The 57,671-nt window shown below is 32.4% G+C and carries 44 protein-coding genes and 3 tRNA genes (1 of these 47 running past the window's edge); 21 read left to right on the top strand and 26 right to left on the bottom strand.

Going from position 1 to position 57,671, the window contains the following annotated elements:
- The 4 genes in view from AC9UFV_RS03070 to AC9UFV_RS03055 are tightly spaced (at most 22 nt apart) and all read right to left on the bottom strand, a layout consistent with a single transcriptional unit that may run on beyond the window.
- Positions 1-193: the 5' end (the start) of a putative porin gene (locus tag AC9UFV_RS03070; RefSeq protein WP_509572643.1), read on the bottom strand. The gene continues 1,076 nt to the left of window position 1, outside the view; the window shows 193 of its 1,269 coding nt (coding positions 1-193); its start codon is at positions 191-193; its stop codon lies beyond the left edge, outside the window.
- A complete protein-coding gene (locus AC9UFV_RS03065; RefSeq protein ID WP_509572641.1) occupies positions 180-1,724 on the bottom strand; it encodes a M14 family zinc carboxypeptidase in 1,545 nt (514 codons plus the stop codon). Before AC9UFV_RS03065 ends, AC9UFV_RS03070 begins: the two co-directional genes overlap by 14 nt.
- A 4-nt stretch (positions 1,725-1,728) precedes the next feature.
- Positions 1,729-3,042, bottom strand: a complete 1,314-nt coding sequence (locus tag AC9UFV_RS03060) for a porin (protein ID WP_509572639.1) — start codon at positions 3,040-3,042, stop codon at positions 1,729-1,731.
- A gap of 22 nt (positions 3,043-3,064) precedes the next feature.
- The gene (locus tag AC9UFV_RS03055) at positions 3,065-4,366 is read right to left on the bottom strand and encodes an Ig-like domain-containing protein (RefSeq protein WP_509572637.1); all 1,302 of its coding nucleotides are present in this window, start codon (positions 4,364-4,366) and stop codon (positions 3,065-3,067) included.
- A 165-nt stretch (positions 4,367-4,531) separates the two neighbouring features.
- On the opposite strand from AC9UFV_RS03055, the gene AC9UFV_RS03050 reads away from it, so the two are divergent.
- Entirely contained in the window at positions 4,532-5,437 is a 906-nt protein-coding gene (locus AC9UFV_RS03050; RefSeq protein ID WP_509572634.1) for a hypothetical protein, read from the top strand.
- A 119-nt stretch (positions 5,438-5,556) separates the two neighbouring features.
- Positions 5,557-6,594 carry a T9SS type A sorting domain-containing protein gene (locus tag AC9UFV_RS03045; RefSeq protein WP_509572632.1) on the top strand — a complete coding sequence of 346 codons (1,038 nt, stop codon included), beginning with the start codon at positions 5,557-5,559 and terminating at the stop codon, positions 6,592-6,594.
- A gap of 140 nt (positions 6,595-6,734) precedes the next feature.
- Here the strand turns inward: AC9UFV_RS03045 and AC9UFV_RS03040 are convergent.
- From AC9UFV_RS03040 to AC9UFV_RS03030, 3 genes are all read right to left on the bottom strand, one after another.
- Positions 6,735-6,808 (bottom strand) — tRNA-Arg (locus AC9UFV_RS03040).
- 5 nt (positions 6,809-6,813) lie between these two features.
- Positions 6,814-6,888, bottom strand: a tRNA-Pro gene (locus tag AC9UFV_RS03035).
- 14 nt (positions 6,889-6,902) lie between these two features.
- Positions 6,903-6,989, bottom strand: a tRNA-Ser gene (locus tag AC9UFV_RS03030).
- Between the two features lie 278 nt (positions 6,990-7,267).
- Here AC9UFV_RS03030 and AC9UFV_RS03025 point away from each other — a divergent pair.
- Both AC9UFV_RS03025 and AC9UFV_RS03020 read left to right on the top strand, forming a co-directional pair.
- Positions 7,268-8,449, top strand: coding sequence for an acetyl-CoA C-acyltransferase (locus tag AC9UFV_RS03025; RefSeq protein WP_509572630.1), 1,182 nt, complete (start codon positions 7,268-7,270; stop codon positions 8,447-8,449).
- Between the two features lie 6 nt (positions 8,450-8,455).
- Complete coding sequence (locus AC9UFV_RS03020; protein WP_509572628.1) at positions 8,456-9,217, top strand: C40 family peptidase; 762 nt, start codon at positions 8,456-8,458, stop codon at positions 9,215-9,217.
- 50 nt (positions 9,218-9,267) lie between these two features.
- Here the strand turns inward: AC9UFV_RS03020 and AC9UFV_RS03015 are convergent, their stop codons facing one another.
- A complete protein-coding gene (locus AC9UFV_RS03015) occupies positions 9,268-10,614 on the bottom strand; it encodes a tetratricopeptide repeat protein (protein WP_509572625.1) in 1,347 nt (448 codons plus the stop codon).
- Between the two features lie 20 nt (positions 10,615-10,634).
- A complete protein-coding gene (gyrA, locus tag AC9UFV_RS03010; RefSeq protein ID WP_509572623.1) occupies positions 10,635-13,262 on the bottom strand; it encodes a DNA gyrase subunit A in 2,628 nt (875 codons plus the stop codon).
- Positions 13,263-13,524: 262 nt separating this feature from the next.
- Between gyrA and AC9UFV_RS03005 the strand changes: the two genes are divergently transcribed.
- Together AC9UFV_RS03005 and rimK are read left to right on the top strand one after the other, a co-directional pair.
- Positions 13,525-16,074: an ATP-dependent Clp protease ATP-binding subunit gene (locus AC9UFV_RS03005; RefSeq protein WP_509572621.1), complete on the top strand. Its 2,550-nt coding sequence runs from the start codon at positions 13,525-13,527 to the stop codon at positions 16,072-16,074.
- 143 nt (positions 16,075-16,217) lie between these two features.
- Positions 16,218-17,591 carry a 30S ribosomal protein S6--L-glutamate ligase gene (rimK, locus tag AC9UFV_RS03000; RefSeq protein WP_509572619.1) on the top strand — a complete coding sequence of 458 codons (1,374 nt, stop codon included), beginning with the start codon at positions 16,218-16,220 and terminating at the stop codon, positions 17,589-17,591.
- Between the two features lie 36 nt (positions 17,592-17,627).
- Here rimK and hutH read toward each other — a convergent pair whose 3' ends face one another.
- Positions 17,628-19,130 (bottom strand): histidine ammonia-lyase, encoded by a 1,503-nt coding sequence (hutH, locus tag AC9UFV_RS02995; RefSeq protein ID WP_509572617.1) that lies wholly within the window; start codon positions 19,128-19,130, stop codon positions 17,628-17,630.
- 200 nt (positions 19,131-19,330) lie between these two features.
- Between hutH and gcvT the strand changes: the two genes are divergently transcribed.
- Positions 19,331-20,413 (top strand): glycine cleavage system aminomethyltransferase GcvT, encoded by a 1,083-nt coding sequence (gcvT, locus tag AC9UFV_RS02990; protein WP_509572615.1) that lies wholly within the window; start codon positions 19,331-19,333, stop codon positions 20,411-20,413.
- 30 nt (positions 20,414-20,443) lie between these two features.
- A complete protein-coding gene (locus AC9UFV_RS02985) occupies positions 20,444-21,154 on the top strand; it encodes a YebC/PmpR family DNA-binding transcriptional regulator (protein WP_027311286.1) in 711 nt (236 codons plus the stop codon).
- A gap of 103 nt (positions 21,155-21,257) precedes the next feature.
- Here AC9UFV_RS02985 and capA read toward each other — a convergent pair whose 3' ends face one another.
- Both capA and AC9UFV_RS02975 read right to left on the bottom strand, forming a co-directional pair.
- On the bottom strand, positions 21,258-22,298 hold the full coding sequence (capA, locus tag AC9UFV_RS02980; protein ID WP_509572613.1) for a cysteate synthase: 1,041 nt from the start codon (positions 22,296-22,298) through the stop codon (positions 21,258-21,260).
- 77 nt (positions 22,299-22,375) lie between these two features.
- The gene (locus AC9UFV_RS02975) at positions 22,376-24,433 is read right to left on the bottom strand and encodes a S9 family peptidase (RefSeq protein WP_509572612.1); all 2,058 of its coding nucleotides are present in this window, start codon (positions 24,431-24,433) and stop codon (positions 22,376-22,378) included.
- Between the two features lie 140 nt (positions 24,434-24,573).
- On the opposite strand from AC9UFV_RS02975, the gene AC9UFV_RS02970 reads away from it, so the two are divergent.
- Entirely contained in the window at positions 24,574-24,894 is a 321-nt protein-coding gene (locus tag AC9UFV_RS02970; RefSeq protein ID WP_509572610.1) for a YbaB/EbfC family nucleoid-associated protein, read from the top strand.
- 59 nt (positions 24,895-24,953) lie between these two features.
- Here the strand turns inward: AC9UFV_RS02970 and AC9UFV_RS02965 are convergent, their stop codons facing one another.
- On the bottom strand, positions 24,954-26,975 hold the full coding sequence (locus AC9UFV_RS02965) for a M3 family metallopeptidase (RefSeq protein WP_509572659.1): 2,022 nt from the start codon (positions 26,973-26,975) through the stop codon (positions 24,954-24,956).
- A gap of 251 nt (positions 26,976-27,226) precedes the next feature.
- On the opposite strand from AC9UFV_RS02965, the gene trmD reads away from it, so the two are divergent.
- The 8 genes from trmD (at position 27,227) to AC9UFV_RS02925 (ending at position 37,652) form a co-directional block, all read left to right on the top strand.
- Positions 27,227-27,913: a tRNA (guanosine(37)-N1)-methyltransferase TrmD gene (gene trmD / locus AC9UFV_RS02960; RefSeq protein ID WP_509572607.1), complete on the top strand. Its 687-nt coding sequence runs from the start codon at positions 27,227-27,229 to the stop codon at positions 27,911-27,913.
- Between the two features lie 112 nt (positions 27,914-28,025).
- Positions 28,026-28,376: a 50S ribosomal protein L19 gene (gene rplS / locus AC9UFV_RS02955; RefSeq protein ID WP_509572605.1), complete on the top strand. Its 351-nt coding sequence runs from the start codon at positions 28,026-28,028 to the stop codon at positions 28,374-28,376.
- Between the two features lie 152 nt (positions 28,377-28,528).
- Entirely contained in the window at positions 28,529-30,748 is a 2,220-nt protein-coding gene (locus AC9UFV_RS02950) for an NADP-dependent isocitrate dehydrogenase (RefSeq protein WP_509572603.1), read from the top strand.
- A gap of 146 nt (positions 30,749-30,894) precedes the next feature.
- Positions 30,895-33,270, top strand: a complete 2,376-nt coding sequence (locus tag AC9UFV_RS02945; RefSeq protein WP_509572601.1) for a TonB-dependent receptor — start codon at positions 30,895-30,897, stop codon at positions 33,268-33,270.
- A 4-nt stretch (positions 33,271-33,274) separates the two neighbouring features.
- On the top strand, positions 33,275-34,099 hold the full coding sequence (locus AC9UFV_RS02940; protein ID WP_509572599.1) for a DUF4249 domain-containing protein: 825 nt from the start codon (positions 33,275-33,277) through the stop codon (positions 34,097-34,099).
- A 37-nt stretch (positions 34,100-34,136) separates the two neighbouring features.
- Positions 34,137-34,799, top strand: a complete 663-nt coding sequence (locus tag AC9UFV_RS02935) for a thiamine diphosphokinase (protein ID WP_509572597.1) — start codon at positions 34,137-34,139, stop codon at positions 34,797-34,799.
- A 41-nt stretch (positions 34,800-34,840) separates the two neighbouring features.
- The gene (gene uvrB / locus AC9UFV_RS02930) at positions 34,841-36,832 is read left to right on the top strand and encodes an excinuclease ABC subunit UvrB (RefSeq protein ID WP_509572595.1); all 1,992 of its coding nucleotides are present in this window, start codon (positions 34,841-34,843) and stop codon (positions 36,830-36,832) included.
- A gap of 16 nt (positions 36,833-36,848) precedes the next feature.
- Positions 36,849-37,652, top strand: coding sequence for an alpha/beta hydrolase (locus tag AC9UFV_RS02925; protein WP_509572593.1), 804 nt, complete (start codon positions 36,849-36,851; stop codon positions 37,650-37,652).
- On the opposite strand, the gene AC9UFV_RS02920 is transcribed toward AC9UFV_RS02925, so the two are convergent.
- Entirely contained in the window at positions 37,649-38,362 is a 714-nt protein-coding gene (locus AC9UFV_RS02920) for a class I SAM-dependent methyltransferase (RefSeq protein ID WP_509572591.1), read from the bottom strand. The genes AC9UFV_RS02925 and AC9UFV_RS02920 overlap by 4 nt on opposite strands.
- Before the next feature lie 149 nt (positions 38,363-38,511).
- Between AC9UFV_RS02920 and AC9UFV_RS02915 the strand changes: the two genes are divergently transcribed.
- Complete coding sequence (locus tag AC9UFV_RS02915; RefSeq protein WP_509572657.1) at positions 38,512-38,943, top strand: DUF1456 family protein; 432 nt, start codon at positions 38,512-38,514, stop codon at positions 38,941-38,943.
- 42 nt (positions 38,944-38,985) lie between these two features.
- Here the strand turns inward: AC9UFV_RS02915 and sucC are convergent, their stop codons facing one another.
- Positions 38,986-40,179, bottom strand: coding sequence for an ADP-forming succinate--CoA ligase subunit beta (gene sucC, locus AC9UFV_RS02910; RefSeq protein ID WP_509572589.1), 1,194 nt, complete (start codon positions 40,177-40,179; stop codon positions 38,986-38,988).
- 294 nt (positions 40,180-40,473) lie between these two features.
- Here sucC and lysA point away from each other — a divergent pair, with 294 nt between their 5' ends.
- Positions 40,474-41,673: a diaminopimelate decarboxylase gene (lysA, locus tag AC9UFV_RS02905; RefSeq protein ID WP_509572587.1), complete on the top strand. Its 1,200-nt coding sequence runs from the start codon at positions 40,474-40,476 to the stop codon at positions 41,671-41,673.
- Between the two features lie 2 nt (positions 41,674-41,675).
- On the opposite strand, the gene pafA is transcribed toward lysA, so the two are convergent.
- Positions 41,676-43,286: an alkaline phosphatase PafA gene (gene pafA / locus AC9UFV_RS02900; RefSeq protein ID WP_509572585.1), complete on the bottom strand. Its 1,611-nt coding sequence runs from the start codon at positions 43,284-43,286 to the stop codon at positions 41,676-41,678.
- Positions 43,287-43,539: 253 nt separating this feature from the next.
- Between pafA and AC9UFV_RS02895 the strand changes: the two genes are divergently transcribed.
- Complete coding sequence (locus AC9UFV_RS02895) at positions 43,540-44,994, top strand: alkaline phosphatase PhoX (protein WP_509572583.1); 1,455 nt, start codon at positions 43,540-43,542, stop codon at positions 44,992-44,994.
- A gap of 70 nt (positions 44,995-45,064) precedes the next feature.
- On the top strand, positions 45,065-46,840 hold the full coding sequence (locus AC9UFV_RS02890; protein ID WP_509572581.1) for a cytochrome c peroxidase: 1,776 nt from the start codon (positions 45,065-45,067) through the stop codon (positions 46,838-46,840).
- Positions 46,841-46,880: 40 nt separating this feature from the next.
- On the opposite strand, the gene AC9UFV_RS02885 is transcribed toward AC9UFV_RS02890, so the two are convergent.
- The 10 genes from AC9UFV_RS02885 to AC9UFV_RS02840 form a co-directional block, all read right to left on the bottom strand.
- A complete protein-coding gene (locus tag AC9UFV_RS02885) occupies positions 46,881-47,240 on the bottom strand; it encodes a hypothetical protein (protein WP_509572578.1) in 360 nt (119 codons plus the stop codon).
- An 82-nt stretch (positions 47,241-47,322) separates the two neighbouring features.
- Positions 47,323-48,261: an NAD(P)H-dependent flavin oxidoreductase gene (locus AC9UFV_RS02880; protein ID WP_509572576.1), complete on the bottom strand. Its 939-nt coding sequence runs from the start codon at positions 48,259-48,261 to the stop codon at positions 47,323-47,325.
- 9 nt (positions 48,262-48,270) lie between these two features.
- The gene (locus AC9UFV_RS02875; RefSeq protein WP_509572573.1) at positions 48,271-49,884 is read right to left on the bottom strand and encodes a S8 family serine peptidase; all 1,614 of its coding nucleotides are present in this window, start codon (positions 49,882-49,884) and stop codon (positions 48,271-48,273) included.
- 23 nt (positions 49,885-49,907) lie between these two features.
- Entirely contained in the window at positions 49,908-51,095 is a 1,188-nt protein-coding gene (mnmA, locus tag AC9UFV_RS02870) for a tRNA 2-thiouridine(34) synthase MnmA (RefSeq protein WP_509572572.1), read from the bottom strand.
- A 27-nt stretch (positions 51,096-51,122) separates the two neighbouring features.
- Positions 51,123-51,821 carry a toxin-antitoxin system YwqK family antitoxin gene (locus AC9UFV_RS02865; RefSeq protein WP_509572570.1) on the bottom strand — a complete coding sequence of 233 codons (699 nt, stop codon included), beginning with the start codon at positions 51,819-51,821 and terminating at the stop codon, positions 51,123-51,125.
- Between the two features lie 94 nt (positions 51,822-51,915).
- Positions 51,916-53,817 carry a membrane protein insertase YidC gene (gene yidC / locus AC9UFV_RS02860; protein WP_509572568.1) on the bottom strand — a complete coding sequence of 634 codons (1,902 nt, stop codon included), beginning with the start codon at positions 53,815-53,817 and terminating at the stop codon, positions 51,916-51,918.
- Between the two features lie 41 nt (positions 53,818-53,858).
- Positions 53,859-55,466: a CTP synthase gene (pyrG, locus tag AC9UFV_RS02855; RefSeq protein WP_509572566.1), complete on the bottom strand. Its 1,608-nt coding sequence runs from the start codon at positions 55,464-55,466 to the stop codon at positions 53,859-53,861.
- 129 nt (positions 55,467-55,595) lie between these two features.
- On the bottom strand, positions 55,596-55,817 hold the full coding sequence (locus tag AC9UFV_RS02850; protein ID WP_509572564.1) for a DUF3820 family protein: 222 nt from the start codon (positions 55,815-55,817) through the stop codon (positions 55,596-55,598).
- Between the two features lie 3 nt (positions 55,818-55,820).
- Entirely contained in the window at positions 55,821-56,222 is a 402-nt protein-coding gene (locus AC9UFV_RS02845) for an OsmC family protein (RefSeq protein WP_509572562.1), read from the bottom strand.
- Positions 56,219-57,671, bottom strand: a 1,453-nt coding sequence (locus tag AC9UFV_RS02840) for a LysM peptidoglycan-binding domain-containing protein (RefSeq protein ID WP_509572559.1), incomplete at its 5' end; no start/stop codon positions are given. The genes AC9UFV_RS02840 and AC9UFV_RS02845, both read right to left, overlap by 4 nt.

The following is a 57,671-nucleotide window of genomic DNA, read 5'->3' as shown; positions in this document are numbered from 1 at the left end:
TAGCACTTTGAATAAATCCACTTATATTGAATTTATAATCACCATCATTAACATTAAAACCTAAGCCGTCACCCAACTGGAATTCTTTTGAATCCGTTTTGATTTCAATTTGAGCTGAACAGGCAAATCCTATAAACATTACTAATGCCGAAGCAATTGCATTTAATTTCATTTTTGTATTATATTTTTTCATTGGTTAAGTATCTATAAATTGGTAATTCTTGATTTTTTTTAACTTTTAGAGTTTCAAATTTGACAAATCCATTTTCACTTTCTGGTTCCAAAACCTCTGTTGCCATCTTTGAATTTTTTTGATCCAAATAGACAATAAAAGTCCCTTTTGGAAATGATTTTTCTATATTGGTAATACTTGTCTCCGCTTTCTGGGAATTATATCCTTCCTCTTCATCTGGATTAATGTATATTGATGAAATGGTATAAGATTCTACTTTTATTTTTTTATCTTCAGTAAGTTCTTCAACCTTTAATCCTAAAATAATTAATTTATCAACAAGGATTTTTTGCTCCGGAAGTATCAAATAGGCAAACGGTCTTTTTCTTTCTAAAACTGGTGTGCATTTTAAAGCATTATTGACCTTGACCTCCAAAGAAATTTCTGAATTATCTTTTAAACTAATTGCCCTAATGGTTTGTTTTTCTTGTGGCTTATTCGCAACAACAACTAGATTATCCGGTTTTGAATTGTTAGAAATTTTTAGTACTTCTTTTATATTCAAAGTATCGTCATAAACTGTTTTTAGAAAGGAAGTAGCAATTAAAAAAGTAGTTTTAATTCTTCTTTTGAAAGATGTTTTTTGAAGGTTCACACCCCGAATTTCTATTAATGAAGAAATACAATTGGTTAATGCATAAGATGTAGTACTAGATCTTGCTTCTGTGGTACATTGATTAAAATGAACTTCATTATTTTGCTTTACACTAGCGATGTAATCTCTATAAATAAAATGATTAGACTCTAATACTTTTTTTGCATTTTCAACAAAAACATCCTTAGTGTAATCTCTTAAATTTTGAGGAAGATTTAAATTCCCAGAATACATAAACATCGCATCATATATGGAGCTAATCCCATCAGTTCCAAGCAATCCAAATTCTTTTCTAAAGGGACGGTATTCATGAAAATCAACTGCTACTTCAGCCCCAAAATTACTAAATGCTTTTTTCAAGAAATTACTTTCTTTACAAATCAATTTTACTTGGTCTCTATTTAAATCCAATCCATTCGCAGCATAACGATCGAGTTTTTCATAACCATCTATATTCGCCATTGGAACAATTGAAAGGGTTATTTTATCTAATAAATAAGTATATTTAGGATCGTTTAATATTTTATCTATTAGGAAAAGCATGGTTTCAGTTCCGGCAGGTTCATCACCATGAAGACCTCCTTGAAACCAAACTTTAATTTTTTCGTTCCCATTGTTTTTATTCAAAATAACCATTGGTATTTTCTTATTCTTTTGGCTTTCACCAATAAAGGATAGAGAAATTTCTTTTGGATGTTCTGCAACCAACTTATTTAGATACAACATCATATCGTCATAATTGGTGAATCCCTTTTTTGAGAATGATGGAGTATGAATATCCAATTCGGAATCAGGAAAAAACTTTTTTGTTATTTCATCATTTTGCGGATTGAATTGTCCAAACATTGGAAAAACAATCAGATTTAATAAAACCAATAATTTAATTTTATCTATCATACTGTTAAAATGAAAAAGTTGTAATTAATCTGGTTAAGAATTCATTTCCATTTATCAAATTTCCATTGATATCATTAGATCCTGGTTTGGCATTAATATAGGTGCAATCCAATTGAATTTTAGCTCCATAATTTCGTGCCAAATATTTCGTAATTCCGAGGGTATAAAAATCAGAACGATTGTAAAAAGTTCCATTATTTAAAAAAGAATTAGTTTCAGGTTTCAAAAAGGCAACTCGACCATCAATGGAAAAAAGATTTTTAAAAACGTATCCGCTTTGTAAATTATATCCTTCACCAACCATCATTCTACCTTTAACATAACTATCCACATCTTGTATTCCATTAACAGTAAATACTGTAGAAGTGGTGCCATCTACACGAACCCTTTGAGTAATTCCGCTAGGTACTCTAGCAGAAGCATTTATATATTCTCCTAAAAGTGAAAAACCTCTATATTTAAATAAAAAATCAATACCATATTTCATATAATCGGGCAACAATTCATTATTCTGATTGTCTAAATACAATATGGTTCCACTTTCACTTCCTCTTCTATCGCTAATTCCAATATTATAACTGTAGTTGGCTCCAATTACAAATTTTGGGGTCAATTCTCTTTCTATATCCGCTTGACGGTATTGTCCGAAATTATTGAACAACCCAAAAGGTAAATAATCAATTCGGCCTCCATATTTAAATCCTCCATGGTCTTTACCAAAAACATTAATTCCATCTCCATTGGTAATTGCAAACTCTGGTTTTATATACGATTGTTTTGATATTTTATAAGAGGATTCTGCAAAAAATCCAAATTCACGAATTGAAGCAAAGGCACCTGATATTGGACTTCTCTCTACAAGTTGTAAAGTATTTGAACGCATTCCAAGTTCGCGATTATCAGTAAATGTTCCTTTTTGTCCAAAAGTAAGTTTTATTCGTTTAGTAAGATCATAAGCGATCCAAGCATCAAAAACCAGGCTTCCTATTGATGCGTCTCCCTCGCCACCACCAGTTAAATCAAGTTGTAAGCGATATGATATTTTTTCTTTTTTTGAACTCCCTGAAAAATTCAATCGAGCTCTTCTCATTCGCATTCTATTGTATGATGAAGAATCGTTGTTGTCTAGATATTTTTTACTATCAATGTAAGGCTGAAGATATCCAGAAATTTCCATTTTATAATTATTGTCAATTCCTGAAAATTCCAATCCCTCTCCAAATTTATATTTGTTGATTACTATTTCTTGTGCATTTGAAAGTTGTGTTACCAAAAGCAGTAAAATACTTAAAGCTAATATCTTTATAAGTTTCTTCATTTTTATAGCTGACTTTATCAAATTAATTTCTAAGATTCCAAGAGCTGTCAACTCTCAATCCATCAATAATAACATTTGGAGAATTGACATTGTCTTGTCTAAGTACTACTCTGCCTGGAAGAATATCAACTGAAGAAGTGTCTTCAATTCCAATAGTTGGAACTGATGGCTCGGTCAAATAGCTTGATGTCGTATCAAAGATATACAAACTTGTTTCATCACGACCAACGTTTCCGTTAGCATTAGTAACCGTTGAATTAACAATTTTATATTTAATAACCACCAGATAAGTTGTTCCATAATCATAAGAATTTGTGGTATATCTATTGGTTAAATTAGCAGCAAATCCAAATTTGAATTTTGCTGGATTGGTTGGGTCTTGATTAATCATTAGTTTACCTCTATAAGCGGTGTCTGCAATATCATTATTACCAAAACCAAAAAAGTATTGGTCAATACACAATGGAGAGGCAGCTGCTTTTACAAGAAAAGAAGCATATACAGTTCCTGAAGAAACTGAAGTAAACTGTAAAGAAACATCTTGCCCTATACTGGTTACACTAGCTGCATTACCTATTCCAGAACCATAATAGTTTGGAAAGGCAAGTCCAGGTGAGGTAGTTAATATTGGGTTAGTTGTACTGCTACTATGTGCAACCCATCCATTTGCTGTTAAAGCAGTTCCTGCTGCAACATCAAAATTATCTGAAGCAATATTGGAAGATGGAATATTTGCGGTAACTGTAAAAGTAGCAGTAACTGTTCCTGAAGCAAAAGTTCCAAAAGCAGCTTGAGTAGCAGTAATCGTTGAAACACCAGCTCCAACTACAGTAACTGTTGTCCCGTTGATTGTTGCTACGGCTGCATTACTACTTGAATAAGAAAAGGCGCCGCCACTATTTGAGGTAGGTGGAGTCAATTGAAATGGTAGACTTCCAGTCATTTTTGATGGAATTGTGAAAGAGCCAATAGTTGGTGGTTCTAATTGAGAAACAGTGAATGTTGCAGTAACCGATCCTATACCGTACCCAGCATCTGCAGCCTGAGTAGCAGTTATTGTAGTAGTTCCAATTCCAACAACCGTTACAGTTGTTCCGCTTATTGTTGCAATTGAAGGATCTGCACTAGTATAGGTGAATGCACCTGCACTATTAGATGTTGGTGGTGTAAGCAAAAAAGGTAAACTACCCATTTGCTTTGAAGGCACAGTAAATGTTCCTATTGTGGGTGGAAATGGACTTACATCTTCGGTCGTACACGATAGTATACATGATAGTAAAAATAAAAAAGAAAAAGATACTAATGTTTTATTAAAAATTTTCATTGTTATTGAAGATTAAGGGGTAATTAATAATTTACTTTTTTAATAATTAATTAATTTATATGTAACTATTAAAAAAACAAATATATATAAATAATTAACATATAATAATTTTTTGTAATCTTGTAATTAGATATTACCACCAACCACAAAAAAAATAGTAGTTTCATGAAAAATCACCTACTCAAAATAATACTGTTTTCGTTCTTTATTTTAATTTCTTGTTCGAAAGATAATGTCGTTAGTAATCAGGAAAACTTATTAAATTCGGGCTCAAACCAATTTGTATTCACTTATTCAGGTTTGCCTCAAAAACCAATAAATGTTTTTTATAATATTCCGGCTGGTAATCGAAACAATATGCCAATAGTTATCGTTTTTCATGGTGATGAAAGAAATGCTAGCGAATATCGCGATATTTGGGTAAATGCCTCCAATCAATATGGGTTTATGGTATTTGCACCTGAATTTAATAGTATAAATTTTCCTGGGGGTAGTTCCTATATAATTGGAAATGTCTATCAAGACGGTAATTTCCCAACTGCGCAAACACTAAACAATGAGAGTGTATGGACCTTTTCAATGATTGAACCACTTTTTGATTTTATTAAAGTCAATTCTGGAAGCGAGTCAAATACCTATGATATGTTTGGTCATTCTGGCGGAGGTCAATTTGTCCATCGATTCGTTTTACTTAAACCAAATGCTAGGTACAATAGAGCAATCGCAGCAAATAGTGGTTGGTATACTGTTCCAGATGGGGTTGCTAATTTTCCTTACGGAATTATGAATTGCCCAATTACTGCTATAAATCCAAATAATTATTTTAAAAGAAAATTATTTATATCAGTAGGTAGTTTAGATAATAATGGTTCCGATTCATCACTTCGTCACAATACTGAGAGCGATTTACAGGGATTGAACAGACTTGCTCGTGCCAACTATTTCTTTTCTAAAAGTAGAACTTATGCCATTTCAGTCGGAGCAACATTCAATTGGCAATTTCATACCGTTGCCAATTCAGGTCATGATGCAGTGCAAATGTCTAATGATGCTGTTAATTTGCTTTATTAAAAATAAAAAGAGAACTATAATTTACATTTAATAAATGTATTTTTTTGTTAAATTAATAATTATTAGATAATTAGTTAATTTTTATTATTTTTACAATTAATTATAAAAATTTTTAAATTATGAAAAAACTTTACACACTATTGGCTTTAATTTACTTCGGATTTACTTTCGGTCAAGTTAATTATTTAGTTGAACATTTTAATTATGCTGCAGCTGCACCATTAACAAGTAATGGCTGGACTGTTCATAGTGGAAATACAAACCCTATTTTAGTAAGTGCGACAGGATTAAATTTTTCTGGTTATATTGGAAGTGGAGTTGGAAACGCTGCTTTAGTTAATAATACAGGTGAAGACTTAAATAAACCTTTTGGCGCAGATTTAAATTCAGGAAGTGTTTATGCCTCTTTTTTGGTATCTGTAACTGCAACCACACCATTAGTTTACTTTTTTCACCTTGGATATTATGCTAATACAACCACACCTGTTTATACTGCTTTAAACTCTGCTTTTAGAGCAAGAACCTACATAGCCCCAGGAACCGATCCAGCTACGCAATTTAAATTAGGTTTAGCATTTAATGCAACAACTACTCAAGGTGAAACTTCAAATTTAACTATTGGTCAAACTTATCTAGTAGTTGTAAAATATAAATTTGTAACTGGTGATTTTAATGATGAAGTTAGTTTATTTGTATACTCTACTGGTGATGCTATACCAACAACTGAGCCTGCAACACCAACATTAGGGCCATTTACAAATACAACCTCAGGAACTCCTGCTGCTCCAACTGCGGATGCTCCAGTATTACAAGCAGTAGCATTAAGACAAGCCGACGCTACGCAAAGAATTACGGTTGATGGCATAGTTGTAAGAACAGTTTGGGATCTTGTAAATGCTGGAACAGCATTAAATACCGATGATTTTGAATTGTCTCCGATCAGTTTGTTCCCAAATCCCGCTCTAAATGTCTTAAACGTAAATATAAACTCTAATCTAATAAATCAGGCTTATACAATAATTGACAGTTTAGGTAGAGTGGTTTTAAATGGCAAATTAAATGATGTTGAAAACACCATAAATGTAGAACAATTATCAAAAGGCATTTATTACCTTAAGATATCAGAAAATAAATCATATAAATTTATTAAGAAATAATTAGTTAATACTAATTAACTTTTTTAAGCCATTCAGACATGAATGGCTTTTTTTTTAAAAATAATATAATTTACACTATTTAAAATACAACAATAAAAAAAAGCCTCTAGATTTCTCTAGAGGCTTTTGGTTCAACAATGTGAACGCAGAAGGATTCGAACCTTCGACCGCCTGCTTAGAAGGCAGGTGCTCTATCCAGCTGAGCTATGCGTCCATTTGTCGGGGTGGCAGGATTCGAACCTGCGGCCTCCTGCTCCCAAAGCAGGCGCGATAACCGAGCTACGCTACACCCCGTATATTAATCTTTGCGGAGAGTAAGGGATTCGAACCCTTGGTACAGTTTCCCATACGCATGTTTAGCAAACATGTCCTTTCGGCCACTCAGGCAACTCTCCTTAGAAGATTTCTCTTCTCTTAAAGCGGATGCAAATGTAACGTACTAATCTATATTTTACAAATAAATACTCGGATTTTTTAAATGTTTTTTATAAGTGCAATTAAAATCATTAACAATCAAGTTAATAGCCTAATTATATTATACAAATTGATTTCATTTTACTTGACTTAGTGTGATGTTATTGTAAAATAAATTAAAATGTGTTTATAATATTCTAGTATTTGTAATTTACTATTAACCCAAAATGATTAAATTCGCAGTCTAAAACTAACACTAATGACGCATAAAAAAGTAGTAATTGTTTCCGCAGTAAGAACTCCAATAGGTAGTTTCATGGGCGGATTATCAACAGTAACCGCACCACAACTTGGTGCCGCAGCAATAAAAGGTGCATTAAATAAGATCAATTTAAGCCCTGAATTAATTGATGAGGTAATAATGGGAAATGTAGTTCAAGCAGGAGTTGGTCAAGCACCAGCGCGTCAAGCGGCTTTATTAGCTGGACTTCCTACAAAAACCATAGCAACTACAGTCAATAAAGTATGTGCTTCAGGTATGAAAGCAGTAATGCAAGGCGCACAAGCAATTATGGCTGGTGATGCTGATATAATTGTTGCTGGAGGGATGGAAAATATGAGTTTAATTCCTCACTATTTACATTTAAGAAATGGATATAAATTTGGACCAGCCAATATGATTGACGGAATGCAAAAAGACGGATTGTCTGATGCATACGATAACTCAGCTATGGGGGTTTCTGCCGATTTATGTGCAACCGAATATAAAATTTCTCGTGAAGAACAAGACGCTTTTGCAATTCAATCGTATGATCGTTCAGCTAAAGCTTGGGAATCAGGGAAATTTGATTCAGAAATTGTCCCTGTTTCTGTTCCACAAAGACGTGGTGAACCAATAATTATTGACAAAGACGAAGAATATACCAATGTCAAATTGGACAAAATTCCAACATTAGCTCCAGCTTTTACAAAAGAAGGAACGGTAACAGCTGCAAATGCTTCTACTATAAATGATGGTGCAGCAGCACTTATTTTAATGAGTGAAGATAAAGCAATTGAATTAGGTTTAAAACCATTAGCCTATATCAAAAGTTATGCAGATGCAGCACAAGAACCTAAATGGTTTACCACTACTCCTTCCGTAGCACTACCAAAAGCATTAAAAAAAGTTGGTTTATCAGTCAATGATATTGACTTTTTTGAATTTAATGAAGCCTTTTCAGTTGTAGGCTTAGCCAATTCTAAAATTTTAGGATTGGATGCATCCAAAGTAAATGTAAACGGAGGTGCAGTATCACTAGGACATCCTCTAGGTTGTTCAGGCGCAAGAATAATTGTAACTTTGATTAGTGTTTTAGCCCAAAATAATGCAAAAATTGGTGCTGCAGCAATTTGTAATGGCGGTGGAGGAGCTTCCGCAATTGTAATTGAAAGAGAATAATTTTATATGTTTGGCATTTGTAATTTAGCGATTATTCCTTTAAGAATAGAACCTAACGACCGAAGTGAAATAGTTTCGCAAGTGTTGTTTGGCGAACATTTTGAGGTATTAGAAAAGCAAAAACAATGGACCAAAATCAAATTACAATATGATGATTACGAAGGTTGGATTGACACTAAACAATTTCAACCTATTTCTAAAGAAGATTATAAAACGCTCTCTGCTCAAGAAATAGTTTTAAACGGAGATTTAATTGATTACGTTACTGCAGATAATAATTTCATGATGCCAATTCCACTTGGCGCAACTTTATCTTTTTTGGATGATTCCAATATCAATAAGTCCAATTATGATTTTGAAGGTGCAAAAGTTAGCGGAATCAAATCAAAATCGGAATTGCTAAAAACGGCGTTTATGTATTTAAACGCTCCTTACCTTTGGGGTGGAAAAACTCCTTTTGGAATTGATTGTTCTGGGTTTACGCAAATGGTTTATAAATTAAATGGTTACAAACTACTTCGCGATGCCTCGCAACAGGCTTCACAAGGAATACCATTAAGTTTTATTGAAGAAAGTGAGCCTGGAGATTTGGCTTTTTTTGATAACGACGAGGGAAATATCATTCACGTAGGAATAATTATGGAAAACAATTATATTATTCACGCAAGTGGAAAAGTTAGAATTGACCGAATTGATCATTTAGGAATTTACAACGCGGAAACCAATAGGCATACCCATAAATTAAGAGTCATTAAAAAAATTATATAAAAAAATCCCGAGCAATTTGTCGGGATTTTTTTTATAAGATATTTAGAATATTATTTCTTTAACTGCGCTTTTAAAGCTTTTGCTTCGTCAAACATTTCAATTGCATTATAAACTCCAACTAATGTTTTGATAGCTTCAACATTTTGTGGATCTAATTCAACCACCTTTTTTAAATAAGGAATAGCACTTTTATAAACATCTTCTCTTTGTTTTTTCAAAACATTATATTTTTTCATTTCAGGAGCTGAATCTCCTAATTTATTCATTTTATCAATTAGAATTTTTTCAGCATCTAACTTCAGAATAGCTAAATTTAGGTAAGCATTTATATAATTTGAATCAATTTCAATCGCTTTTAAATAATATTTTTCAGCATCTGTTAATTCTTTATTATTATAGCAAATAACACCTAAATTGAAAACTAAATCAGCATTATTTGGATTTTTCTCTAAAGCTTCTGAAATTAATTTTTTGTAAGAAACCATATCGTTTTCTTTCAAATAAATATTAGATTCAGAAATAATCAAACCAACATCTTCTGGACTTTCAACTCTCGCTTCTTTTAATGCAAGTTTTGCTTCATCAGACTTTCCTAATTCCAATAAAATTAATGCAATACTTTTGAAAATTTCCGGTCTCTTTGATGGGATTTTTTCATCACGAGGATCAGAATATAACTTTAATTTAATTTTTGATTCTCTATCGGTTTTAGCATCTGGAGTATTTCCAAAATAATCTTCTTTCTCGGTCAATATATTTTTTGCATAATACTGAGTACATTCTCCGGTGAAATTTAAAGATTTTAATTCTCCATAATATTTTAAAGCCTTCACATAATCTTTTGAATTAACAGCATAATTTGCTGCATAATACAATTTTTCAACATCCGTTTTATCCAATTCATAAATTGATGCTAATACATCAGCAGCTTCTTTCATCTTTGAATTACCTGAAAGAGCAACAGCATAACTAATTAACATTGGCTTAAATGAAGTGATCGTTTCTTGAATGTCTTTGGTATAAACTTGTTTTCCCGATTTTTTTTCATAAGCCAAGGTAGCATTCAAATTGGTTACTAACAGACTAACATTATCAACAGTAAGGTATTTAAGTATCAATCCAGGATTTTTTGCATTTTCGGGCTTAGACATAACCAGATTTAACTCCAAAACAGGCGACATCGCTTTATAAAAACTAAAATATACTTTGTCGTCTTCAGTTGAAGCGGCAATTAAAGACTCTCCATTTACTAATGTAGTTTTGTAAAGTTCCATATCGGAATCAGAAATTTTTTCTCTTCCATATATTTTCTTTAACGTTTTTAATTCATCCTTTTGTGCAAATGCAGCAGTTGAAATTAGGATTGATGATACAAGTAATAGAACTTTACTTTTCATATTTATAAATTTTAAATTAATTAATCTTCGTTTTCGTCGTCTGAGTCATCATCAGAATCTTCGTCATCGTCTTCAATAACTTCATCGTCGTCATCATCATCGTCATCTGCGACACCGTCGTCTTCAAGAACTTCTAACACTGGTTTAACTCTCTCGATTACAGCTGCTTCAATTACATTTCCATCTTCATCAACAACAACTTCTTCTGCATCATCCTTCATTACTTTAGTAACAGCAGCAATTGAATCGTTTTCTTTAATATTAATAAGTTTAACTCCTTGCGTTGCTCTACCCATTACTCTTAAATCTTCTACAGCCATTCTAATTGTTAATCCAGATTTGTTGATAATCATTAAATCATCTGAATCTGTTACTGAGTTTATAGATATCAATTTACCAGTTTTTTCTGTGATATTTAGAGTTTTTACTCCTTTTCCTCCACGATTGGTAATTCTATATTCTTCAATACTTGAACGTTTTCCATAACCATTTTCAGCAACCACAAGGATTTCACTTTCCATGTCATTTACAGATACCATTCCAATTACTTCATCAGACTCGTCTTTCAATGTAATTCCACGAACTCCAGAGGCTGTTCTTCCCATTGGACGCGTTTTTGTTTCTTCAAAACGTACCATTTTTCCTGATTTCACAGCTATCATAATTTGACTGTTTCCATCTGTTAATTGAGCTGCTAATAATTCGTCGCCTTCTTTAATAGTAATTGCCGCAACTCCGTTCACACGAGGTTTAGAATATTTATCTAATGATGTTTTCTTCACTTGACCTTTTTTAGTCACCATGATTAGGTTATGACTATTGGTGTAAACCTTATCTTTAAGATCTTGTGTACAAATAAATGCTTTTACTTTATCATCACTTTCAATGTTGATTAAGTTTTGTAAGGCACGTCCTTTTGCTGTTTTACTACCTTCAGGGATTTCATAAACTCTCATCCAGAAACATTTTCCTTTTTGAGTAAAGAACATCATGTATTGGTGATTTGATGCCACAAATAAATGCTCTAAGAAATCTTGATCTCTTGTTCCAGCACTTTTCTGTCCTACTCCACCTCTATTCTGAGTTTTGTATTCTGTTAAATTCGTACGTTTGATATAACCAGCGTGAGAAATGGTTATTACCACATTTTCATCAGCAATTAAATCCTCAATACTTACATCTCCACCTGAATATTCGATTGAAGAACGACGAGCGTCACCGTATTTATCACGAATTTCGATCAACTCTTCTTTAATTACTTCTGTTCTCAAATTAACATCTGCTAATAACGCTTTTAAATGCTCAATTAATTTCATTAATTCTTCGAATTCAGCTCTTAACTTGTCTTGTTCTAATCCTGTCAATTGACGTAAACGCATTTCAACAATTGCACGGGATTGGATATCTGAGAGATTAAATCTTTCAACTAATTTTTCTCTAGCTTCATCAGTATTTTTCGATCCACGAATTAAAGCAATTACCTCGTCAATATTATCAGAAGCTATGATTAAACCCTCTAATATGTGGGCTCTCTCTTCTGCTTTTCTTAATTCAAATTGAGTTCTACGAACCACAACATCATGACGGTGCTCAATAAAATAATGAATCATATCCTTCAAATTCAACATTTGAGGACGACCTTTTACCAAGGCGATATTATTAACACTGAAAGAAGCTTGTAATTGTGTGAATTTATATAAAGTGTTCAAAACTACATTTGGAGTAGCATCTCTCTTTAATATGTACACGATTCGCATACCATTTCTATCCGATTCGTCACGAATATTGGCAATACCATCAATTTTCTTGTCATTTACTAAATCGGCTGTTTTTTTAATCATTTCAGCCTTATTAACTTGGTATGGTATTTCAGTTATAATGATTGATTCTCTTCCATCAACTTCTTCAAAGTTAACTTTAGCTCTCATTACAATTCTACCTCTACCCGTTTTGAATGCTTCACGAACACCTTCATAACCATAAATTATACCTCCAGTTGGAAAATCTGGGGCTTTAATATGATTCATCAATTCGTCAACTTCAATATCTTCGTTATCTAAATAAGCTAAAGTTCCATTAATAACTTCCGTTAAATTGTGTGGAGGCATATTGGTAGCCATACCCACTGCAATTCCCGTAGCACCATTAATTAATAAGGTAGGTACTTTTGTAGGCATTACTTTTGGCTCATATAAAGTATCGTCAAAATTCAATTGGAAATCAACTGTTTCTTTTTCGATATCTGCCATGATTTCTTCTGAAATCTTACGCATTCTAGCCTCAGTATAACGCATCGCTGCAGGGCTATCACCATCAACAGAACCAAAGTTACCTTGACCGTCAATTAATAAATAACGCATGCTCCATTCCTGAGCCATACGAACCATCGCATCATATACAGAAGTATCTCCGTGAGGGTGATACTTTCCTAAAACTTCTCCAACAATTCTTGCGGATTTTTTATGAGCTTTATTCGAAAAAACTCCTAAATCATACATTCCATAAAGTACTCTTCGATGTACTGGTTTCAAACCGTCTCTAACATCTGGAAGTGCTCGTGATACAATTACCGACATCGAATAATCGATGTAGGCTGATTTCATTTCTTCTTCAATGTTAATAGGGATTAACTTTTCTCCGTCAGACATATTATATAGTTAAATTAAAAATTATTTTTGAATTAAAAATCTTGCTAATATAGTCTTTTTAAACCATTTTATTTACATTTTAAAGCAATAATTTTGATGATTTATTAACAAATTTTGAATGACTTTTGGTTAATAAATTTATTAGGCATTATCCTTTTTAAATTAGATATTTTTTTGTCAATTAGCTATCTAATTCATAGAAGGTACGGTTTTTGATTTTATGAATATAAATTAATAAATTTACAAAAGTAAAACACTATATATGGATGATAATTTTTCACCAAGAGTTAAAGATGTAATAACCTATAGCAAAGAAGAAGCCTTTCGATTAGGGCACGACTTCATTGGTACAGAGCATCTTATGCTTGGAATTTTGAGAGATGGAAATGGTACAGCAATAGATATATTAAACAACCTATCGGTAGATTTAGATTTTTTACGCAGGAAAGTAGAAATCTTAAGCCCTGCCAACCCTAACGCTGAAATTGGTTTAGATAAGAAGAACTTACATCTAACACGTCAAGCAGAACGCGCATTAAAGACAACTTTTCTAGAGGCTAAAGTATTTCAGAGCACTACAATTAGTACCGCTCACCTACTTTTATGCATTTTAAGGAACGAAAATGATCCTACAACTAAACTTCTTAACAAGTTAAAAATCGACTACGATACCGCCAAAGAACAATATTTAAACATGACACCAAATAACACCGAGAGCGAATTTTTAGAAAATTTGCCAAGAGCTGAATCTTATAATGACGATTCAGGACAAGATGACAGCCTAAAAGGTGACAATTTTAATAATCCTACGAATAAGTCCAATAAAAAGTCAAAAACTCCAGTTTTAGATAATTTTGGTCGTGATTTAACCGAACTTGCCGAAGAAGGAAAATTAGATCCAGTAGTTGGTCGTGAAAAAGAAATCGAAAGGGTTTCTCAAATATTAAGTCGCCGCAAAAAGAACAACCCACTTTTAATTGGTGAACCTGGAGTTGGTAAATCAGCTATCGCAGAAGGTTTAGCTTTACGGATTATCCAAAAGAAAGTATCGCGAATATTATTCAATAAACGAGTGGTTACACTCGATTTAGCTAGTCTTGTTGCCGGTACAAAATACCGTGGGCAATTTGAAGAGCGAATGAAAGCAGTGATGAATGAATTGGAAAAAAACGACGATATCATACTATTTATTGACGAAATTCACACTATTGTTGGTGCTGGAGGTGCGACTGGTTCATTGGATGCATCCAATATGTTCAAACCAGCTTTAGCTCGTGGCGAAATACAATGTATTGGAGCAACAACATTAGATGAATACCGACAATATATAGAGAAAGATGGCGCTTTGGAACGTCGTTTCCAAAAGATAATTGTTGAACCAACATCTGTTGAAGAAACGATTACTATCTTGAATAATATCAAAAATAAATACGAAGACCATCACAATGTGACTTATACTCCTGAAGCAATTGAGGCTTGTGTCAAATTGACCAACCGATACATGTCGGAGCGTTTCCTTCCAGACAAAGCGATTGATGCTTTAGATGAGGCGGGTTCAAGAGTACATATTACCAATATTGAGGTGCCAAAACAAATTTTAGATTTCGAACGACAATTGGAAGAAGTACGCGAACTTAAAAATTCTGTGGTAAAAAGACAGAAATATGAAGAAGCCGCTAAACTTCGTGACGATGAAAAACGCATCGAAAAAGATTTGGCTGTAGCCCAAGAACAATGGGAAGAAGATGCTAAAAACAATCGTATATTAGTAACCGAAGATAACGTTGCCGATGTGGTTTCTATGATGACAGGAATACCTGTAAATCGTATTGCTCAAACTGAAAGTAATAAATTAGCTATACTCCCTGAACTAATTCAAAATAAGGTAGTTGGGCAAAATGAAGCGGTGTTAAAAATTGCTCGTTCTATTCAAAGAAATCGTGCTGGATTGAAAGATCCAAATCGACCAATTGGTTCGTTTATTTTCTTGGGGCAAACTGGTGTAGGTAAAACCCAATTAGCGAAAGTTTTGGCCAAAGAATTGTTCGATTCTGAAGATGCTTTAATCAGAATTGACATGAGCGAATACATGGAGAAATTTGCAATTTCAAGATTAGTTGGAGCGCCTCCAGGATACGTAGGATATGAAGAAGGTGGGCAATTAACGGAAAAAGTAAGAAGAAAACCTTACAGCGTTGTATTGTTAGATGAGATTGAAAAAGCGCATCCAGACATATTTAATATGATGTTGCAAGTATTGGATGACGGTTATTTAACCGATAGTTTAGGTCGTAAAATTGATTTTAAAAATACTATCATTATTATGACTTCCAATATTGGAGCACGTCAATTGAAAGATTTTGGTCAAGGAGTTGGTTTTGGAACTTCAGCAAAAATTTCTCAAGCAGATGAAAACTCTAAGAGCATCATTGAAAATGCACTAAAAAAAGCGTTTTCTCCGGAGTTCTTAAACAGAATTGACGACGTAATTGTTTTCAACGCATTAGAAAAACACGATATCGATTTGATTATTGAAATTGAATTGAAAAAATTATATGCAAGAATAAAAGATCTTGGCTACGAACTAAATCTTTCAGATACTGCTAAAGCTTTTATTGCCGAAAAAGGTTTCGATAAGCAATTTGGCGCTAGACCATTAAAAAGAGCGATTCAAAAATATGTTGAAGATGCCCTTGCTGAAGAAATTATTACTAGTAAAATTGGTGCTGGTGATGAAATATTTATGGATTTAGACGAAACAACTCAAGAATTGGTTGTAAAAGTAACTAAAGCTCCAGAGCCAACAAATTAATAAATTCAGTACATAACAAGTTTTTTAAACCCATCTTTTTGTCAATAATTGATGGGTTTATTATTTAATATAATTCTTCATTTAAATTAAAACAAAATATATACTTTTGGAAAATATTATTTTATCAATTTACAATCAATAATATGTTTAAAGAAAAAGTTATAGTTGGTAGTGAAGAATGGTGTTCCTTCCCTATTTTAGGAATTCCAACAATTAAAGCAAGAGTAGATTCTGGTGCTAAAACATCGGCATTACACGCTATCAATATTGCACCATTTATTAAAGATGGTGAAAATTGGGTAAAATTTGATATTAATCCAATTCAAAACAATGTAAAAACTATTATTCATTGTGAATCTAAATTAATTGATAAAAGAATCGTTAAAAGTTCAAGCGGATTCAGAGAACAACGTTACGTTATTGGTTCAGAACTGGAAATTGGTGGGAAAAATTGGTCTATTGAAATTACTTTAACCAATCGAGATTCTATGGGTTTTCGAATGCTTTTAGGTCGTGAAGCCATGAGCGGAAGGGTTCTTGTAGATCCTGAACAAAAATACTTATTGGGAGAACCAACTCAAGATGTATTGACAGAGTTGTATAAATCTTCTGAGAAAGCAACAACAGGACTTCGCATTGGGGTTTTGGCAAGCAATAAAGAATTGTATAGCAATAAGAGAATTATGGAAGCTGGTGAAATGCGAGGTCATGAAATGCACTTCTTAAATATTAAGGAATGTTACATGAAATTAGACGCAACAACGCCTGAAATTCACTATCGTGGGGGAAGAATTTTAGATAATTTTGATGCAATTATCCCAAGAATTCGTCCTAGTATTACTTTTTATGGTTGTGCATTAACACGCCAATTTGAAGCATTGAAAGTTTATTGCTTGAATTCTGCCGCAGCTATCACTCAATCTCGTGATAAATTATTTTCTTTACAACTGTTATTAAATAATGGAGTTGATATTCCTACAACCGGTTTTGCAAACTCTCCACTTGATACCAACGATTTAATTAAAATGGTTGGCGGACCACCATTAATTGTGAAATTATTAGAAGGAACTCAAGGAAAAGGCGTGGTAATGGCGGAAACTAAAAAAGCAGCTGAAAGTGTTATCAATGCTTTTAAAAGTTTGAATGCCAATATATTAGTTCAAGAATTTATTAAAGAAGCCAACGGAAAAGACATTAGATGTTTTGTAATTGACGGTAAAGTGGTTGCTGCAATTCAACGTGAAGCAATGCCAGGTGAATTTAGAGCCAATATTCATTTGGGTGGAACCGCTTCGGTAATTAAAGTCACTGCTGAGGAAAAGAGAATTGCAATTAAAGCTGCAAAAGCGATGGATTTAAAAGTTGCTGGAGTAGATATTATTCGATCTTCTAAAGGACCATTGTTATTAGAAGTGAACTCATCTCCAGGGTTAGAGGGTATCGAAGGGGCTACCAATAAAGATATTGCTGGTGAAATGATTAAAGCAATTGAGAAAAATTTTAAACATAAAATGTAATTTTTCTCAAATAGAATTTAATATTTTATCGAATATTTAAATTTCTAGATCAATCACAAAACTATTCAAAAACGCCACTGATTTTTGAATATCATAATGTAGAATTCTATCTTCTTTAACTAAAGGAACTTCCTCACGATAGGATTTTAAAAACATCTCGATAAAATCACTTGATTTTAAAGGCCTTCTAAATTCAATTGCCTGAGAAGCATTCATTAGCTCAATAGCAAGAATTCGCTCTAAATTATCCATAATTCGTAACGCTTTGGTAGCCGCATTTGCACCCATACTTACATGATCTTCCTGACCGTTTGAAGATACAATACTATCAACGCTTGCTGGAGTAGCCAATTGTTTATTCTGACTTGCAATACTAGCTGCGGTATATTGCGGAATCATAAATCCTGAATTTAATCCAGGATTGTCAACTAAAAAAGGAGGTAAATTTCTTAAACCTGAAATTAATTGATAAGTTCTTCTTTCGGAAATACTTCCTAATTCTGATAAAGCGATTGCCAGAAAATCTAGGGCTAAGGCCAATGGTTGTCCGTGGAAATTTCCACCCGAAATTATCTGATCGCTTTCTATAAATACATTCGGATTATCGGTTACCGAATTTATTTCTGTTTTGAATACTTTTTTCACGTAGTCTATTGCATCCTTTGAAGCTCCGTGAACTTGTGGAATACATCGGAAAGAATACGGATCTTGAACATGCACTTTAGACTGGGAAATAATTTCACTTCCTTCCAAAAATTCATTCACTCTATTTGCTGTAACAATTTGTCCTTTATGAGGTCTTATAAAATGAATTAATTCATTGAATGGTTCTTGACGACCATCAAATCCTTCTAATGAAATAGTTCCGATTAAATCGGCTAAATAAGAATATTTTATCGCTTTCAATAAAATATGAGTTCCATAAGCACTCATAAATTGAGTTCCATTAAGCAAAGCCAATCCCTCCTTTGATTGAAGTACAATTGGACTCCAATTAAATTGCTTCATTATTTCTGAAGTTGGCACTTTATTTCCATTATAAATCACTTCTCCTTCCCCTAATAAAGGTAAGGATAAATGAGCCAAAGGGGCTAAATCACCTGATGCACCAAGAGATCCTTGAGTATAAATTAATGGTAATATATCATTATTATAAAAATCAATAAGTCTCAATACGGTTATTAACTGAACACCAGAATAACCATAACTTAATGATTGAATTTTTAAAAGCAACATCAACTTTACAATTTCCGATGGAACCTCTTCCCCTGTTCCACAAGCGTGAGATTTCACAAGGTTTTCTTGAAGTTTGGAAAGATTTTCATTCGAAATTTTAACGTTACAAAGTGATCCGAAACCAGTGTTTATTCCATAAATTGGTGTTTCATTTGCTTCCATTTTGGAATCTAAATAATCCCTGCATTTTTGGATATTTACTCGCGCCTCTTCAGATAATTCAAGGGTTTTATGTTGGTAAATGATTTCTTGAACATCTTCTAAAGAAAGAACATCGGTACTTATATAATGAATATTACTCATGATAATAATTTTATTGAACTACAAAAATCACTATTTACTAATTATAAAGCAAGGTTTATTAGCATATTTTATGATTATAATAATTTTATATCAAAAAATAATACTTAGAAAATCAATAATCAATAAATTGAATAAAAGTCGCTTTGTAACTCCATAAAAAATGAATAAATTAGCGGCTGTAAATCAAAGCTAACAAAACAATGAAAAATACAGCCTTAATAAGCGTTCACGAAAATTTAGGTGCAAAAATCCTTCCTTTTGCAGGTTATAATATGCCTATTTTATATGAAGGTGTTAACGCAGAGCATGAAACAGTAAGAAATGGCGTGGGAGTTTTTGATGTTTCTCACATGGGTGAATTTTTTCTAAAAGGTTCAAAAGCTTTGGATTTAATCCAAAAAGTAACTTCAAATGATGCTTCTACATTAACGATTGGAAGAGCGCAATATTCTTGTTTGCCAAATAATGAAGGCGGAATTGTAGATGATTTAATTGTCTATAAAATGGCTGATGAAGAATATTTATTAGTAGTAAATGCTTCAAATATTGATAAGGATTGGAATTGGATTTCATCTCATAATGATTTAGGTGTTGCAATGGAAAATTGTTCAGATGAGTATTCTTTATTGGCGATTCAAGGTCCTAAAGCAGTTGAAGCAATGCAATCATTATCGTCAATTGATTTATCCCAAATTGCTTATTATCATTTTGAAGTGGGAGATTTCGCTGGATTTGACAATGTGATTATCTCTGCAACAGGTTATACTGGATCTGGAGGATTTGAAATTTATTGTAAAAACGATCAAGTTGAAGCTATATGGAACAAAGTATTCCAAGCTGGTGAAGCATTTGGCATCAAACCAATTGGATTAGCAGCACGTGATACATTGCGATTAGAAATGGGATTTTGTTTGTATGGAAACGATATTAACGATACGACTTCTCCACTAGAAGCCGGATTGGGTTGGATAACAAAATTCACGAAAGAGTTCACCAATTCTGAAAATTTGAAAAAACAAAAAGAAAATGGTGTTGGCAGAAAATTAATTGCTTTTGAAATGCAAGAACGATCAGTACCTCGTCACGATTATGAAATTGTAGATGCTAACGGAAATGTAATTGGAATGGTAACATCAGGCACAATGTCTCCATCAATGAATGTTGGAATTGGATTAGGCTATGTGCCAACTTCATTTTCAGCTGTGGGTAGCGATATTTTTATTAGAATTAGAAAAAATGACGTACCCGCTAAAGTGGTTAAATTGCCATTTTATAAGAAATAAAATAATTGAATTAGAAAATAATAATTAGAAATGGGAAGAGCTTTTGAATTCCGAAAAGGTAGAAAAATGAAACGCTGGTCAGCGATGGCCAAAGCATTTACTAGAATTGGTAAAGATATAGTAATGGCCGTTAAAGAAGGTGGTCCAAATCCTGAAGCCAATTCAAGATTAAGAGCAGTTATACAAAACTCGAAGGCTGTAAATATGCCGAAAGAAAATGTGGAACGTGCCATCAAAAAAGCTACCGATAAAGATACAGCCAACTATAAAGAAGTTTTATTTGAAGGTTATGCACCTCACGGAATTGCAATTCTTGTAGAAACTGCAACCGATAATAATAACAGAACTGTTGCCAACGTTAGAAGTTACTTCAACAAATGTAATGGAACATTAGGAACCCAAGGTTCTGTTGAATTTATGTTTGATCACACTTGTAATTTTAGAATTCCAGCAAACGGATTAGATCCTGAAGAATTAGAATTAGAATTCATTGATTTTGGTGCTGAAGAAGTATTTGAAGATGAAGACGGTATCTTAATTTACGCTCCTTTCGGAAGTTTTGGAACAATCCAAAAAGAATTGGAAAACAGAGGAATCGAAATATTATCATCAGGTTTTGAGCGAATTCCTCAAATCACAAAGAAACTGACAGAAGCTGAAATGGCCGATGTGGAAAAGCTAATCGAGAAAATTGAAGAAGATGATGACGTGATGAACGTTTATCATACTATGGAAGAATAGATTTAAGATATATGATTGCTGATTTTAGATATATAAATATTAAAAAATTGAAATAAAAAAACTCCAGATTTCTCTGGAGTTTTTTTTATATAATTCATTTATACTATTTAATAAATTCTATTTTTTGAGCCTCTTCTGTTTTTACACTATCAAAGAAACCTTGTTCATTCATCCAATCGTCACTGAAAACTTTGCTCATGTATCGTGAACCGTGATCTGGGAAAATAGCAATTACATTACTGTTTTTATCAAATTCTCCTTCTTGTGCATATTGTCTAATCGCTTGAAGAACAGCTCCTGAAGTATATCCAACGAACAAACCTTCTCTTTTTGCTAATTCGCGAGTAGCATGAGCACTTTCCTCATCAGTAACTTTCATAAAATGATCTATTGAATCAAAATCAGTTGCCGATGGGATTAAGTTTTTCCCTAGACCTTCAATTCGGTAAGGATATATTTCTTCGTTGTCAAACTCTCTTGTTTCATGGTATTTTTTTAATACCGATCCAAAAGCATCAACTCCTAAAATTTTAATATTTGGATTTTTTTCTTTCAAGTATTTTGCAATTCCTGAAATTGTACCTCCCGTTCCACTACATGCTACTAAATGGGTAATTTTACCTTTTGTTTGTTCCCAAATTTCAGGCCCTGTAGTTTTATAATGTGCGTCAATATTCAATTGGTTAAAATACTGATTGATATAAACTGATCCTTTAGTTTCTTCATGTAAACGTTTTGCAACAGAATAATACGATCTTTCATCATCGGCAGAAACATTAGCAGGGCAAACATAAACTTTTGCTCCCATGCTTCGTAACATATCAATTTTATCTAGGGAAGATTTTGAACTTACTGCTAAAATACAGTGATAACCTTTAATGATACTTACCATGGCCAAACTAAAACCAGTATTACCCGAAGTAGTTTCTATAATTGTATCACCAGGAGAAATAATGCCTTGTCTTTCAGCTTCCTCAATAATATACAAAGCAATTCTATCTTTTGAGGAATGGCCAGGGTTGAAAGCCTCTACTTTAGCGTAGAAATTTCCATCTAGGTTCTCAGTAACTTTATTTAATTTAATTAAAGGAGTATTCCCAATTAAATCTAGTATGCTTTCGAAGGCATTTATTTTTTCGTTCATAAAAAGTAGTCAATTAAGATTAAAAAAATCAATCTATGATAACCTCATTTAATGCAAATTTAACAATAAATTTCTAATTACTTTCTAATTTTTTCTAAATCTAATAAAAAAGAAAATTCTTTTGCCAATTCTTTTAATGCTTCAAATCGACCAGAAGCACCTCCATGACCAGCATTCATATTGGTATCTAGATAGATAGCGTTATTATCTGTTTTAAAAAAACGTAATTTTGCCACCCATTTTGCAGGTTCCCAGTACTGAACCTGTGAATCATGTAAGCCCGTTGACACATACATTGACGGATAATCTTGCGCTTTCACGTTATCGTAGGGTGAATAAGACTTTATGTAAGAATAATATTTCTTGATATTCGGATTCCCCCATTCATCATATTCACCTGTTGTTAACGGGATCGTATCGTCAAGCATTGTTGTAACTACATCCACAAAAGGAACCTGAGCAATTACGCCATTGTACAAATGAGGTGCCATATTAACAATTGCTCCCATCAATAATCCTCCAGCCGATCCACCTTCAGCATATAAATGAGCCGATGAAGTATATTTTTCAGCAATTAAATAATTTGAGCAATCGATAAAATCCGTGAAAGTGTTTTTCTTATTTAGTAATTTTCCGTCCTCATACCATTGGCGACCTAAATCTTCACCACCCCGAATGTGCGATATTGCAAATATAAATCCGCGGTCAAGCAAACTCAATCGTGTAGATGAAAATGTTGCATCCATTGAATAACCATAGGATCCATAAGCATATTGCAACAACGGATTACTTCCGTCTTTCTTCAATTCTTTTCGGTAAACCATCGAAATTGGCACTTTAGTTCCATCTTGTGCGGTTGCCCAAACTCGTTCTTCGGTGTAATTATTTTTATCAAATTTACCTCCTAAAACTTCTTGCTCCTTCATGATTTGCTTTTCCTTAGTCTTCATGTTGAAATCAATTATCGAAGCTGGAGTAGCCATTGATTGATAGCCGTATCTTAAAATATCAGTATCAAAATCAACATTTGTAGAAGTGTAAGCAGTGTAAGTTTCGCTCTCAAAAGGCAAATAATAGGCGTCTTCTCCACTCCAAGGCATTATTCTAATTGTATTCAATCCATTAGATCTTTCAGTAACTACTAAAAAATCACTAAAAATATCAATATCTTCAATCAAAACATCTTCCCGATGTGGAATTAAATCCACCCAGTTTTCTTTGGCTGTAGCCAATTCTGGAGTTTTCATCAACTTGAAGTTGGTTGCATCGTCTTTATTGGTCAACACATAAAAATGATCTCCAAAATGAGCAATATCATACTCTAATCCACGAACTCTTTTTTGGAACACTTTAAATTCTCCATCGGGTTGATCAGCTAGTAAAGTTCGAAACTCTGTTGTAATTGTACTCGAGGAACTGATTACAATATATTTCTTCGATTTTTCTTTAGTCACTTCTACTGAAAAAGTGTCGTCTTTTTCAAAATAAACTAAAGTATCTTCAGCTGAATCGGTATTTAATTTGTGTTTAAATACTTTATCTGATCGTAATGTTTGCTCGTCTTGGCGTGTATAAAAAAGAGTCAAATTATCGTTTGCCCAAGTACTATCGCCAGTAGTGTTTTCAATTTTATCTTTAAAAAGTTCACCAGTAACAAGGTTTTTAATTTGAACAGTATAAATACGTCTTCCAACAGTATCAACCGAAAATGCAATATATTGATTGTCAGAACTTACACTTAGACCACCTAATTTAAAATATTTATGACCATTTGCTAATTCATTGCAATTGAACATAATTTCTTCATTTGCCGTAAGGCTTCCTTTTTTTCTTGAATATATAGGATAATCACTTCCTGTTTCGAAACGAGTGATGTAATAATAACCATTATATAAATAAGGAACCGATTGATCGTCTTCCTTAATTCTGGATTTCATTTCTTCAAATAATTCTTTTTGGAAATTATTAGTGTGAGCAGTCATCGCTTGGTAATACTCATTTTCCTTATTCAGATAATCAATAACTTCAGGGTTTTCTCTATCATTCAGCCAAAAATAATTATCGATTCGAATATCATCAAATTTTTCTAACGTAGTTGGAATTATCTTTGCTTGAGGTGGTTTTATTACAGACATTAAGTTGTATTTATCTTGTTAAATATTGGTGCAAAAATAACACAAAGCGGTTAAGAAAGCATTTATAATTTCAAATTTCTTATTAATTTATTATTAGCTTATTTTCTGTAAATTTGCCTCACATTTAAAAATAATAAATCATGGATTTAATGGGAATGATGGGTAAATTGAAAGCTACCCAACAAAGAATTGAAGAAACTAAAAAAAGATTGGATACTATTTTAATTGACGAACAAAGCACTGACGGACAATTAAAAGTAACTTTAACTGCAAATGGTAAAGTAAAATCTATTGAAATTTCAGATAGTTTATTGGAAGACAAAGACCAATTAGAAGATTATTTAATTATTGTAATGAACAAAGCCCTTGAAAAAGCTACTAAAGTAAACCAAGCGGAATTGGATGCTGTTGCAAAAGTAGATATGCCCATGATTCCGGGCATGGAAGATATGTTCAAGTAACTTAATTATAAAAAAAAGACTGCAAATAATTGCAGTCTTTTTTTTTACATCAAATGCTATTACAATCCCGCATTTTTTAAATATGGTTCTACTTTCATTTCGTGACCTACAAAATCTTTAAAAGCTTGATTTAAGTCAACGCTATTTCCTACAGATAAAATGTATTTTCTTAAACGTTCACCATTTTCTCTAGTCATTCCGCCATTGGCTTTCATCCAATCGTAAGCATTATAATCAAGGGTTTTTGACCATGTATAAGCGTAATATCCAGAAGAATAACCTCCACTAAAAATGTGGGCAAAATATGGTGAATGATATCTTGTTGGAACTTCATTAACCAATAAGCCATATTTGGATAACGCTTGTTTTTCAAATTCTAAAGCAGGTTTAAAATCCGATTCTTTTTCAACACTATGCCAAGCCATATCCAAAGTAGCTGCAGCCAATAATTCCGTTACATCATAACCTTTATTGAAAGTATCTGCTTTTTTTATTTTCTCGATTAATTCTTGAGGAATTGGCTCTTTAGTTTGATAGTGAATTGCATAATTTTGTAAAACTTTAGGATCTAAAGCTGCATGCTCATTAACTTGTGAAGGAAATTCTACATAATCACGTGGCACTGATGTTCCTGAAAGTGTAACATATTGTTGGTTGGCAAACAATCCGTGAAGTGTGTGTCCAAACTCGTGAAACATCGTGGTAACATCATCAAAACTGATTAATGATGGCTTTCCATTTGCTGGTTTTGCAAAATTGTAAACATTAACAATTACAGGCTTCTGACCTAAATAATGAGATTGATTTACAAAATTATTCATCCATGCTCCACCATTTTTGTTGTCTCTGGTATAGAAATCCAAATAGTAAATCGCCATTGAAATTCCATCATTATCAAATACTTCATATGCTACTACATCAGGATTGTAGACAGGTAAATCTTTACGTTCCTTAAAAGTAATTCCAAACATTTGCTTTGCAGCAAAAAACACTCCTTTTTCGAGTACGGTTGTTAATTCAAAATAAGGTTTGATTTGACTTTCATCCAAATCGAATTTAGCTTTGCGAACTTGTTCTGAATAAAAATTCCAATCCCAAGGCTGTAATTTGAAACCTCCTTTTTGAGAATCGATTAATTCTTGAATTTCTTTTGCTTCGACTTTTGCTTTATCAACAGCTGGCTTTGCAATTTGAGATAACAAATTCATGGCATTAGCAGGTGTTTTTGCCATTTGATCTTGTAAACGCCACTCTGCATAACTTTTCTTACCCATTAAATTTGCTTTTTGCAAACGTAATTTTGCCATTTTCAATAAAATAGCTCTTGTATCTCCATCGTCATTTTTCTCTGCTCTAGTCCATGATGATTTAAATATTTTTTCTCTAGTAGCTCTATTTTTAAGACTTGGCAATAATGGTTGTTGGGTTGTATTTAATAAACCAATTAAGAATTTTCCTTTATGACCAGCTTCATTTGCTCTATTTTTAGCAGCTTCAAGTTCGTCAGCACTTAAACCATCCAAATCGGATTCTTTATCAAAAAGTACCGCTCCATTTTTTCTAGCTATCAATAATTTATTTCCAAAAGAGGTTCCAAGAACTGCCAATTCGCTATTGATTTTTTTCATCTTCTCTTTATTTTCAGGAGATAAATTGGCACCCGCTAATTCGAATTGCTGCAAATAATATTCCGTTAGTTTTTTATCCTCTCCTTCTAATGAATTTATATCTATAGATTTAATTCTTTGGTACAATTTACTATTTAAATAAATTTTATCATTGTGAGCAGAAAAAATTGAAGCATATTCCTCATCAATTGCTTGCAAGGTAGGATTAGTATTAGACCCAGTTAAATTGGAGAAAATTCCAACTGCTCTGTATAAATCTACGCCGCTTAACTCCAAAGCCAAAACAGTATTCTCAAATGTTGGAATTGCATTATTATTTGAAATAGCATCAATTTCTTTATCATGAACTTTCAAACCATATTCAAAAGCTGGTTTAAAATGCTCGTCTTTTATCAAGTCAAATTGCGGAGCTTGGTACTGCAAAGAACTTTTTTGCAATAATGGATTTTTCATAATAATATTATTATTGTTTTGTTCACTACCAGATTGAGAATGTGCTGTAAACGCAAATAAAAACAAAGCACCAGTAGCAATAATTATTTTACCTAATTTCATAATTAATTGATTTTTTATAATGAGGTATAAAAGTAATAGAAAAATATTGACTATAAAATGGATTTGTATAATTTTGTTCAAATAAATAATCGCCGATTACAATTCCCATAAAACATTGTACCTTTGTTACTTTAAACCTTTGCCTTCACATGCGAATAGATATTATAACCATTTTACCTGATTTATTAAGAAGCCCATTTGAGGCATCAATAATGAAGCGCGCTATAGACAAAGGTCTTGTTGAAGTATACTTTCATAATTTGCGAGATTATACTACCAATAAACAAAAATCTGTTGACGATTATCCATTTGGTGGTGGCGCAGGAATGGTAATGACTGTTCAACCTATCGATGACTGTATTTCTCATTTAAAAAGTCAAAGAAATTATGACGAGATTATATATATGTCACCTGACGGGGAAACTTTGAACCAAAAAATGGCCAATACTATGTCGATGTTTGAAAATATAATTATTCTATGCGGACATTATAAAGGAGTTGACCAGCGAGTTCGTGATCATTTTATTACCAAAGAAATTTCGATTGGAGATTATGTATTGTCAGGTGGTGAATTAGGAGCATTAGTTTTATCAGATGCATTGATTCGACTAATTCCAGGAGTTTTGAGTGATGAAACCTCTGCTTTAACTGATAGTTTTCAAGACGGATTATTATCAGGACCTATATATACCCGCCCTGCCGATTACAAAGGATGGAAAGTTCCTGAAGTTTTAACCAGTGGAAACTTTGCTAAAATTGAGAAATGGCAAGAAGAAAAAGCCTACGAACACACTAAAAACAGAAGACCTGATTTACTTGAAGAAAATAATTTATAATTTATAATTAATAATTAATAATTATTTTTTACTTTTGCACCCACATTTGACCAACCTCTGGCGAAATCCGTGAATGTTGCTCAGATTTAAAACCATAATTAAAATAATTATCATGGCAGATTTATTGAAATTCGTTAAAGACGAATTCGGAACAAAAAAAGAATTCCCTGAATTCGGAGCTGGAGATACAATCACAGTTTACTACGAAATTAAAGAGGGAGAAAAAACAAGAACTCAGTTTTTTAAAGGAGTTGTTATTCAAAGAAGAGGATCAGGAAATACTGAAACTTTTACAATTCGTAAAATGTCAGGTTCTGTAGGTGTAGAACGTATTTTTCCAGTTAACTTACCTGCTTTACAAAAAGTTGAAATTAACAAAAAAGGTTCTGTACGTAGAGCTCGTATCTTTTACTTCAGAGAACTTACTGGTAAAAAAGCAAAAATTAAAGATAAAAGAAGATAATCAATTGTCTTATCATATTAAAACCCGTTTCTATTCGATTCGGGTTTTTTTTTGAATATAATTCAATATATTAACAATTATATATATAGATAACGAAATCGTTTTTATTACATTTGTAATCCAAAAATATTACTAAAACAATTTTTATTATAATGTCAGCAAAATCTAAAATATTTTACACACTTACAGATGAAGCTCCTTTATTAGCTACCTATTCTTTTTTACCGATTGTTCAAGCATTTACTTCTACTTCTAATATTGAAATAGAAACTAGAGACATTTCTCTGGCTGGTAGAATCCTTTCAAACTTCCCAGAATTTTTAAAAGACGATCAAAAAACGGGAGATGCTTTAGGAGAACTTGGAAAATTAGCTACTACACCTGAAGCCAATATTATAAAATTACCAAACGTTTCTGCCTCAGTTCCTCAATTGAAAACTGCTATTGCAGAGTTACAATCTCATGGATATGCACTACCAAATTACCCTGAAGACCCTCAAAATGATGCTGAAAAAGAAATCAAAGCGAAATATTCTAAAGTTTTAGGCTCGGCAGTTAACCCAGTATTACGTGAAGGAAATTCTGACAGAAGAGCTCCGAAATCAGTGAAAAATTATGCTAAAGCAAATCCACATTCTATGGGAGCTTGGTCAGCTGATTCAAAAACTAAAGTAGCCTCAATGGAAAATGGTGATTTTTACGGAAGTGAAAAATCTGTTACCGTTTCTGATGCGACAGATGTGAAAATTGAATTTGTAGATCAAAATGGAAATATTACCGTATTAAAAGCTAGCACTCCCTTAAAAGCGGGAGAAATTATTGATACTTCAGTAATGAACTTAAACGCTCTTAAAGTATTTGTTGCCAAAACTATTCAAGAAGCTAAAGATCAAAACCTGTTACTTTCACTTCACTTGAAAGCGACCATGATGAAAGTATCAGACCCTATCATCTTTGGCGCAGTTGTAGAAGTTTACTTCAAAGATTTATTCGAAAAATACAAAACCCTTTTCACTGAATTAGGTGTTGATACTAGAAATGGATTGGGTGATGTTTACACAAAAATAGCTGGAAATCCATTAGAAAATGAAGTAAAAGCAGCAATTGATCAAGCAATTGAAAATAGTGCCGCTTTAGCAATGGTGAATTCTGAAAAAGGAATTACTAATCTTCAAGTTCCTTCTGATGTAATTGTAGATGCTTCAATGCCAGCTATGATCAGAACTTCTGGTCAAATGTACGATAAAGAAGGAAAACAAAAAGATACTATCGCTTTAATTCCAGATCGTTGTTACGCTGGTTTATATACCGCAACAATTGATTTTTGTAAAAAGAATGGTGCATTTGATCCTACTACAATGGGAAGTGTTCCAAACGTTGGTTTAATGGCACAAAAAGCGGAGGAATATGGTTCGCATGACAAAACATTCCAAATGACTGAAAATGGAATTGTTCGTGTTGTTGACACTAAAGGAACCGTTTTAATGGAACAAAATGTGAATCAAAGTGATATTTTCAGAATGTGTCAAGCGAAAGACGCTCCTATTCAAGACTGGGTAAAATTAGCAGTCAATAGAGCGCGTTTATCTGATACTCCTGCTGTATTTTGGTTGGATGAAAACAGAGCGCACGATCGAGAATTAATCAAAAAAGTTACTACTTATTTGAAAGATTTTGATACAAATGGATTGAATATTCAAATTCTTAATCCAGTCGCAGCAACACATTATACTTTAGACCGATTAAAAAATGGTTTAGATACTATTTCAGTAACAGGGAACGTGTTAAGGGATTATTTAACCGATTTATTCCCAATTTTAGAATTAGGAACATCAGCAAAAATGTTATCTATCGTTCCGTTGATGAATGGCGGTGGATTATTTGAAACTGGCGCCGGTGGTTCAGCTCCAAAACACGTAGAACAATTTGTTGAAGAAGGCTATTTGCGTTGGGATTCTCTTGGTGAATTCTTGGCATTAGGAGCTTCATTAGAACATTTAGGACAAACATTAAACAATTCAAAAGCGATTGTTTTATCTGAAACTTTGGATGTTGCTTGTGATAAATTCTTAAAAAATGACAAATCTCCTGCAAGAAAAGTGGGTCAAATAGACAATAGAGGTTCTCACTTTTATTTAGCTATGTATTGGGCTGAAGCGCTTGCAAATCAATCGAAAGATGCTGAATTGAAAAACAAATTCTCACCTATCGCTGATGAACTTATCGCTAATGAAAGTAAAATTAATTCTGAATTATTAGGCGCTCAAGGTAAAGCTCAAAATATTGGCGGATATTACCAACCAAATCCTATATTAACGAGCCAAGCAATGCGCCCAAGTGCAACATTCAATTCAATATTAGATACCATATAATTATTTAAATTCGATAATATTTATAAGCTGTCAAAATTTGACAGCTTTTTTTTTAAAATAGCCAATTGTAATTTAACTGTAGATTAACAGCGAAGTACTTGGGAATCAATATATTTTTTATCAATTTTGCACCTTTAATTTACACAATGAAGATAAACAAAATAATTTCAGTTCTATTATTGTTATTGACTATAATAACATCCGGTTTTTCTCAAGAAAAAGTAACTTTAAGCGGAACAATTACAGCGTCCAATAGTAATGAAACTGTCATTGGGGCAAATATTGTAATTAAGTCAATTCCAGCTTATACTATAACAAATGAATATGGTTTTTACTCGATTACCATTCCAAAAGGAAATTATAAAATTGAAGTTAGCTCTATTGGTTTTCAAACCAAAGAAATCAATCTAGATTTAAATAAAAACACTAAGCTGAATATTTCTATTTCTGAAAATAGTGAAGAACTACAAGAAGTAATTATTACCGAAAAGAAAACTACCAATACTCAGAAAGCTGAAATGAGTGTAAATAAATTATCAATTGCAACCATAAAAAAAATGCCAGTTGTTTTAGGGGAAGTTGATGTATTAAAATCACTTCTTTTACTTCCAGGTGTAACCAATGCTGGTGAAGGCGCCTCTGGTTTTAATGTTCGTGGCGGTGGAGCTGATCAAAATTTGATACTTTTAGACGAAGCTACGATTTTTAATTCCTCACACGTTTTTGGATTTTTCTCTGTTTTCAATCCGGATGCGATTAAAGATTTAAAATTATACAAAGGTGGAATCCCATCCCGATTTGGAGGAAGAGCAAGTTCAGTTTTAGATGTTTATCAAAAAGATGGGAATTCCAAAAGTTTTCACGGAAATGGGGGAATTGGTTTAATTTCTAGCCGATTGTTACTTGAAGGGCCTATTGTTAAAGACAAAGGTTCTTTTATTATTGCAGGAAGAGGTTCATATGCACACTTGTTTTTGAAACTTGCCAACAATAACAATTCAGCTTATTTCTATGACTTAAACACTAAATTAAATTACAAACTAAATAAAGATAATAGCCTTTATGTTTCAGGTTATTTTGGTCGTGATGTATTTAATTTAGCTGGAAGTTTTACTAATATTTATGGAAATGCTACCTCCAATTTAAGATGGAATCACTTGTTTTCAGATAAATTATTTTCCAATTTATCTTTCATTTATAGCGATTATTATTACGGTTTACAACTTGATTTTGTTGGATTTAAATACGATTCTGGAATTAAGAATTACAATTTGAAATACGATTTCAAGAATTATATTTCTGACAAAGTCAAACTAAATTATGGAGTGAATGCAATTTATTACGATTTCAATCCGGGATTAATATCACCTACAACATTGGAATCAGGAATAAATTACCGTCAATTAGATAAAAAATATGCATTTGAACCAGCAATTTATCTTGAAGCAGAACATAAAATTACCGACAAATTAGAATTGATGTACGGAATTCGATACAGTCAATTTTATAGACTAGGTACTTCAACTGTAAATTTGTATCAAAATAATGAAGCCGTAACTTACAATAATCAGTTGAAAATTTATGAGAAAGGAATTCCTATTGGAACAAAATTTTATGGTAATAATGAAGTGATAGCCACTTTTGATAATTTAGAACCAAGATTTGCTGCTTCTTATTCAATTGATGACAACCAATCGGTAAAAGCGAGTTATAACCGAATGATACAATATTTACAATTGGTTTCAAACACCTCGTCTCCTACTCCATTGGATGTTTGGACACCAAGCGACAATTATATAAAACCACAAATTGCTGATCAAGTAGCCCTTGGATATTTCAAAAATTTCCATGAAGACGCGTATTCACTTGAAGTAGAAACCTTCTACAAAACGGTAAAAAATAGAATTGATTATATTGATGGTGCTAATTTAATTGCAAATGAAGCCCTAGAACAAGTTATATTGAATGGCCAGTTAAGATCTTACGGTCTCGAAATGATGCTTAGAAAAAATACTGGTAAATTAAATGGTTGGATTTCTTATACTTTGTCTCGTTCTGAACAACAAACGCCTGGCAGAACTGCAAATGAAATTGGTATAAATAATGGAAATTGGTACAGTTCGGTTTTCGATAAATTACACAATCTTGCGGTAACAGGGAATTACAATTGGAGTGAAAAATGGTCTTTTGGTGCAAATTTTATTATGCAAACAGGGCAACCTGTTACCTATCCAAATGGCCAATACCAATTCCAGGGAATTACAATTCCTAGTTTTGGTTTACGAAACGGAAATAGATTACCTACATTTCACCACTTAGATATTTCTGCTACTTACATTCCAAAACCACAGAAAAAGAAAAATTGGCAATCGGAATGGGTTTTCAGTATTTACAATTTTTACAATCGCCAAAATGCTGCCTCTGTAAGTTTCAGACAAAACAACGAAACTGGTGCAAATGAAGCGGTGAGGTTTTCAATTTTTGGAGTGGTTCCAGCGGTGAGTTATAACTTTAAATTTTAAAGCAATGAAAAATATAAAAATAATAATAGTATTTATTGGATTAATCCTTATTTCTGGGTGTGAAAAAGTAGTCGATATTGATTTGAATACAATGGAACCAAAATTGGTGATTGATGCCACAATAAAATGGCAAAAAGGAACTGTAGGAAATATTCAAACCATTAAATTGTCAAAGACAAATTCTTATTATGATCCACAAATTCCAACAGTTTCTGGGGCAACTATTTTCATTACAGATGCTTCAAATAATGTGTTTAATTTTGTTGAATCAAATGTAGCTGGAAATTATGTTTGTTCAAATTTTACTCCAGTATTGAACAGAAATTATACACTTACAGTAAATGTTAATGGATCAACTTATACTGCAACAGAAACTTTAAAACCAGTACCTCAAATTGATCGAATTGAACAAATTAATAATGTTGGTTTTACAGGAGAATCTACTGAAATAAAAACCTATTATACCGATAATGGCACAACTCAGGATTACTACCTATTCAAATTTAAACCAAGTTTTACTGTTATTCCAATTTATTTTGCTCAAGAAGATATCAGTTTTCAAGGGAATCAAATATTTGGATTATTCAGAAGTGAAAAATTAAAACAAGGGCAAAATTTTGAAGTTACCTTATCAGGAATTTCTAGACAATACTACAACTACATGAGAATATTAATTTCAATTTCAGGAAATAATAGCGGTGGAAGCCCGTTCCAATCGCCTTCCGCAACGGTAAGAGGAAATATAATTAATACAACTAATGAAGCAAATTATCCTTTGGGGTATTTCAGTTTGTCAGAACAAGACTCTAGAAATTACATTGTGAATTAATTAGTTTAAATTTAATTTTTACATATCAAATAAATAAATGTCCTCACACCACGTTGTTCGCGACGACCAAGAACCAGCATTAATTATTGCAAATGGTGCAGCATGTAGTAGTGAGTTATTAGGTCAAATACTAGAATGGTCTCCACTTGTGATTGTTTTAGATTCGGCGATGGAACGCGTCGTAGAACTAGGAATAAAAGTGGATGTGTTATTAGGGGATTTTGATAGAGGTTTTGATGCGAATTATTATAAAGAAACCCACTATCCAATTGATATTATTCCTACTCCCAATCAAGATAAAACCGATTTAGAAAAAGCATTTGATTATTTGCATGCAAGAAATATTCCTGCTGTAAATGTTGTTTGGGCTACCGGAAAACGTGCCGATCATACCATTAACAATCTTACGAATATTGCAAATTATCGTGACAAACTTAAAATTGTAATTATAGACGATCATTCAAAAGTGTTTTTATTACCAAGAAAATATGAAAAATGGTACACTGAAAAAACTACAATTTCTTTAATACCCATTGGAGAAGTAACAGGTATTCATTCCACCAATTTGCATTACCCATTAAATGACGATACTTTGAAAATGGGATACAGAACTGGAAGTAGCAATTTTGTTAAAGAAGATGGAATAGTAACCATTGTTCACGAAACTGGTGATTTACTTTTAATGGAATGCTTCGATTGATTGTAAATCCTTTGTATATTTGTAAACCTACCCTACAAACAATGAAATTCAAAGTTGTATCTGATTATCAACCCAAAGGCGACCAACCTCAAGCAATTGAAAAATTGGCTCGTGGGATTGCTGATGGAGAAAAATTTCAAACTTTATTGGGAGTTACAGGATCCGGAAAGACTTTTACAGTGGCAAATGTTATCGAAGAAATTCAAAGGCCAACATTAATTTTAGCTCACAATAAAACGCTTGCCGCCCAATTGTATTCAGAATTCAAACAGTTTTTTCCAAATAATGCGGTAGAATATTTTGTATCCTACTATGATTATTACCAGCCAGAAGCCTTTATGCCTGTCACAGGAGTTTTCATTGAAAAGGATTTGTCTATCAATGAGGAGTTGGAGAAAATGCGTTTAAGCACGACCGCTTCCCTCCTTTCTGGTCGAAGAGATATTTTGGTTGTAGCGTCGGTATCTTGTTTATATGGAATTGGAAATCCAGTAGAATTTCAGAAAAATGTAATTGCAATTGAGCAAAATCAAGTGATTTCTAGAACAAAATTCCTACATTCTTTAGTTCAAAGTTTGTATTCTAGAACCGAAACAGAATTCACCCCAGGGAATTTCAGAATTAAAGGCGATACCGTAGAAGTTTATCCTAGTTATGCTGATGATGCGTATAGAATTCACTTCTTTGGTGATGAAATAGAAGAAATAGAAAGTTTCGATATTAAAACGTCTCAGGTAATTGAAAAGTTTGAAAAACTCACGATTTATCCTGCTAATATGTTTGTGACTTCACCAGATGTATTACAAAATGCCATTTGGGAAATCCAACAAGATTTGGTAAAACAAGTTGATTATTTTAAAGAAATCGGCAAACATCTCGAAGCAAAACGCCTTGAAGAACGAACCAATTTTGACTTAGAGATGATTCGCGAACTTGGATATTGCTCAGGAATTGAGAATTATTCACGTTACCTTGATGGTCGCCAACCAGGGACAAGACCCTTTTGTTTGATTGATTATTTCCCTAAAGATTTCTTGATGGTAGTGGATGAAAGTCACGTTACTATATCGCAAGTTCATGCAATGTATGGTGGAGATAGAAGCCGAAAAGAGAATTTAGTAGAATATGGTTTCCGATTACCGGCCGCTATGGACAACCGTCCGCTGAAATTTGAGGAATTTGAAGCAATGCAAAACCAAGTTGTTTATGTCTCAGCAACTCCTGCCGATTATGAATTACAAAAGTGTGATGGCGTTTATGTAGAGCAAATCATTCGCCCTACCGGTTTACTCGATCCTGTGATAGAAGTGCGCCCTAGTTTGAATCAGATAGACGATTTAATCGAAGAAATTCAGTTGCGTTGTGAATTGGATGAACGAGTACTGGTTACGACATTAACCAAAAGAATGGCGGAAGAATTGGCGAAATATTTAACGAAAGTGAGTATTCGTTGCCGCTACATACATTCGGATGTAGATACGTTGGAGCGTATAGAAATTATGCAAGATTTACGAAAAGGGCTTTTTGATGTTCTTATAGGTGTGAATTTACTTCGTGAAGGATTGGATTTGCCTGAGGTTTCTTTAGTAGCTATTTTGGATGCCGATAAAGAGGGTTTCCTAAGGAGTCATAGATCGCTTACGCAAACTATTGGTCGTGCAGCAAGAAATTTGAATGGAAAAGCAATTATGTATGCTGATAAAATTACGGCAAGCATGCAGAAAACGATAGACGAAACCAATTATCGCCGTACAAAGCAACTAAATTACAATACGGATAACAACCAAGTTCCAATGGCATTGAACAAGAAAATTGAAAGTGCCTTTACGAAAAATCCTTTGGTGGATTACGAATTGGGATTGGAAGTGGCTGCCGCTGCAGAGCCAGAAACAGAATATTTACCGAAAGCGGAAATTGAAAAACGCATTCGAGAAAACCGCAAAGCGATGGAGAAAGCGGCTAAAGACTTGGATTTTATGCAAGCTGCAAAATTAAGGGATGTTATAAAGAAATTGCAGGAGCAGTTGAGTTAATGTTAATATATAATTTATGACTCGTAATTCAATTTTTCTTTTTATTCTATTATTCTCCCTGAACAACTTGTTTTCGCAAGAAAGTACGGCTTCAAAAAATGTAACTTCATTTACTATTGATGCACCGCAACTAAATTGTGCCAAGAAAATTTGGTTGTATTTACCTAATGGATATGCTACTTCAAAAAAGAAATATCCTGTAATTTACATGCACGACGGTCAGAATTTATTTGATTCGAAAACATCGTATGTTGGGGAATGGAATATTGATGAAAAATTGGATAGTTTGAACGCCCAAGTGATTGTGGTTGGAATTGAACACGGAAATGAAAAGAGAATTGAAGAATTAACACCCTATAAAAACGAAAAATATGGTGGAGGAATGGGTGCTAATTATCTTGAGTTTATTGTAAAAACACTAAAACCTGAAATAGATTCCAATTATAGAACGAAATCCAATACAGTGAATACCGTAATTATGGGAAGTTCTTTAGGAGGTTTAATTTCCTATTATGCGTTATTAAAATATCCAGAAATATTTGGTAAAGCTGGCGTTTTTTCACCTGCATTTTGGATCAATCCCGAAGTATTTGAATTGACAAAAAGCACCAAAACCTTAAACTCAAAAATGTACTTTTTGTGCGGTGATAAAGAAAGTACCGACATGGTCCCTGACGTAAACAAAATGGAAATCCTAGTTTCTGATATACGTTGCAGCTGCAGGCATTTAACTCGTAAAAAAATAGTTAAAGGTGGACAGCATAATGAAAAATTATGGCGCGATAACTTTGTAACCGTGTTTAAATGGTTGAATATTTAGAGCGTTTTAAGAAACGAATCAAAATAGGAAACTGGCTTTAAATCCAATAAATCTTCACGATGTTTTGCAAGGAAATCATAATCTAAAGTTTCAATTGAATGGATAGAATTGAAAATTTCCGGCAATTTCCCTTGTGGTTTTTTGTAAACAAATCCCAAACCATGGTCAGTGTTTAAAACAAATGCCGAGAGTTCTGGGTGGTTTTTTCTGATGTAAACGATTGTTTTCCAAACATCACCATTCCAAATGTTTTTCCAATCTTTATGATTTTCCAACTCTTTTCGAGCGTGATCGATAGAAATTGCAGGATGCGCCGCTAATGCATCTAATGGATTACAATCGTGTAAAACGATAATACCATTATCATCAATGTATTTAAGAGTATTTATTGTATCTAAAAGTGATTGCTCGAAGGTATGAAGACCATCAATAAATGCTAAATCAAGAATATTGGCTTCTAAAAGTGCTTTGTTTTCAGCAAAAAAGGCATCACTTGTCACTTCAAAATAATCATTTTTGAGCGTGTGAGGATTTAATATACAAGCTCTAACTTTTTTCCACAAACTAAAATTAAAAAAGGGATCAACACCAAAACGTTTTTTTGTTCCTACAATATTAAAGAGACATTTCCCTCGGTTCACCCCTATTTCAAGGTAATTTTGTACATTTTTCTTTTTTATGATTGCGTTTAAAACTTGAATTCTAGTCATCTTTAATTTTAATTTAATAGCATTATTTTATTGAAGTGCTAATTTAGGATAAATTGTTGACATCAAAATAATGAAATTGATTATTTAGTTTATTAATTACTATTAGAGCCGCATTATAATTATATTTGCAAAAAATAGAAACAATGAAAATGACAAATAACGATATCCTGAAAAAACTTCGTGTGGCATTAATGCTTCGGGATGATCAAATAGTAGAAATCTTAGAATTAGTAGATTTTAGAATTTCAAAATCAGAGTTAGGTGCTTTTTTCCGTGCTGAAGATCATGAAAATTATATGGAGTGTGGCGACCAAGTATTAAGAAATTTCTTAAATGCTTTGGTAATTCATTTAAGAGGGACAAAGGAAAATCCTAAAAACCCTTCTGATGTATTGAACAAAAATAAAAAAGAAATAAAAACAGGAGCACAAGATTTTGATAAATCTCGAGGTGATCAAAGACCAGCAAAAAGTCCAGCAGCAAAAAAGCCCTTTAAAAAACAAACTCCAAATAAGTCAACTCCGAAAGTTCAAGTAGTTGAAAAAGTATATTTCAAAAATGGTAAAAACAAAAAATCCTAATCTTACGATTAGGATTTTTTTTATAATTTGAACATTATATAATTAAGAAAGTGCCGCTTTTACTTGGTCAGCTGCTTCTTGGAATTCTACAGCTGATAAAATTGGCATTCCTGAATTGTCAATTAATTCTTTAGCAATTTCTGCGTTGGTACCTTGTAAACGAACAATAATAGGCACTTTAATTGCATCACCCATGTTTTTGTAGGCATCAACAACTCCTTGAGCAACTCTATCGCAACGAACAATTCCACCAAAAATATTGATTAAAATTGCTTTTACGTTAGGATCTTTCAAGATAATTCTGAAAGCCAATTCCACACGTTTTGCATCAGCAGTTCCACCAACGTCTAAGAAATTTGCTGGTTCAAAACCTGCATATTTAATTAAGTCCATTGTAGCCATTGCCAATCCTGCACCATTCACCATACAACCTACAGTTCCATCTAAATCAACATAATTTAAACCTGCGGCTTTGGCTTCAACTTCAATTTGATTTTCTTCACGAACATCACGGAATTGAGCATAAATTGGTTGACGATATAACGCATTGTCATCTAAATTTACTTTAGCATCAACAGCGATAATTTTGTTATCCGAGGTTTTTAATACCGGGTTGATTTCAAACATTGAAGCGTCACAACCGATATAAGCGTTATAAAGAGACGCAACAAATTGAGTCATTTCTTTAAATGCATTTCCAGAAAGACCTAAGTTAAAGGCAATTCTTCTAGCTTGAAAAGCTTGAAGGCCAACCGTAGGATCGATTTCTTCTGTGAAAATTAAATGTGGTGTGTGTTCCGCAACTTCTTCAATATCCATTCCACCTTCAGTAGAATACATAATCATATTACGACCATTACCTCTATTTAATAAAACCGACATATAGAACTCCGAAGTTTCAGATTCACCTGGGTAATAAACATCTTCAGCAATTAAAACTTGATGTACCTTTTTTCCTTCAGCAGAAGTTTGAGGGGTGATTAATTGCATTCCAATAATTTGACCAGCAATTTCTTCTACTTGCTCTAAATTCTTAGCTAGTTTTACTCCACCACCTTTTCCACGTCCACCAGCATGAACTTGCGCTTTGATTACATGCCATCCTGTTCCGGTATCAGCAGTTAATTGTTTTGCTGCTGCAACCGCTTCTTGAGGGTTACTTGCAACATATCCACGTTGAATTTTTACACCATAGCTGGCTAATATTTCTTTCCCTTGGTATTCGTGTATGTCCATAATTTATTTTATTACTTTTTTAAAGTGGCACAAAAATAAAACAATTCAAGTTAAAAGCGAAATGTTTTTTCTTAATAATTCAATTAGAAATTAATTAGAAATAAAAATAAAATTTAGATTCTAAAATCTTTGTTGGTTTATAAAAATGATGATATAACGTGTTAGAGTTTTAGAACTAATAATTGTCTTTTATAGTATTTTGTTATAAATATAACAATTTGTTATTTTTTGTTAATAATCTATATTTCCTTTGATTGTAAGGATGTGAGCAATAAATTTGTCAAAAAAAAAGAAATGCAATCACAAGATTTAGTAAAATTAGCAGAAGAATTCGGAAGTCCATTATATGTTTATGATGCCGAAAAAATAAAATCTCAATACAACCGTTTAAGCAACGCGTTTTCAAAAGTACCAAGATTGAGAATCAACTATGCAGTAAAGGCATTGTCAAATATTGCTATTCTTCAATTACTAAAATCAATTGGATCAAATTTAGACACTGTTTCAATTCAAGAAGTCAAATTGGGATTGTATGCCGGATTTAAACCGCAGCAAATAATTTATACCCCAAACGGAGTTTCATTTGAGGAAATCGAAGAAGCAGCAGGTTTGGGTGTTCAAATCAACATCGATAATCTATCTGTTTTAGAACATTTTGGAACAAAACACCCTACAGTTCCAGTTTGTATTCGTATTAATCCTCACGTAATGGCTGGTGGAAATTCAAATATTTCTGTTGGACACATTGATAGTAAATTTGGTATTTCAATACATCAAATGCCACATATACTTAGAATTGTAGAAAATACCAAAATGCATATCAACGGAATTCATATGCACACGGGATCTGATATTTTAGACATTGAAGTTTTTCTCTATGCTGCCGAAATTTTATTTGAAGCAGCTAATAATTTCAAAGAATTGGATTTTCTAGATTTTGGGAGTGGATTCAAAGTGCCCTATAATAAAGGTGATATTGAAACAAATATTGAAGAATTAGGAAAAAAACTTACTAAAAGATTCCTAGCGTTTGAAGCTTCATATGGTCGAGAGTTGACATTAGCATTTGAACCAGGTAAATTTTTGGTTAGTGAAGCTGGTTATTTTATAGCAAAAGTAAATGTTGTAAAGCAAACTACTTCAACAGTTTTTGCCGGAATTGACAGTGGGTTTAATCATTTAATCCGTCCTATGTTGTATGGTTCACAGCATTATATTGAAAATATTTCAAACCCAAAAGGAAAAGAACGTTTTTACACCGTTGTAGGTTACATTTGCGAAACAGATACCTTCGCGAATAACCGTCGAATTGCTGAAATTAAAGAAGGAGACTTACTTTGTTTTAGAAATGCTGGAGCCTATTGTTTCTCTATGTCATCCAATTATAATTCAAGATACAAGCCTGCTGAAGCATTATGGAAAGACGGAAAAGGCATCTTAATTAGAGCCCGAGAAACTTTTGAAGATTTACTTAAAAATCAAATCGTTTTATAAAATTATTTAAATAATTCTGGCAAAACATTTGCTTCAGTACCATTAGGAAATGGAATTTTTATCATTTGAGCAATGGTAGGAATTATTTGAGTAATTACTTTTCTATCATGACTTTCTCCGTGTTTAACATGCCAACCATAAAAAAGTGCTGGCACATGAGTGTCATAGGAATAAGGAGTTCCGTGAGATGTTCCAATACCTTTATATTCTATGTATCCTGGCTTTTCAAGAATTACCATATCCCCATTTGAATTTGGATCGAAACCTTTAAAGATATAATTTAAATAAAAATCATTTCCGGAGGAAGCCAATATTTCTTCTTCGGTGTATACTCTTTTTACTTGAATTTGTTTCATCAAATAGTCTTTAAAAGATTGTTTGACTTTTGATAAATCCAATCCTTTATTTTTTATAATCTCTTTATTCAGGTACAAATTAAAATTAGAATAATTTAAAACTAAATTATCTCCAAAAGTATCCTGAGAAAATTTCGACAAGCCTTTTACAAATTCCTTGGTATCAATGCTATTTACTTCGTATTTATTATCCTTTAGATAATTCACATTTTCAGCACCTGCATGATCGGCTGTTAAAAAAATTAAATAGTTGTCTTTTCCAACTGTTTTATCAAGATAAGTTAAAAAATCAGCTATAGTTTTGTCCAATCTAAGATAAGTGTCTTGGGTTTCAACCGATCTAGTTCCAGTTAAATGGCCTATATAATCAGTTGAGGAGAAACAAACCGTTAAAAAATCAGTGATGTTATCTTTTCCTAATTCTTCACTGTTGATAGCTTGCATTGCGATTTCGGCCAACAAGTCATTTCCAAAAGGAGTGGATCTTATTATTCCAGCATCGTTTTTTTCATACATTGCTTTTAAATTGTAAGGAAAAACGGGTGCTGAACTTTTATATAATTTTCCTTCATATGGATTGTTATCGGGTAAACTTTCATTATAAGTCGACATTGGTTTAAATAAATCCCAACCTTTATTGATGTAGGGCATATAATGCTTTTCATTGTTAAATTTTGTAACCCAATCAGGAAGTTTGTCTCCATAAAAAGAGCTTGAAATAAATGATCCAGAATTACTGTACCAAAAAGCCCAATTGGCAAAATGACCAGCTGGTAAAATTGCACCACGATCTTTCAAGCTAAAACCAATAACCTTACCTTTAAAATTAGTATGTAAACGAAGTTCGTCAGTAATAGTAGTCGATTGAAGATTTTTTGGTGACATTTCCCCTTCTTCAGGTTTACCCTCACCCAGAATATGTACTGAAGCATCATCGGTACAATATACTTCTTTCCCTGTAGAACGATTGAACCAATCGTTTCCAACTATACCATGAATTGAAGGTGTGGTACCTGTATAAATGGAAGTATGTCCAGGTCCAGTGTAAGTTGGCATATAATTGAAATGCATGTTATGGAAAGTGTACCCGTTATTCATTAATCTCTTGAAACCATCAGAGGACAAATCATCTGAATAACGATATAAATATTCCATTTTCATCTGATCAACAACAATTCCTACAACCAACTTGGGGCGTTCTTGAGCAGTAAGAAAAACACTTATTAACACTACAGATAGGTAAATTACTTTTTTCATGTTTGGGATATTTAAAGTAGCGAAATTACATATAAGAAACTTAATAACAATATAATATCTTAGGAAGAATTAAAAAATAATACATTAATAACACCTATATAGATTTAAAAAAAGAGATAGAAAACAATAATTTAACTTTTGAATATTTGAACAACAATTATTTAAATTAATCTTAATAATTGCAAAATAGAAAATGAAAATGATCCCTATAAATTTGCAACAAACTAAAAAATTAATTTAAAAAATCAAAAAAATGAAAAAGTATTATTTATTAAGTTTATTCGTTACCGCAATGACTATTATTTCATGCGAAAACAATGAGACTAACACGACAACGGATACTGTTGAATTCAGAAACCGTTCTATTACACCTTCATTTGTAAAAATGGGTCCTGAATTTTCAGGTGTAGAAATTTACCCATTAGTAAGTAGCGAGGATATCATTCCGGACTCAAACAACATGGTTTATGGTGGTGCTCCAGATGGCCAAGGATTTATCAAAAATCCAACTGGTCATGGTTATATTATGGTTACCAATCATGAAAATACATGGGCGGTTTCAAGATTGTATTTAGACAAAAAACTAAATATAGTGAAAGGAGATTATATTGTAAATACTGATGGTGGTATGTTTAGATTGTGTTCTGCAACAATGGCTACTCCAGAAGAGAATGGTTTTGGACCTGTTTTTTTAACAACAGGTGAATCAAATGTAAATGCAATGACACATGCAATTGATCCTATTGCATCTGCAAATCCTTCAAATCAATCAAGAGTAAAACCAGCTTTAGGTAAATTCAGTGGTGAAAATGCAGTTCCATTAAACAAAAATGCTTATCCAGGAAAAACTGTGATCATTTTAGGTGAAGATGCTGGAAATGGTCAGGTTTATTTATATGTTTCTAATACAGTTGGTGATTTAGAAAACGGTAAATTATATGCTTTAAGAAGAACCGACTTAAACCAAATCGAAACTGCAATTACATGGAATAACAACTATCCAGTGGAATTTGTAGAAGTTCCAAACGCGAAAAACCTTACTGGTACTGAAATTGAAAACTTAAATACTACTCTTAAATCTATTCAGTTTGCACGTGTTGAAGACTTAGATTATCGTAAAGGTTCTGCTGCTAATAGCAGAGAAATCTATTTCGTATCAACTGGAGTAAGCGGATCAACTGAAAAAACATACATGGGAAGAATGTATCAATTGAAATTAGATGCAAACAATCCATTAACAGGAACTTTAAAAGTGGTTGCTGATGGTGATGTTTCTCCAACAGGTGCAAACGTTAAAGGACAAGATATAATCAATCCAGATAACGTTTGTGTTACTGAAAATTATGTATACATTCAAGAAGATGGAGATTCATTCTGGCCAGAAGCGACTCACAATTCATTAATTTGGCAATATAATATTGCTACTGGTACTAAGAAAATATTTATGGATATGACTCATGGAGATCCTTCTATGTTGGGTACAAAATACAATCCTGCTGGACCTAATCAATTAAGAAAAGGGATTTGGGAGCACGGTGCAATGGTTGATATTTCTGATGTAATTGGTGTTCCTGGTACATTTACAATCAATATTCATGCACATACTTGGGATGAAGGAACTAGATTCTTAAATCCAAGTAGAGCTACTTCAATTCAATCTTACAAATCTGGAGGACAAACACTTATTTTGAAAAACGTTCCAAGATAATTTTTAAATTAGTTAATAACAAACACCTTATCTCATTTTTAGATAAGGTGTTTATTTTTTTATCATAAATATGAAGTCATTTCAATATATTACATTGATCTTCGCAATATTTATATTTTCGAGTTGCGAAAAAAATAATTTAAACACAGAGGATAGTTTAAAAGAAACCGTCAATCTTCATATTGATTCTTTGAGAACTGGTTTAAATCAATTGTCAAAATGTACCAAAATTGAGGCAGCAAAAATTGAATTCTCAAAATGCAGAATAAATTATAAAAAGATAGAACCTTTTGTGGAATACTATTTTCAAGGTTTTAGTCGTAGAATAAATGGTCCAAATCTACCTGATATAAAAATTGATGATAATATTGTTAATGATGCAACCGGTTTTCAAGTAATTGAGGAATTGATTTTCTCGAAAGAGGAATTAGATGTTGCAAAGTTTAAATCAGAAATTGAAATCCTAAAAACAGACTTGCTTTTTGTAAAGAACAATTTGAAGGATATGCCTATTCAAAACCATCATCTTTATGAATTGTTACAGCATCAAATCATTAGATATGCAACCATGGGAATAACAGGTTTTGATTCTCCAGTAGCATTTCAATCTATTCAAGAAACCTATCATTCGATTATTGGACTTGAAAACTATTTTTTGATTTTTTCCGATAAAAATGATATTAAAGGAAAAGAAAAATGTCAAAAATTATTTTCTAATTGTCGCGATTTTTTAAGTCAGAACAAAGATTATGATAGTTTTAATCGTTTGGTATTTATTAAAAAATATTTAATGCCATTGAGTGTTGAATTAGAAAACAGTTTTAAAAATCACTTAACAGGTAGTCCTGAGGGACAAAAATTATTTAAAGGTACACTAGCTGACTTGATGCAAGGAAAAGGCTTAAATCCAGATGCGTTTTCACCCTATGCAGATTCTAAATCAACTGTTGCAAAAGTAGAATTAGGAAAGCAATTTTTTAACGACAAAAGCCTATCTAAAAACAATTCAATAAGTTGTGCAACATGTCACAATGCTGACATGGCTTTCACAGATGGATTAAAACTATCAACTATAAAAGTACACAGTCAATCAATTTCAAGAAATTCACCAACAGTATTATATTCGGCTTTTCAAAAATCATTTTTTTATGACTTACGCTCTCAAGATTTAGAAAATCAAATTGAAGAGGTGATGAAAAATCCAAATGAGTTCAACCTTTCTACAAAAGAAATCACCGATAGAATTGCCAAAAAAGAGTCCTACAAATCATTAATTTCAAAATCATTTCCAAATAAAAAAGAAATTACACAATTTGAAATTAGAAATGCAATTGCGAGTTATGTAAGAAGTTTAATGCCATTTAACGCTAAAATTGACAACTATTTTAAAAATAAAGTTAGTTTAACAAAAGAAGAAGAATTGGGATTCAATTTATTTGCTGGAAAAGCAAAGTGCGCTTCCTGTCACTTTATTCCCTTATATAACGGAACAGTTCCGCCTTGGTATAACAACTCAGAATCGGAAGTTATTGGGGTTCCAAATTCAATTAAATGGAAAAATGCAGTAGTGGATTCTGATTTAGGAAGATACAATACAACTCAAATTGAACAATTTAGATATTCATTTAAAACACCTACGGTGAGAAATATTGAAAAAACAGGTCCATACATGCACAATGGAGTTTACAATACACTAGAGGATATAATTAAATTTTATGAATTAGGGGGAGGAAATGGCATTGGAATGAATTTAGAATATCAAACACTTCCGTTTGATAATCTAAAACTGAGTGAAAAAGAAAAAAAAGCACTCATAAAATTTATGATGACACTAACAGACAAATAGTATAAAATAAAAAAGTCGCATTTAGCGACTTTTTTTATGATTAATTTTTAAAATTTACAATATTATAAACTAATATTACGTCTCTTTGATTAATGTACAATTGTTTTCTATAATCTTGTTTTTTTCTTGTAATAAATGAAATGGTAAACGGTTCACCATCAATATCTATACAGCTAAAAGGAAAGATGATATCGTCGTCATTTTCGATTTGTTTTTCAAAAGTATCAATATTATAATACTGAATTTCTTTGGAGTAAACTACAATTCTTCTCTTATCAAGATCTAATGAAATAATGATATTAGTAGTTTGATAATCAGACCATTTGCCCCAATTGTCTTTTTCGTCTTTTTCTAACACACTAAATCCTGTTGCAACATATTTATATACTTGTGAATTCATTTTTTGAATTCCAGTAATTAAAAATAAAAACAGAACAAATATTTTAAGTTTCTTCATCTTAATTATGCTTACGCATTATTTATTATAAATTTTGAATTTCACTTTTTGCAATATCAAATTCACGAATCATATCGTCGATAATCTCTTTTGCAGATTTTATATCTTCAAATAAACCCGAAATTTGACCAATTTCCAATTCCCCTTCAACTAAATCTCCTTCAAACATGCCTCTTTTTGCTCTTGCTCTTCCTAATAAAGTCTTTAAATCTTCAATAGATGGATTGGTTTTATATAATTCCTGAATATCATTGTAGAATTTATTCTTGATTAATCTGACAGGTGCTAATTCTTTCAAAGTTACTTGAGTTTCTCCTTCTTTACAATTGATAATTGTATTTTTAAAATTATCATGCGCTGAAGATTCAATAGATGCTGCAAATCTTGATCCTACTTGTACACCATCGGCGCCCAACACCATTGCGGCAAGCATTCCCCTACCAGTAGCAATTCCACCAGCTGCGATTAACGGAATTGACAAGTGCTTTTTTACCATTGGAATAAGGGTAAGCGTAGTAGTTTCTTCCCTCCCATTATGACCACCAGCTTCAAAACCTTCGGCTACAACAGCATCAACACCGGCTTCTTGTGCCTTTAAGGCAAATTTAGAACTGCTTACCACATGAACAACCGTAATTCCATTTTGCTTTAATAAAGAAGTCCAAGTGGATGGATTTCCTGCAGATGTAAATACAATTTTCACCCCTTCTTCAATGATAATATTTATTATTTCTTCAATATTTGGGTATAACATTGGAACATTAACCCCAAAAGGTTTATCAGTTGCCAATTTACATTTTTGAATATGCTCTCTTAGTACATCAGGATACATTGATCCAGCGCCAATTAATCCCAAACCACCGGCATTACTTACAGCGCTAGCCAATTTATATCCGCTATTCCAAATCATTCCACCTTGAATTATTGGATATTTAATTTTAAATAGCTGGGTAATTTTATTCATATTAAACTTTTATTTCTTGATTAGTTTGCCAGTAAAAGTAGCATTTGCAGCAGCAATTTTATAAAAATAAATTCCATTTTCAAATGATTGCAATGAAATTACATCCAATTGATTATCGGTCTTCTTTCTAAGAATTTCTTGTCCTAAATTATTAAAAATAGAAATTTCTTTGGTAATTACATTCGAAGGAAATGAAAAGGCAACTTCATTATCAACAGGATTTGGATACACATAAAATCCTTCACTATTAAATTGATTATATGATAAAGCATTATTTAATGCCAATTGGAAATTAGGAATTCCATATCCATATTGCGCATTCGGATTGGCATAACGATCTGATGATTCTTTAATTAACTGAACAATTCTAGCATTAGTTAAATTTGGAAATGCTTGCCAAAAACTAGCCACCATTCCAGCGATAATTGGTCCGGAAAATGAAGTTCCACTATTTGAAGCTATTGCCCCAGAAGGTATTGCAACTACTGCGGACTGACCTTGAGCCATAACATCTGGCTTAATTCTACCATCAAATGATGGCCCAATTGAACTAAAACTAGCATAATTTCTAGTTGAATTTACAGCTCCTACCGCTAAAGCATAAATAGCATCTGAAGGAGCACTGATATTTGGATTAGCAGTATTTCCTGAATTTCCTGCAGAAACTACAACAATCATTCCTCTAGAAAAAGCAATATTTGCTCCTCGTGAACTAAAAGCAGTATTGCCATCCATATTGGTATAGGTGTAACTATAATTAGAATTATCATAACCAAAATAACCTAAAGAAGAGTTTATTATATCGGCACCCAATTTATCAGCCAATTCAGCAGCTTCAACCCAAAGTGATTCCTCAACTGGATTTTCTGAAGTACTGTCTTCGGTAACAAATAAATAATAAGAAGCATCCGGAGCAGTTCCAACCAATTGATTTTCAACATAACCACCCATTGTAGATAATACCTGAGTCCCATGGGAATTCATAGCATAGAAATTGGTGCTTCGATCAACAAAATTGTATCCGCCTAATATTTGTCCGTTATCTCTTAATCTTTGAAAAGGGGTTGCACTATCTACGCCTGGATAACCTGCGTCAAAAACAGCAATAACTTTGCCAGATCCTGTATAATTTTGCTGGTGTAAAATGTTTCCATTTAGCATTTGAATTTGATTGCCCGAAGTTCCATAATTATAGGTCACTTGGGTTTCCAATTCTTTATTTACAGATGAATTGCTAGAGGAATTTACTAACTTTCCAGTTCTGTTTAAAATAGTGTTTGCAAAAGAAATATAATCTACAAATGAAAGAGATCTTAAAGATTGAATTACTGTTTGGCTACCACGAATATGCAAACAATTCATCCATTTTGAACTCGCTTTGACTATAATTCCAGGAGTTGAAGTAATTTGATCTATATAGGGTTGATGAATTGGAACGTCTTTTAAATCTAGTGGAATATTCTGAATAGCTCTTCTATTTAAAGCTCGTTGAGATAGCATTTGAAGTGGGTTTGCCAAAAAATATTGACTGTTTGGTTTGTCCTTAAAATACACCCAAGCATCTTCTTGCGAATAGCCAAAAGCAGAAATAAATAGGACAATAATCAATACCGTTTTTTTCATTTGATTAAATCTATAGAACAAACTTAAGAAATAACTCCCGAACCAACTAATTCATCATTATTATACCAAGCAACAAATTGACCTTCTGTAATTGCCGATTGAGGTTCCTCAAATGTTACGTACAAGCCGTTTTCAAATTGATGTAATGTCGCTTTTTGCAAAGATTGACGATAACGAATTCGAGCCATCACATTCATTTTTTCTCCATTTGCAATAGCTAAATCTTCCCTAATCCAATGTACTTCTGATTTTTGAATAAATAAAGCTTTTTTAAATAAACCAGGATGTTCGCTTCCTAAACCGGTATAAATAGTATTGGTTTCAACATTGGTGGCAATTATAAATAACGGTTCTTTTGTTCCTCCAACATTTAATCCTTTGCGCTGACCAATGGTGAAAAAATGAGCACCTTGATGTTTACCTACAACTTTCCCCATTTTAGGTTCATAACATAAAGCTTGAGATTCAAAAGCTAATTTTTCTTCTTCAGATTGAAATTCAGATGGCTTTTGATTGTAAATTGAATCTAGAGCATCAATTTGTACAATTAGTCCTTCTTTCTTTTCTAATTTTTGCTGTAAAAATTCTGGTAATCTTACTTTTCCGATAAAACACAAACCTTGAGAATCTTTCTTTTCGGCAGTAATCAAATTCATTTGCGAAGCAATTTCGCGAACTTCTGGCTTGGTTAATTCTCCAATTGGAAATAGTGATTTTGCCAATTGTTCTTGTGATAATTGACATAAAAAATAAGATTGGTCTTTGTTCGTATCAACACCTGAAAGCAGTTGGTATACTTTTTTACCGTTATTTTCAATTTCAGCTTTTCTACAATAATGTCCTGTAGCCACATAATCGGCACCTAAACTAAGTGCAATTTTCATAAAAACATCAAACTTAATTTCTCGATTACAAAGCACATCAGGATTTGGAGTTCTCCCTTTTTCATATTCGTTGAACATATAATCAACAATTTTTTCTTTGTATTGCTCGCTTAAATCAACGGTTTGAAATGGGATTCCTAATTTTTCAGCAACCAATAAAGCGTCGTTACTGTCTTCTAACCAAGGACATTCGTTGGAGATGGTAACTGAGTCATCGTGCCAATTTTTCATAAAAAGCCCAATAACTTCGTAACCCTGTTGTTGCAACAAATAGGCCGCAACACTAGAATCGACACCACCGGAAAGTCCAACTACAACTCGTTTCATCTACTTTATTGAATTATTCGAATATTATTATTTACGCTTAGATTTTATTCTTATAGGCTTATCATAATTATCTTCACTCTCTAATTTTCCATTTTCAAAAAATTGCCAAATTCCAACTTTTATTCCCTTTCTAAATTTTCCTCTGGCTACTACTAATCCGTCAGGAGCTCTATAAGTTGTGATTCCATTTAATTCGCCATTTATATAAAATGACTCTTCCAAAGCAACTCCGTTTTCATCATTTTTTATGTAAACACCATCTAAAAGTCCATTTTTATAATTAGAAATTTCAGCAGCTTTACCAGATTTAAAATTAACGGTTTTAGCTCCATCCAATTTCCCATTTTTATAATTTTCAGAAGTCATAATTACAGTTGACCCCTTGTGATAATATACCCATAAACCTTCGTATAACTTGTTCAGAACTTTACCTTCACTAATTTTATTTTTATTTAAATCATAAAAAATGGTATAGGCTGAATTGTCTTTGGTATTGAATTCTCTGGTCGCAATTAAATTAGATTCTTTGGTGTTATCAAAAAATTTAAATAAACCTACTTCCTTGTCATGATCAAATGTGCCTTCATATCTTGGGCGTTTGGTGTCTTCAAAAACCCCTTTCCATAAACCAATTTTCTTACCATTGGCATCTAATTTATTAATATCAGTTTGTGAAAATATTGATATTGAATAAATTAGAAATACTATTATTAATAACTGTTTCATATGTTTAAATTTACTACTATAAAACTTATTCTTTTATTTTTTATTATAAATAAAGCACCTTTATTAAAAAAAGCACTCTAGGAGTGCTTTAAAATTATTTCTTTTTTTGTTGAGCCTTTTTTTGGGCTTCAGCTTGTTCCATAATTTCTTGCATTTTTCTTTGAAACTTACCCAACTTCTTAGGTTCTTTTAGTTTGTTTTCTTGAATTTGCGCATGTATTTTATCATTATCAACGATGTAATTTTTAATTACCAACATTATACCTATTGTAATTAAATTGGATATGAAGTTATACAAACTCAATCCTGCACCATAGGTATTAAAGAAAATTAACATCATTAATGGCGAAACATAAATCATGATCTTCATCAACTTAGCCATATCAGGCATGCCTTCTTGAGCTGGAGCAGCCATTTGTTGATCACCAGAAGTCATTTTCATATAGAAGAAAATAGCTATTGCTGCTAATATTGGAAACAAACTAATATGACTTCCATATAAAGGAATATGAAATGGCAATTTCATGATTTCATCAAATGAAGATAAATCATCAGCCCAAAGAAACCCTTTTTGTCTTAATTCAAATGCTGATGGAAAAAACTGAAATGAAGCATACATAAAAGGCAGCTGAATCAATGCGGGAATACAACCAGCCATAGGATTTACTCCTGCTTTATTGTATAGTTTCATTGTTTCTTGTTGTTTTTTTGCAGGCTCTTTCTTGAATTTTTCATTCAACTCATTAATTTCAGGTCGAAGCACTTTCATTTTTGCTTGTGACAAAAATGATTTATAGGTAATGGGCGACATTGCAATTTTGATGATAATTGTAAAGATGATAATCGCAATTCCATAGGCAATGAAAGAACTTAAAAACCCAAATAATGGAATGAAAATAAACTTGTTAATCCATCCAAAAATACCCCAACCCAATGGAATAATTTTTTCAATATTCTTATCGTAATTATTTAATGTTTTATAATCTGATGGCCCAAAATACCAATTCATATTATAATTAAGTTCACCATTCGAAAAGGCTAACGGAACTTTAGAATTGAACTGTTTAATAAAAATAGTATCTTTATTTTCATCCAAAACTAATTTATTTGACTTTAATACTGCCTTCGAAAATGGTGTTTCAGTCATTAAAATTGAAGAAAAGAAATGTTGTTTGTAAGCAATGAATTTTACATTATCTAACGTTTCTTCTTGGTTTTCTCCATCACTAACATTATTGAATTTCTCATCTTCATATTCGTAATTTAATAAAGTATATCTATTTTCGTATGACGCGCTTTTCTCGTTTCTATATGTTTTTAAATCCCATTCTAAATCTAATGGTTTAGAAGTATTTAGCACTTTTTTTAATCCTTGAGAACGCAAATTAAAACCAACCATATATTCTTTTGGCTTCAATTCATATTGGTATTCCAAAAACTCATTTGCACCAGCTTTTAAACGCATGGTAAGAATTTGGTTGGGACCAACTTTTGTTAACGTAGGCTCAAAAAATAGATTTTTAGTATTTAATGTATGATTGTCATTGGTAATTAATTGGATATTTAATTGAGAATTATTGTCTTTAATTAACTCAACCAATTGTCCCGAACCTTTTTTGAATTTTTCAAAATTCTTTAAAACCGCTTCAACAATGTAACCTCCTTTATTGGAGATTTTTAATAGTACAAACTCGTTTTCAAGAGTGGTCACAGTATCTTTTGCAGAAGCTAAAGTTGCTGAATAAGCAAAACTCCCTAAAGATTTTTTAAGTTTTTCGATTTGTGGAGCATTTGCTGAGGAAGTGTCAACTGAATTAATAGTAACAGATTCTTGTGCTACTTTCTTCGGAGAAACAGAAGCTGCTTGTTCCTTTTTAGCTTTTTCCGCAGCGAGTTGTTGTTCTGTTGGTTGATTTTGATACATCATCCACATCAAAATTCCGAAAATAAGTACAAACCCAATTATCGTATTTAAATCTAATTTTTTTTCTTCCATTTTAATTTTATTAAATCGATTTTGAAATCGAAAATACTATTTTATTTTGATTTAACAGCAGCGGCAACAAAACTCACAAAAAGAGGATGAGGATTATCAACAGTACTTTTATATTCTGGATGGTATTGAACACCGATAAAAAATGGGTGATTTTCAATCTCAACAATTTCTACCAAACCGGTATCAGGGTTTACTCCTGAGGCTTTTAAACCGGAATTTTCTAGTGCTTGTAAATAGTCACCATTAAATTCATAACGATGACGATGGCGTTCAAAAATACTAGTTTTTCCGTATATTTTATGTGCCAATGTATTTTCTTTGATATCACACTTCCAAGCTCCCAAACGCATTGTTCCTCCTTTATCGGTAATGGTTTTTTGTTCCTCCATTAAATCGATAACCGGATTGGTTGTGTTCTCGTTCATCTCAGTCGAATTGGCATCTTTATGTCCTAAAATAGTTCTAGAATATTCAATAACAGCCATTTGCATACCCAAACAAATTCCTAAAAATGGAATATTATTCTCTCTTGCAAATTTTACTGTTTCAATTTTTCCTTCAATTCCACGACCACCAAAACCGGGTGCAACTAAAATTCCGTCTAACCCTTGTAATTTCTCCGAAGCATTATCAGAATCTAAATATTCGGAGTGAATTGAAATCACATTAACTTTAGTCTCATTGGCAGCGCCAGCATGAATAAAAGCTTCTAAAATCGATTTGTAAGAATCTTGTAATTCAACATATTTTCCTACTAAACCAATATTTACAGTATGTTTAGGGTTTTTCAATCGGCTTAAAAACGTGTTCCAATTGACTAAATCTGGGTTTGATTTTTGTGGTAAATCCAATTTTTTTAATGCAACCACATCAAGTCCTTCTTGTTGCATCAAAATAGGCACTTCATAAATTGTTGACGCATCAATAGATTGAATCACGGCTTCTCTTTTTACATTGCAAAATAAAGCCAATTTATTTCTTAATTCTTCTGATAATTCATGTTCTGTTCTACAAACTAAAATATCGGCTTTGATACCGCTTTCCATTAATGTTTTAACGGAATGTTGCGTTGGTTTTGTTTTCAATTCACCAGCAGCAGCCAAGAAAGGAACTAAGGTTAAATGAATAACAATTCCGTTATTTTCACCCAATTCCCACACCAATTGACGAACAGATTCTATGTATGGCAACGACTCGATATCACCTACAGTTCCTCCAATTTCAGTAATTACAATATCAAAGTTACCTGAGTTACCAAGCAATTGCATTCTTTCTTTAATTTCATTGGTAATATGAGGAACCACTTGAACTGTTTTTCCTAAAAATTCACCACGACGTTCTTTTTCGATAACTGAAAGATACACTCTACCAGTGGTTACATTATTGGATTGAGAAGTGGGAACATTTAAAAAACGCTCGTAGTGCCCTAAATCCAAATCGGTTTCCGCGCCGTCATCCGTAACGTAACATTCTCCGTGTTCATAAGGGTTAAGAGTTCCTGGATCCACATTGATATAGGGATCAAATTTTTGAATTGTGGTTCGATATCCTCTTGCTTGCAATAATTTTGCTAATGAAGCGGCAATGATTCCTTTTCCTAGTGAGGAAGTAACTCCGCCGGTAACAAAAATATATTTCGTTTGAGCCATTGTATTGTGTGTTGTTGTTGTATAAAAAACTTGGCAAAAGTACGAAAATAATTAGATTATATGGAAATTTAAATAGCTAGAATTTAAAAAAATATTGGGTTATAAATCAAATGTAAAAAACCAAAAAAATCAATACTTCTTCCTAATATTTCGAATTAGGTCTTCCAACCCGTTTAATTTTAATTCATAAACCAATTGCAGTTGTTCACCTAAAGTGCCATTTGGCAGGCCTTTGTTGCGGTACCAAACGATATAATATTCGGGAATATCTATCAAATAATAGCCTTCATATTTGCCGAAAGGCATTTTGGTGTGAGCCAAATCAATTAACTTTTGTTGGTTTTTATCCAAAATTTAGTTCCAATTAAAAGTAATCACCTTTTTGATATCTGGGTGTAAACTATAATAAACTGGGCAGGTCATGGCGGTACGTTCCAAAATGGTTTTGTTTTTAGTATCGATGTCAACACTAAAATTAAAAACAACATGAATCTCCGAAATTCTTCTTGGATCGGCAGCCATAATTTTAGTAATTTCAGCAGTAGAATTGGATAAATCGATTTGTAAATCTTGCGCTTTTATTCCCATTACCGTAAACATACAGCTTCCTAAAGCGTTGGCAACAGTATCGGTAGGTGAAAAAGCTTCTCCTTTTCCGTTGTTATCAATTGGCGCATCTGAAATAATTTCAGAACCCGATTGTAAATGAATCGATGAAGTTCGTAAATCTCCTAAATAAGCTATTTTTGAAATCATTCTGAAGTTTGTTTTAAAGTCAAATCGGATTCGAAGTTTAAAATGTAAACTCCTTTATTACTGTAGGTATTTTGAGAATTTTGATTGTAATTGAATTTATTTTCAATTTGTTCAGTTGCAAAGTTGTCTGAAACGGTTTTAAAATCATCCACTTGGGACAATCGCATCATTGTATCGAATGCCAAATCAAATCCCCGAATTGCAAATTGATTCGGGAAAATCTTATTTATTTTTTTGTATTTATTTCTAAATATTTCCGCTTCAGGAGATAAATTTTCTCTCACAATTGAAGGATACATCATTTTTAATTTTACCAATCGGTTCAAATCAATTTCATAAAAATCTAAGGTTGGATTGGGTTCTAAAATAACCATTTGCAACTGATAATCAGTCATTAAACTGATCATCGCATTGGTTGCAGCCAAAATAAAACCTGTTTTTTGTGAATCTAAAATGATATAATTCATTTTATTTCGTACTAATAATTTCCTTAAACTATCTTTAATTACTATACCATTTGGATTTAACCCAACAATCTTATTTTTATAATTATTAGATTTCAAATAATCTTTTAGAGCGGCCTTTTTTGAATCAATAAGCGCTACTAAATTTCCATTATTTTTAATAATATAATTAATCATTGCTACTTTACAATCTTCATTTGTAGGCATCGATTGATAAATATTTGATGATTTTCCAGTTTCTTTAGACAAAGGAGAAAGAATTGGAATTGATTTAGTTCCTAATGATTGAGCTAAAACATCAATATTAAATTGGTAAAACGGACCTACAATTGCAGATGCATTATCAAATTTACCTTGTTGAATTAAACTCGGAATTGAAGACGTATTTTTAGTTTCTTCTGAATCGTAAATCTTAATATCAATGTTTAAACCAATTGTTTTTGCAGAATCAATTGCCATCAAAACTCCAGAATAAAAATCCAAAGTCATGTTTAGAAATTTATCCTTTTTTAGTTTGGATGGAAGTGTATTTATGGAATCATTCTCAATTTTTGAAATATTGAAAGGCAGTAAAAAAACAAGCTTTTTTTTGCTACTTGCGATTGACTTATTTAGTGTTGAAAGTGGTTTGTCAAACAGGGGTTTATTTGTGGAAGCAACATTTAAAATAGCCGAAGATTTATTTGGTATAACTAAATTTTGTCCCGCTTTTAAACCCTCACTTAAAAGGGTTGGATTGGCGTTTTGTAATTCTTCAATTGAAACGGAATATAATTTAGAAATACTATAAAGCGTTTCTTTAGGCGCAACTAAATGGGAATTGTCAGCAGTTGCCAAAGCAGTTTTAGCATTTGGAATAATTATAACCGCATCAGGTTGAATTCCGTTTTGAGCATCCGGGTTCAGACTAAAAATTTCTGAAGTAGTACAATTGTATTTCTGAGCAATTTGGGTAATAGTTTCTCCTTGAACAACTTTGTGTTTT

It is taken from the genome of Flavobacterium sp. (genome assembly GCF_044349645.1).
Taxonomy (GTDB): domain Bacteria; phylum Bacteroidota; class Bacteroidia; order Flavobacteriales; family Flavobacteriaceae; genus Flavobacterium.
This window is presented reverse-complemented; position numbering and strand designations above follow the sequence as displayed.

Coding starts and splice junctions, on each gene's coding strand:
- AC9UFV_RS03065 (WP_509572641.1), bottom strand. CDS start 1,724: ATGATAGATAAAATTAAATTATTGGTTTTATTAAATCTGATTGTTTTT.
- AC9UFV_RS03060 (WP_509572639.1), bottom strand. CDS start 3,042: ATGAAGAAACTTATAAAGATATTAGCTTTAAGTATTTTACTGCTTTTG.
- AC9UFV_RS03055 (WP_509572637.1), bottom strand. CDS start 4,366: ATGAAAATTTTTAATAAAACATTAGTATCTTTTTCTTTTTTATTTTTA.
- AC9UFV_RS03050 (WP_509572634.1), top strand. CDS start 4,532: ATGAAAAATCACCTACTCAAAATAATACTGTTTTCGTTCTTTATTTTA.
- AC9UFV_RS03045 (WP_509572632.1), top strand. CDS start 5,557: ATGAAAAAACTTTACACACTATTGGCTTTAATTTACTTCGGATTTACT.
- AC9UFV_RS03025 (WP_509572630.1), top strand. CDS start 7,268: ATGACGCATAAAAAAGTAGTAATTGTTTCCGCAGTAAGAACTCCAATA.
- AC9UFV_RS03020 (WP_509572628.1), top strand. CDS start 8,456: ATGTTTGGCATTTGTAATTTAGCGATTATTCCTTTAAGAATAGAACCT.
- AC9UFV_RS03015 (WP_509572625.1), bottom strand. CDS start 10,614: ATGAAAAGTAAAGTTCTATTACTTGTATCATCAATCCTAATTTCAACT.
- gyrA (WP_509572623.1), bottom strand. CDS start 13,262: ATGTCTGACGGAGAAAAGTTAATCCCTATTAACATTGAAGAAGAAATG.
- AC9UFV_RS03005 (WP_509572621.1), top strand. CDS start 13,525: ATGGATGATAATTTTTCACCAAGAGTTAAAGATGTAATAACCTATAGC.
- rimK (WP_509572619.1), top strand. CDS start 16,218: ATGTTTAAAGAAAAAGTTATAGTTGGTAGTGAAGAATGGTGTTCCTTC.
- hutH (WP_509572617.1), bottom strand. CDS start 19,130: ATGAGTAATATTCATTATATAAGTACCGATGTTCTTTCTTTAGAAGAT.
- gcvT (WP_509572615.1), top strand. CDS start 19,331: ATGAAAAATACAGCCTTAATAAGCGTTCACGAAAATTTAGGTGCAAAA.
- AC9UFV_RS02985 (WP_027311286.1), top strand. CDS start 20,444: ATGGGAAGAGCTTTTGAATTCCGAAAAGGTAGAAAAATGAAACGCTGG.
- capA (WP_509572613.1), bottom strand. CDS start 22,298: ATGAACGAAAAAATAAATGCCTTCGAAAGCATACTAGATTTAATTGGG.
- AC9UFV_RS02975 (WP_509572612.1), bottom strand. CDS start 24,433: ATGTCTGTAATAAAACCACCTCAAGCAAAGATAATTCCAACTACGTTA.
- AC9UFV_RS02970 (WP_509572610.1), top strand. CDS start 24,574: ATGGATTTAATGGGAATGATGGGTAAATTGAAAGCTACCCAACAAAGA.
- AC9UFV_RS02965 (WP_509572659.1), bottom strand. CDS start 26,975: ATGAAAAATCCATTATTGCAAAAAAGTTCTTTGCAGTACCAAGCTCCG.
- trmD (WP_509572607.1), top strand. CDS start 27,227: ATGCGAATAGATATTATAACCATTTTACCTGATTTATTAAGAAGCCCA.
- rplS (WP_509572605.1), top strand. CDS start 28,026: ATGGCAGATTTATTGAAATTCGTTAAAGACGAATTCGGAACAAAAAAA.
- AC9UFV_RS02950 (WP_509572603.1), top strand. CDS start 28,529: ATGTCAGCAAAATCTAAAATATTTTACACACTTACAGATGAAGCTCCT.
- AC9UFV_RS02945 (WP_509572601.1), top strand. CDS start 30,895: ATGAAGATAAACAAAATAATTTCAGTTCTATTATTGTTATTGACTATA.
- AC9UFV_RS02940 (WP_509572599.1), top strand. CDS start 33,275: ATGAAAAATATAAAAATAATAATAGTATTTATTGGATTAATCCTTATT.
- AC9UFV_RS02935 (WP_509572597.1), top strand. CDS start 34,137: ATGTCCTCACACCACGTTGTTCGCGACGACCAAGAACCAGCATTAATT.
- uvrB (WP_509572595.1), top strand. CDS start 34,841: ATGAAATTCAAAGTTGTATCTGATTATCAACCCAAAGGCGACCAACCT.
- AC9UFV_RS02925 (WP_509572593.1), top strand. CDS start 36,849: ATGACTCGTAATTCAATTTTTCTTTTTATTCTATTATTCTCCCTGAAC.
- AC9UFV_RS02920 (WP_509572591.1), bottom strand. CDS start 38,362: ATGACTAGAATTCAAGTTTTAAACGCAATCATAAAAAAGAAAAATGTA.
- AC9UFV_RS02915 (WP_509572657.1), top strand. CDS start 38,512: ATGACAAATAACGATATCCTGAAAAAACTTCGTGTGGCATTAATGCTT.
- sucC (WP_509572589.1), bottom strand. CDS start 40,179: ATGGACATACACGAATACCAAGGGAAAGAAATATTAGCCAGCTATGGT.
- lysA (WP_509572587.1), top strand. CDS start 40,474: ATGCAATCACAAGATTTAGTAAAATTAGCAGAAGAATTCGGAAGTCCA.
- pafA (WP_509572585.1), bottom strand. CDS start 43,286: ATGAAAAAAGTAATTTACCTATCTGTAGTGTTAATAAGTGTTTTTCTT.
- AC9UFV_RS02895 (WP_509572583.1), top strand. CDS start 43,540: ATGAAAAAGTATTATTTATTAAGTTTATTCGTTACCGCAATGACTATT.
- AC9UFV_RS02890 (WP_509572581.1), top strand. CDS start 45,065: ATGAAGTCATTTCAATATATTACATTGATCTTCGCAATATTTATATTT.
- AC9UFV_RS02885 (WP_509572578.1), bottom strand. CDS start 47,240: ATGAATTCACAAGTATATAAATATGTTGCAACAGGATTTAGTGTGTTA.
- AC9UFV_RS02880 (WP_509572576.1), bottom strand. CDS start 48,261: ATGAATAAAATTACCCAGCTATTTAAAATTAAATATCCAATAATTCAA.
- AC9UFV_RS02875 (WP_509572573.1), bottom strand. CDS start 49,884: ATGAAAAAAACGGTATTGATTATTGTCCTATTTATTTCTGCTTTTGGC.
- mnmA (WP_509572572.1), bottom strand. CDS start 51,095: ATGAAACGAGTTGTAGTTGGACTTTCCGGTGGTGTCGATTCTAGTGTT.
- AC9UFV_RS02865 (WP_509572570.1), bottom strand. CDS start 51,821: ATGAAACAGTTATTAATAATAGTATTTCTAATTTATTCAATATCAATA.
- yidC (WP_509572568.1), bottom strand. CDS start 53,817: ATGGAAGAAAAAAAATTAGATTTAAATACGATAATTGGGTTTGTACTT.
- pyrG (WP_509572566.1), bottom strand. CDS start 55,466: ATGGCTCAAACGAAATATATTTTTGTTACCGGCGGAGTTACTTCCTCA.
- AC9UFV_RS02845 (WP_509572562.1), bottom strand. CDS start 56,222: ATGATTTCAAAAATAGCTTATTTAGGAGATTTACGAACTTCATCGATT.